45 protein-coding genes and 1 riboswitch (2 of these 46 cut by a window edge) are annotated in these 57,671 nt (G+C 61.9%); of the genes, 33 read left to right on the top strand and 12 right to left on the bottom strand.

The genetic code is table 11. The features are described from left to right. From putP to ACODSV_RS09515, 3 genes are all read left to right on the top strand, one after another. On the top strand, positions 1 to 837 hold the 3' portion of the coding sequence (gene putP / locus ACODSV_RS09505; RefSeq protein ID WP_024073019.1) for a sodium/proline symporter PutP. It extends 648 nt beyond the left edge of the window; the window shows 837 of its 1,485 coding nt (coding positions 649–1,485); the start codon falls outside the window, past its left edge; its stop codon occupies positions 835 to 837. Between the two features lie 202 nt (positions 838 to 1,039). Beyond that, positions 1,040 to 2,872 (top strand): type VI secretion system Vgr family protein, encoded by a 1,833-nt coding sequence (locus ACODSV_RS09510; protein ID WP_024073020.1) that lies wholly within the window; start codon positions 1,040 to 1,042, stop codon positions 2,870 to 2,872. Next, positions 2,827 to 3,582 carry a DUF4123 domain-containing protein gene (locus tag ACODSV_RS09515; protein ID WP_150056167.1) on the top strand — a complete coding sequence of 252 codons (756 nt, stop codon included), beginning with the start codon at positions 2,827 to 2,829 and terminating at the stop codon, positions 3,580 to 3,582. Before ACODSV_RS09510 ends, ACODSV_RS09515 begins: the two co-directional genes overlap by 46 nt. Here ACODSV_RS09515 and ACODSV_RS09520 read toward each other — a convergent pair. After that, a complete protein-coding gene (locus ACODSV_RS09520; protein WP_024073022.1) occupies positions 3,568 to 4,845 on the bottom strand; it encodes an O-acetylhomoserine aminocarboxypropyltransferase/cysteine synthase family protein in 1,278 nt (425 codons plus the stop codon). The genes ACODSV_RS09515 and ACODSV_RS09520 overlap by 15 nt on opposite strands. A gap of 230 nt (positions 4,846 to 5,075) precedes the next feature. On the opposite strand from ACODSV_RS09520, the gene ACODSV_RS09525 reads away from it, so the two are divergent. Further along, the gene (locus tag ACODSV_RS09525; RefSeq protein ID WP_150056168.1) at positions 5,076 to 5,912 is read left to right on the top strand and encodes a 23S rRNA (adenine(2030)-N(6))-methyltransferase RlmJ; all 837 of its coding nucleotides are present in this window, start codon (positions 5,076 to 5,078) and stop codon (positions 5,910 to 5,912) included. A gap of 128 nt (positions 5,913 to 6,040) precedes the next feature. Here ACODSV_RS09525 and msrA read toward each other — a convergent pair whose 3' ends face one another. The 4 genes from msrA to aceE form a co-directional block, all read right to left on the bottom strand. Next, on the bottom strand, positions 6,041 to 6,688 hold the full coding sequence (gene msrA, locus ACODSV_RS09530; RefSeq protein WP_024073024.1) for a peptide-methionine (S)-S-oxide reductase MsrA: 648 nt from the start codon (positions 6,686 to 6,688) through the stop codon (positions 6,041 to 6,043). Between the two features lie 72 nt (positions 6,689 to 6,760). Further along, complete coding sequence (locus tag ACODSV_RS09535) at positions 6,761 to 9,454, bottom strand: putative bifunctional diguanylate cyclase/phosphodiesterase (protein WP_150056505.1); 2,694 nt, start codon at positions 9,452 to 9,454, stop codon at positions 6,761 to 6,763. A gap of 307 nt (positions 9,455 to 9,761) precedes the next feature. Then, positions 9,762 to 11,420, bottom strand: a complete 1,659-nt coding sequence (gene aceF / locus ACODSV_RS09540) for a dihydrolipoyllysine-residue acetyltransferase (protein WP_454843094.1) — start codon at positions 11,418 to 11,420, stop codon at positions 9,762 to 9,764. Between the two features lie 11 nt (positions 11,421 to 11,431). Further along, positions 11,432 to 14,077 carry a pyruvate dehydrogenase (acetyl-transferring), homodimeric type gene (gene aceE, locus ACODSV_RS09545; protein WP_024073027.1) on the bottom strand — a complete coding sequence of 882 codons (2,646 nt, stop codon included), beginning with the start codon at positions 14,075 to 14,077 and terminating at the stop codon, positions 11,432 to 11,434. A gap of 383 nt (positions 14,078 to 14,460) precedes the next feature. On the opposite strand from aceE, the gene glnE reads away from it, so the two are divergent. The 17 genes from glnE (at position 14,461) to ACODSV_RS09630 (ending at position 36,002) form a co-directional block, all read left to right on the top strand. Next, a complete protein-coding gene (glnE, locus tag ACODSV_RS09550; protein ID WP_069075122.1) occupies positions 14,461 to 17,400 on the top strand; it encodes a bifunctional [glutamate--ammonia ligase]-adenylyl-L-tyrosine phosphorylase/[glutamate--ammonia-ligase] adenylyltransferase in 2,940 nt (979 codons plus the stop codon). 54 nt (positions 17,401 to 17,454) lie between these two features. Further along, positions 17,455 to 18,489, top strand: coding sequence for a lipopolysaccharide heptosyltransferase II (waaF, locus tag ACODSV_RS09555; protein WP_024073029.1), 1,035 nt, complete (start codon positions 17,455 to 17,457; stop codon positions 18,487 to 18,489). Between the two features lies 1 nt (position 18,490). Then, positions 18,491 to 19,552, top strand: a complete 1,062-nt coding sequence (gene waaC / locus ACODSV_RS09560; protein ID WP_024073030.1) for a lipopolysaccharide heptosyltransferase I — start codon at positions 18,491 to 18,493, stop codon at positions 19,550 to 19,552. After that, on the top strand, positions 19,552 to 20,676 hold the full coding sequence (locus tag ACODSV_RS09565) for a glycosyltransferase family 4 protein (protein WP_024073031.1): 1,125 nt from the start codon (positions 19,552 to 19,554) through the stop codon (positions 20,674 to 20,676). The genes waaC and ACODSV_RS09565 overlap by 1 nt, the downstream gene beginning before the upstream one ends. Beyond that, positions 20,673 to 21,479, top strand: coding sequence for a lipopolysaccharide core heptose(I) kinase RfaP (gene rfaP / locus ACODSV_RS09570; protein ID WP_069075124.1), 807 nt, complete (start codon positions 20,673 to 20,675; stop codon positions 21,477 to 21,479). Before ACODSV_RS09565 ends, rfaP begins: the two co-directional genes overlap by 4 nt. Continuing rightward, on the top strand, positions 21,479 to 22,213 hold the full coding sequence (locus ACODSV_RS09575) for a lipopolysaccharide kinase InaA family protein (protein WP_069075125.1): 735 nt from the start codon (positions 21,479 to 21,481) through the stop codon (positions 22,211 to 22,213). Before rfaP ends, ACODSV_RS09575 begins: the two co-directional genes overlap by 1 nt. Then, complete coding sequence (locus ACODSV_RS09580) at positions 22,210 to 22,962, top strand: lipopolysaccharide kinase InaA family protein (protein ID WP_069075126.1); 753 nt, start codon at positions 22,210 to 22,212, stop codon at positions 22,960 to 22,962. The genes ACODSV_RS09575 and ACODSV_RS09580 overlap by 4 nt, the downstream gene beginning before the upstream one ends. Beyond that, complete coding sequence (locus tag ACODSV_RS09585; RefSeq protein WP_150055950.1) at positions 22,962 to 24,419, top strand: lipopolysaccharide kinase InaA family protein; 1,458 nt, start codon at positions 22,962 to 22,964, stop codon at positions 24,417 to 24,419. Before ACODSV_RS09580 ends, ACODSV_RS09585 begins: the two co-directional genes overlap by 1 nt. A gap of 708 nt (positions 24,420 to 25,127) precedes the next feature. Next, positions 25,128 to 26,114: a sugar ABC transporter substrate-binding protein gene (locus tag ACODSV_RS09590; protein ID WP_150055949.1), complete on the top strand. Its 987-nt coding sequence runs from the start codon at positions 25,128 to 25,130 to the stop codon at positions 26,112 to 26,114. After that, positions 26,114 to 27,637, top strand: coding sequence for a sugar ABC transporter ATP-binding protein (locus ACODSV_RS09595; protein ID WP_150095440.1), 1,524 nt, complete (start codon positions 26,114 to 26,116; stop codon positions 27,635 to 27,637). Before ACODSV_RS09590 ends, ACODSV_RS09595 begins: the two co-directional genes overlap by 1 nt. Then, positions 27,630 to 28,616 (top strand): ABC transporter permease, encoded by a 987-nt coding sequence (locus ACODSV_RS09600; protein ID WP_150053980.1) that lies wholly within the window; start codon positions 27,630 to 27,632, stop codon positions 28,614 to 28,616. Before ACODSV_RS09595 ends, ACODSV_RS09600 begins: the two co-directional genes overlap by 8 nt. Continuing rightward, positions 28,613 to 29,539 carry an ABC transporter permease gene (locus ACODSV_RS09605; RefSeq protein ID WP_069075131.1) on the top strand — a complete coding sequence of 309 codons (927 nt, stop codon included), beginning with the start codon at positions 28,613 to 28,615 and terminating at the stop codon, positions 29,537 to 29,539. Before ACODSV_RS09600 ends, ACODSV_RS09605 begins: the two co-directional genes overlap by 4 nt. Positions 29,540 to 29,863: 324 nt before the next feature. Beyond that, positions 29,864 to 31,621 (top strand): carbamoyltransferase family protein, encoded by a 1,758-nt coding sequence (locus tag ACODSV_RS09610; protein WP_150053979.1) that lies wholly within the window; start codon positions 29,864 to 29,866, stop codon positions 31,619 to 31,621. Continuing rightward, complete coding sequence (locus tag ACODSV_RS09615; protein ID WP_489045156.1) at positions 31,622 to 32,518, top strand: antimicrobial resistance protein Mig-14; 897 nt, start codon at positions 31,622 to 31,624, stop codon at positions 32,516 to 32,518. Further along, on the top strand, positions 32,515 to 33,921 hold the full coding sequence (locus ACODSV_RS09620; protein WP_150053978.1) for a PIG-L deacetylase family protein: 1,407 nt from the start codon (positions 32,515 to 32,517) through the stop codon (positions 33,919 to 33,921). The genes ACODSV_RS09615 and ACODSV_RS09620 overlap by 4 nt, the downstream gene beginning before the upstream one ends. Positions 33,922 to 33,975: 54 nt before the next feature. After that, the gene (locus ACODSV_RS09625) at positions 33,976 to 35,124 is read left to right on the top strand and encodes a glycosyltransferase (RefSeq protein WP_069075133.1); all 1,149 of its coding nucleotides are present in this window, start codon (positions 33,976 to 33,978) and stop codon (positions 35,122 to 35,124) included. Next, a complete protein-coding gene (locus tag ACODSV_RS09630; protein ID WP_150053977.1) occupies positions 35,121 to 36,002 on the top strand; it encodes a glycosyltransferase in 882 nt (293 codons plus the stop codon). Before ACODSV_RS09625 ends, ACODSV_RS09630 begins: the two co-directional genes overlap by 4 nt. Positions 36,003 to 36,057: 55 nt before the next feature. Here ACODSV_RS09630 and ACODSV_RS09635 read toward each other — a convergent pair whose 3' ends face one another. Then, entirely contained in the window at positions 36,058 to 37,914 is a 1,857-nt protein-coding gene (locus ACODSV_RS09635; protein WP_150095439.1) for a bifunctional O-antigen ligase/aminoglycoside phosphotransferase family protein, read from the bottom strand. A 157-nt stretch (positions 37,915 to 38,071) separates the two neighbouring features. Here ACODSV_RS09635 and msbA point away from each other — a divergent pair, with 157 nt between their 5' ends. The 3 genes from msbA (at position 38,072) to ACODSV_RS09650 (ending at position 42,347) form a co-directional block, all read left to right on the top strand. Beyond that, complete coding sequence (gene msbA / locus ACODSV_RS09640) at positions 38,072 to 39,877, top strand: lipid A export permease/ATP-binding protein MsbA (RefSeq protein ID WP_150095438.1); 1,806 nt, start codon at positions 38,072 to 38,074, stop codon at positions 39,875 to 39,877. A 117-nt stretch (positions 39,878 to 39,994) separates the two neighbouring features. Beyond that, positions 39,995 to 41,419 carry a bifunctional D-glycero-beta-D-manno-heptose-7-phosphate kinase/D-glycero-beta-D-manno-heptose 1-phosphate adenylyltransferase HldE gene (hldE, locus tag ACODSV_RS09645; RefSeq protein ID WP_024073046.1) on the top strand — a complete coding sequence of 475 codons (1,425 nt, stop codon included), beginning with the start codon at positions 39,995 to 39,997 and terminating at the stop codon, positions 41,417 to 41,419. Then, entirely contained in the window at positions 41,412 to 42,347 is a 936-nt protein-coding gene (locus ACODSV_RS09650; RefSeq protein ID WP_069075137.1) for an NAD-dependent epimerase/dehydratase family protein, read from the top strand. Before hldE ends, ACODSV_RS09650 begins: the two co-directional genes overlap by 8 nt. A gap of 73 nt (positions 42,348 to 42,420) precedes the next feature. On the opposite strand, the gene ACODSV_RS09655 is transcribed toward ACODSV_RS09650, so the two are convergent. The 4 genes from ACODSV_RS09655 to ACODSV_RS09670 form a co-directional block, all read right to left on the bottom strand. Then, positions 42,421 to 43,389 carry a hypothetical protein gene (locus tag ACODSV_RS09655; RefSeq protein ID WP_024073048.1) on the bottom strand — a complete coding sequence of 323 codons (969 nt, stop codon included), beginning with the start codon at positions 43,387 to 43,389 and terminating at the stop codon, positions 42,421 to 42,423. A 41-nt stretch (positions 43,390 to 43,430) separates the two neighbouring features. Next, entirely contained in the window at positions 43,431 to 44,243 is an 813-nt protein-coding gene (locus tag ACODSV_RS09660) for an aldo/keto reductase (protein WP_150053974.1), read from the bottom strand. After that, the gene (locus ACODSV_RS09665; protein ID WP_024073050.1) at positions 44,240 to 45,415 is read right to left on the bottom strand and encodes an NAD(P)/FAD-dependent oxidoreductase; all 1,176 of its coding nucleotides are present in this window, start codon (positions 45,413 to 45,415) and stop codon (positions 44,240 to 44,242) included. The genes ACODSV_RS09660 and ACODSV_RS09665 overlap by 4 nt, the downstream gene beginning before the upstream one ends. Positions 45,416 to 45,501: 86 nt before the next feature. Continuing rightward, on the bottom strand, positions 45,502 to 45,837 hold the full coding sequence (locus ACODSV_RS09670; RefSeq protein WP_024073051.1) for a DMT family transporter: 336 nt from the start codon (positions 45,835 to 45,837) through the stop codon (positions 45,502 to 45,504). A gap of 103 nt (positions 45,838 to 45,940) precedes the next feature. Between ACODSV_RS09670 and ACODSV_RS09675 the strand changes: the two genes are divergently transcribed. Together ACODSV_RS09675 and waaA are read left to right on the top strand one after the other, a co-directional pair. Beyond that, entirely contained in the window at positions 45,941 to 46,831 is an 891-nt protein-coding gene (locus ACODSV_RS09675; RefSeq protein WP_024073052.1) for a LysR family transcriptional regulator, read from the top strand. Between the two features lie 23 nt (positions 46,832 to 46,854). Beyond that, on the top strand, positions 46,855 to 48,132 hold the full coding sequence (gene waaA, locus ACODSV_RS09680) for a lipid IV(A) 3-deoxy-D-manno-octulosonic acid transferase (protein ID WP_024073053.1): 1,278 nt from the start codon (positions 46,855 to 46,857) through the stop codon (positions 48,130 to 48,132). 127 nt (positions 48,133 to 48,259) lie between these two features. Here waaA and ACODSV_RS09685 read toward each other — a convergent pair whose 3' ends face one another. Beyond that, the gene (locus tag ACODSV_RS09685; protein WP_024073054.1) at positions 48,260 to 49,699 is read right to left on the bottom strand and encodes a TolC family outer membrane protein; all 1,440 of its coding nucleotides are present in this window, start codon (positions 49,697 to 49,699) and stop codon (positions 48,260 to 48,262) included. 196 nt (positions 49,700 to 49,895) lie between these two features. Further along, positions 49,896 to 50,001: riboswitch (TPP riboswitch) on the top strand. A gap of 148 nt (positions 50,002 to 50,149) precedes the next feature. Here ACODSV_RS09685 and thiC point away from each other — a divergent pair. Both thiC and cytX read left to right on the top strand, forming a co-directional pair. After that, on the top strand, positions 50,150 to 52,054 hold the full coding sequence (gene thiC, locus ACODSV_RS09690; RefSeq protein WP_024073055.1) for a phosphomethylpyrimidine synthase ThiC: 1,905 nt from the start codon (positions 50,150 to 50,152) through the stop codon (positions 52,052 to 52,054). Positions 52,055 to 52,234: 180 nt separating this feature from the next. Beyond that, positions 52,235 to 53,524, top strand: coding sequence for a putative hydroxymethylpyrimidine transporter CytX (cytX, locus tag ACODSV_RS09695; protein ID WP_150055811.1), 1,290 nt, complete (start codon positions 52,235 to 52,237; stop codon positions 53,522 to 53,524). Here cytX and ACODSV_RS09700 read toward each other — a convergent pair. Then, positions 53,493 to 54,239: an RsiV family protein gene (locus ACODSV_RS09700; protein ID WP_150055812.1), complete on the bottom strand. Its 747-nt coding sequence runs from the start codon at positions 54,237 to 54,239 to the stop codon at positions 53,493 to 53,495. The genes cytX and ACODSV_RS09700 overlap by 32 nt on opposite strands. 193 nt (positions 54,240 to 54,432) lie before the next feature. Between ACODSV_RS09700 and ACODSV_RS09705 the strand changes: the two genes are divergently transcribed. The 5 genes from ACODSV_RS09705 to parE all read left to right on the top strand — a co-directional run. Beyond that, a complete protein-coding gene (locus ACODSV_RS09705) occupies positions 54,433 to 55,050 on the top strand; it encodes an NUDIX domain-containing protein (RefSeq protein WP_024073058.1) in 618 nt (205 codons plus the stop codon). Then, complete coding sequence (locus ACODSV_RS09710) at positions 55,041 to 55,490, top strand: DUF1249 domain-containing protein (RefSeq protein WP_024073059.1); 450 nt, start codon at positions 55,041 to 55,043, stop codon at positions 55,488 to 55,490. Before ACODSV_RS09705 ends, ACODSV_RS09710 begins: the two co-directional genes overlap by 10 nt. Before the next feature lie 98 nt (positions 55,491 to 55,588). Then, positions 55,589 to 56,404, top strand: a complete 816-nt coding sequence (cpdA, locus tag ACODSV_RS09715; RefSeq protein WP_150095345.1) for a 3',5'-cyclic-AMP phosphodiesterase — start codon at positions 55,589 to 55,591, stop codon at positions 56,402 to 56,404. 111 nt (positions 56,405 to 56,515) lie between these two features. Further along, complete coding sequence (locus ACODSV_RS09720) at positions 56,516 to 57,124, top strand: YqiA/YcfP family alpha/beta fold hydrolase (RefSeq protein WP_024073061.1); 609 nt, start codon at positions 56,516 to 56,518, stop codon at positions 57,122 to 57,124. 54 nt (positions 57,125 to 57,178) lie between these two features. Further along, positions 57,179 to 57,671: the 5' end (the start) of a DNA topoisomerase IV subunit B gene (gene parE / locus ACODSV_RS09725; protein WP_024073062.1), read on the top strand. It continues 1,412 nt past the right edge of the window; the window shows 493 of its 1,905 coding nt (coding positions 1–493); the start codon lies at positions 57,179 to 57,181; its stop codon lies beyond the right edge, outside the window.

A 57,671-nucleotide genomic window follows, 5' to 3' on the forward strand; every position in this document is an offset into this window, starting at 1 on the left:
CTGGCGATCGAAGCGAAGAACCCCGACAACTTCAACATGCTGAAAAACACCACCTTCATCGGCGTCATTTCGCTGATGGGCTGGGGCCTGGGTTATTTCGGCCAGCCGCATATCCTCGCGCGTTTCATGGCGGCGGACTCGGTGAAGTCGATCGCCAACGCACGACGCATCTCCATGACCTGGATGATCCTGTGCCTGGGCGGCACCGTCGCCGTAGGCTTCTTCGGTATTGCTTACTTCTCGGCGCACCCGGAAGTGGCCGGCCCGGTCAATGAGAACCACGAGCGTGTGTTCATCGAGCTGGCCAAGCTGCTGTTCAACCCCTGGATCGCGGGTGTGCTGCTGTCAGCCATCCTGGCGGCGGTGATGAGTACCCTGAGCTGCCAGTTGCTGGTGTGCTCCAGCGCCCTGACCGAAGACTTCTACAAGACTTTCCTGCGCAAGAACGCCTCCCAGGTTGAACTGGTGTGGGTCGGTCGCGCCATGGTGCTGCTGGTGGCCTTGATCGCCATCGCCATGGCCGCCAACCCGAACAACCGTGTCCTCGGCCTGGTCAGTTATGCCTGGGCCGGTTTCGGTGCGGCATTCGGCCCTGTGGTGCTGATCTCGGTGATCTGGAAACACATGACCCGTAACGGCGCACTGGCCGGTATCCTGGTCGGCGCGATTACGGTGATCGTGTGGAAGCATTTCGCGTTACTGGGCCTGTACGAAATCATTCCAGGCTTCATCTTTGCCAGCCTGGCGATCTACATCGTCAGCAAGCTGGGCGCACCGACTGCCGGTATGGTCGAGCGTTTTGATGCAGCGGAAAAAGACTACAACCTCAACAAGTAATTCGCCGAGTGCTGAGCACTCGTTGAGTTGAGAAAGGCCCGCCTCCTTCGGATGGCGGGCCTTTTTTTGGCCTGCGATTCGTTCGGCTCTAAGAAAATCCAGACGCTCAGTTGTAGGGATTTACTGATTTGCCTGAAGCATGCCCAGTGGGGTGTGGGGCTGGTGCAAAATCGCTCGCCCACCCTTTGCAGAGAAACACCGGATGTTCGCTCCTGCCAATCAAAGTGCCTTCACCCTGACCCTGGATGGGGTTGCCAGTGATCTCAAGGTCTACAGCTTCAAAGGCCAGGAAACCCTGAGCCAGCCCTATTGCTTTGATCTTGAAGTGGTGGGCGAGCAGCCGGACCTTGACTTGGAAAGCCTGATGCATCGCGAGGCGTTTCTGGGGTTCGCCCCCCAGGGCCACGGTATCCATGGCCTGGTTTATCTCGCCGCCCAAGGCGACGCCGGCCGGCGCCTGACCCGCTATCAGTTGCGCCTGGTGCCGCAGCTGGCTTACCTGCAACACAGCAGTCATCAACGTATTTTCCAGGGTAAGACGGTGCCGCAGATCATTTCGCTGGTGCTGGAAGGGCAGGGGTGCCAGGGCGATACCTTCGAGTTTCGCCTGAGTGGCAAATACCCTGAGCGGGAGTATTGCGTGCAGTTTGATGAGACCGATCTGGCGTTCGTACAGCGCTTGTGCGCCGAGGTGGGTATTCACTATCACTTCCAGCATTCGCCGGACAGGCACTTGCTGGTGTTTGGTGACGACCAGACGGTATTTGCCCAGGCCGAGCAGGCCACGCCCTATCACCCCGGTTCGGGAATGGTGGCGGATACGCCGGCGATCAAGCGCTTTACCGTAAGAGTCCAGGCGCGCACCACGGCGGTCAGCCTGCGCGACTACGACTTTTCCAAGCCGAATGTGACATTGGAAAGTGCGGTGGCCGGGGAGCAGTTCCCACGCCTTGAAGAGCAGCGCTATCCGGGCCGCTTCAGCGACCGTTCCCATGGCAAGTACCTCGCGCAGCGCGCCTTGGAACGTCACCGCTGTGATCATCGCCTGGCTCATGGCAGCAGCGATCAGTCGGCCATGCTCTGTGGCCAGTTTCTACGGCTCGCCGGTCACCCCCGTGAGGAGTGGAATGATTTGTGGCTGGTGACGGCCGTTACCCACGAGGGGTTGCAACCCCAGGTGCTGGAGGACTCGGTGACGCAAGTGCCGGGCGCTGAGTTTCGCCAGGGCTATCGCAACGACTTTGTCGCCGCCCCCTGGGATGTCACGTTTCGTCCACCTTTGCCGCAGGCTCGTACGTTGGTCGCCGGTTACCAGAATGCCGTGGTGACCGGCCCCGGTGGCAGCGAGGTTCATTGTGACGCCTTGGGGCGGGTCAAGGTGCAAATGGCGTGGGACCGCGCCGGGCAGCACGACGAACACTCCAGTTGCTGGCTGCGGGTGGCCAGTGGTTGGGCCCATCAGCGCTATGGTTCGATGTTGATCCCGCGGGTCGGCATGGAGGTGTTGGTCGGGTTCGTCAATGGTGACGTCGACATGCCGATGGTGATGGGCTGCGTGCCCAATGCGGTGACGCCCGTGCCGCTGACGTTGCCGGCTGACAAGACCCGCAGCATCTTTCGCAGCCAGAGCAGCCCCGGTGGGGGTGGGTACAACGAGCTGTGCATCGAGGACCGCAAAGGTGCCGAGGAAATCTACCTGCGCGCCGAGCGTGACTGGCGCCAGCAGGTGTTGCACGACTTCCGTCTGCAGGCCGGCCAGGACATGGCGTTCAACGCGGGGCAGCGGGTTACGGTGGACGCAGCGGGAAGTATCACGCTGCAGGCGGGAGGGCATTCGATCACGGTATCGGCGGCGGGGATTTTCAGCAGTGCGCCGATTCAACTCAGTGCCGCGCCGGCGAGTGTGCCCGCGGTTCCCCCGGTGTTGCTGGGTATGGCGCAGGTACTCAATTTCAAGCGCAGCGCACCATTTTGCGCGGAGTGTGAGCGATGCAAGAACGGCGTCTGCACCACGACCCATGGCGGTGCCCTGTGATTGCCCCCCGCGAATGGCTGAAGCGTGACCCCCTGCAGCCAGGGGAGCAATTGTTTGCCGTGTTGGGCAGCGCCAGCGATTATTGCCCCGTTGCAGCCTGGCGCGAGTCGGGAGAGCAACCCCCCGAGGCGATCTGGGCTGGAACCGAATACGCTCAATGGGAACCGGTGATGCCCCATGCCGCAGTGGTTGCCGTGGACAGCGCATTTCTGGATTGGGCGGCTGAGTGCGAGGGCCGCGATTGGGGCTGGTTGGCGGTGTCCACCTGTCCGTTATCGACCGTCGTGGCGCATTTGCGCAGCCTGACCAAAGTGCTGATGCCGGATGGGCAAGCAGTGTTCTTCCGCTTTTGGGACGGGACTTACCTGCTGCCGATGCTGCAAGCGATGGGTTCGGAGGCGAAGGCGATGTTGCCGGTGTTTCATCGTTACTGGATCAACGGTGAGTTGCATGCGCTGGCAAGCAGCGGAGCAGGGCCGGCCAAAAGCAGCCCGTGGTGGGCGATGTCGGAGGCAGTACTCCAGGCCCTGGCCGATCACTCCAGCGTCACCCAGGTGGAAAACCTGCTGCAATGGCTGGAGGAGGAGCGGCCCGATTTGCATGGGGCCTTTGCGGCTGCGACCTTGAGGCACAAGGTCGCCTATTTCGTCCGTATGCCGCACGCAACCCCGGCGGCACTGGCCGATTACCTGGCCTTAGAGTCGGGCTGACGCCAGCGCCTGTTGCAAATCATCGATCAGGTCTTCGATCGCCTCGATGCCCACTGACAACCGAATCATTTCTGGCTTCACGCCGGCCTTGGCCTGTTCCTGTTCGTTCATCTGTCGATGGGTGGTGGAGGCCGGATGGCAGGCCAGGGACTTGGCATCGCCGATATTGACCAGGCGCTTGAAGATTTGCAGCGCATCGTAGAAGCGCACGCCGGCGTCGTAGCCGCCCTTCAAGCCGAAGGACAGGATCGCCGACGGCTTGCCCTGCATGTATTTCTGCGCCAGGGCGTAGTGCGGGTGGTCCGGCAGCCCGGCATAGCTGACCCATTCGACCTCGACGTGGTGTTGCAGGAACTGTGCGATCTTCAGGGCGTTCTCGGTGTGGCGTTCCATACGCAGGGCGAGGGTCTCCAGGCCTTGCAGCAACAGAAAGGCATTCATGGGGGCGAGCGCCGCGCCGGTATTGCGCAGGGGCACGGTGCGTGCGCGGGCGATAAAGGCGGCAGGGCCGAATTTCTCGGTGTAGACCACACCGTGGTAAGCCGGCTCGGGCTGGTTGAGGCCGGGGAATTTTTCCGGGTATTTCGTCCACGGGAACGTGCCACTGTCGACGATCACGCCGCCGAGGGAATTGCCATGCCCGCCGACATATTTGGTCACCGAGTGCACGACGATATCGGCGCCGAACTGGATCGGCTTGCACAGGATCGGCGTGGCCACGGTGTTGTCCACCATCAGCGGCACGCCGCGGGCGTGGGCGACGTTGGCCAGGGCTTCGAGGTCGATGATATTACCCGCCGGGTTGCCGATGCTTTCGCAGTACACCAGCTTGGTATTGTCATCGATCAGCTCGGCGATGGCTTCGGCAGAGTCGTTGCGTGCGAAGCGCACGTCGACGCCAAAGCTCGGTAGCAGGTGGGCGAACAGGGTGTAGGTGCCGCCATAGAGTTGCGGGGTGGTGACGATATTGTCGCCGGCACGGGTCAGGGTCTGGATCGCATAGTGGATTGCCGCGCTGCCGGCGGAGACCGCCAGGGCGGCGATGCCGCCTTCCAGTGCGGCCATGCGCTGCTCAAGTACATCGTTGGTCGGGTTCATGATCCGCGTGTAGATGTTGCCGGGCACATCCAGGTTGAACAGGTCGGCGCCATGCTGGGCGTTATCGAATTCAAAGGCGACGTTCTGGTAGATCGGTACGGCAACGGCTTTGGTGGTCGGGTCCGATTTGAAACCGTGGTGCAGTGCGAGGGTGGCGTCTTTCATAATTGTTATTGACCTCCTTGGAGAGTGGGCGCTGGCTTGCCGGTGATGGCACCATCGCGCAGTGCAGGTAATACCGCGTCGCTTACATCATGGGCAAGCCCGCACAGCCTGTAGGGATTAGATTGTTTTCAGCGGTCGTCCTGTATTTGCGGCATAAGCACCGCCTGGCATGCGGCCCTGCACCTTTGCCCCGGTAGAAGGTAAACTTCGCTCCCTGCGCAGGAGCAACCATGAATTATCGTCACGCCTTTCACGCCGGCAACCATGCCGATGTCTTCAAACATCTGACCTTGACCCGCCTCATCGCCCTGATGTCGCGCAAGGAGCAGCCGTTCGCCTATCTCGACACCCATGCCGGCATTGGCCTGTACGACTTGCAGGGCGACCAGGCCAACCGCACGGGTGAGTACCTGGAAGGCATCGCCCGGCTGTGGGGCGAGAGCGACCTGCCGCCGCTGACCGCCGATTACATGCGCGTACTGCAGGAGATGAACCCGGACGGCCGGTTGCGCTACTACCCCGGCTCGCCCGAGCTGGCGCGCCGCCTGACACGGCCCCAGGATCGTGTGCTGCTCAATGAAAAGCACCCGGAAGACGGCGTGTTACTCAAGGACAACATGAAGGGTGATCGTCGGGTCAAGGTGCACTTGGGCGAGGGCTGGCACGTGCCGCGAGCCCTGTTGCCGGTGCCGGAGAAACGCGCGTTGATGCTGATCGACCCGCCGTTCGAACAACTCGATGAGATGCAGCGCTGCGCGGCGTCCCTCAAGGAAGCGGTGGGCCGCATGCGCCAGACGGTCGCGGCGATCTGGTATCCGGTAAAGGACCAGCGCATGTTGCGCCGCTTCTACCAGGACCTGGCCGGTACCGGTGCACCGAAGTTACTGCGTGTGGAGTTGCTCGTGCATCCGCTGGACACCCCCAACACCCTGACCGGCTCGGGCCTGGCGATCGCCAACCCGCCGTGGGGCCTGGAGGAGGAGTTGCGTGAGCTGCTGCCGTGGCTGTCCAAGAAGCTGGGCCAGACCCAGGGTGGGTGGCAGATGGATTGGCTTATTGCCGAGTAACCACGTCTGGCGCTAAACCAATGTGGGAGGGGGCTTGCCCCCGATTGTGGTATGTCAGTTACAGATGTACCGACTGACGCTCCGCTATCGGGGGCAAGCCCCCTCCCACATTTTGATTCATGTTGATCTTAGATCGGGCAAGTCACGCCGGTACCGCCAATCCCGCAGTAGCCCTGCGGGTTCTTCGCCAGATACTGTTGGTGATAGGCCTCGGCGAAGTACACCGTCGGTGCTTCGTCGATTTCCGTGGTGATAGTGCCCAGGCCCGCTTTGGTCAGTTCGGCCTGATAGGCCTCGGCACTGGCCTTCGCTGCCGCCAGCTGTTCAGGCGTAGTGGCATAGATCACCGAGCGGTATTGGCTGCCGATGTCATTGCCCTGGCGCATGCCCTGGGTCGGGTTATGCAGTTCCCAGAACATCTTCAGCAGGTCTTCGTATTTGACCTTGGCCTGGTCGTATACCACCAGCACCACTTCGCTGTGGCCGGTCAGGCCCGAGCAGACTTCTTCGTAGGTCGGGTTCGGTGTGAAGCCGCCGGCGTAGCCGACCACGGTACTGACCACGCCGTCGCGCTGCCAGAACTTGCGTTCCGCGCCCCAGAAACAACCCAGGCCGAAGATTGCGAAACCGACGTCGTCGAGGAATGGGCCCAGCAGTGGGTTGCCGTTGACGAAGTGCGTCTCTGGCAGCGCCATCGGGGTTTCACGGCCAGGCAAAGCTTGTTCTTGAGTAGGAAGCACGTTTTTGTTCACCAGAATTTCCGAGCGCAAGACCATGATCAGTCCTCTCAGTCAGATTGAGTTAGGTAAAAATTCAGACCGCCAGTGTGCCCGAGTGTTACCGCGCTGTCAGGCGATTGGCCCGCGCGGGTAGCGTTTAAGCTTCTCGAGCAGTTCTGAGCCGGGGATGGGCCGGTCGAACAGGTAGCCTTGGCCGACGTCGCAACGATGCCGACGCAGGAATGCCAATTGTTCGGAGGTCTCAATGCCCTCGGCCACGACCTTGAGCTTGAGGTTGTGGGCCATGGCGATCACGGCCGAGGTGATTTCCATGTCGTCCTGGTTGTCCGGGATCTCGTGGATAAAGCTGCGATCGATCTTAATGATGTCGATGGGGAATTTTTTCAAGTAGCTGAGCGACGAGTAGCCGGTGCCGAAATCGTCCATGGCCAGGGTCAGGCCCAAGCTTTTCAGTTGGTCCAGTTGCAGGCGCGTGTCCTCGGTGGCTTCCAGCAGCAAGCCTTCGGTCAGTTCCAGTTCCAGCAGGTTGGCTGGCAGCTCTTCTTCCTTGAGGATCGCGGCAATCGAGGCTACCAGGTCCGGGTCGGAAAACTGTTTGGGCGACAGGTTGATCGCCACCTGCAAGTTGCCCATGCCGGCGGCGCTGAGTCGTTTGCTCATGCGGCATGCCTGGCGCGCGATCCATTTGCCGATGGGGATGATCAGCCCGGTCTCTTCTGCCACGCTGATGAACTGGTCGGGGCGGATCATGCCCTTTTCCGGGTGGTTCCAGCGCAACAACGCCTCCATGCCCAGCAAGCGACCGCTGCGCAGGCACAGCTTGGGCTGGTAGAACACATCCAGCTCGTTCTGGGTCAGGGCGCGGCGCAGGTTGTTTTCCACGAACAGCTTGTAGCTGGCCTCGGCATTCAGCGCCTCGGTAAACACCTGCACCTGGTGTTTGCCGTTGGCCTTGGCCTTGTGCAGCGCCAGGCCGGCGTTACGCATCAGGGTTTGCGGGTCGCGCCCATGTAGCGGCGCACAGGCCAGGCCTACGGAGCCGGTGACGCTGATTAATTGGTTGTCGACGAACATCGGTTTGTCGAGGGTCGCCAACAACTGGCTGGCGACCTGCTGGCCACTCTCCAGGTCAGTGTCGTCGAGCAGTACCGCAAACTCGTTGCTGGCGAAGCGTGCCAGGCTGCCGCCGGCGCTGAGGCTGTTACGCAGGCGACGGGCCAGGCTGATCAACAGTTTGTCGCCAGTCTGGTGGCCGAGGCTGTCGTTGATCCGCTTGAAGTTGTCGATGTCCACCAGCAGCAGGCTGATCGGGCTGTCGCTGTCGCGGGCAAAGCGCTCGTCGAGGTTGCGGATAAACGCCGGACGGTTACCCAGGTTAGTCAGGTTGTCGGTATAGGCCAGGCGCTCGATACGCTGCTGGGCCAGCTTGGTCTGGGTGATGTCTTCGTAGATGCCGATGTAGTGGGTCAGTTCACGGTTGTCGCCGTAGACCTTGGAGATCGACAACTGGCCCCAGTAGGGTTCCAGGTTCTTGCGTCGGCTCTTGAACTCGCCCTGCCAGCTGTTGCTCTGGGCCAGGCTGGAAGGGGCGTCGAACAGCAGCTCGCTGAGGTTCTCCAGCGCCGGCAATTGTGCCAGGCGGTGGCCGTGGACTTCTTCGGTGCTGTACTGGGTGATCGCTGTAAAGCTGGGGTTGACGTACTCCACCACGCCATCGCAATTGACCAGCAGGAAGGCGTTGGCGCTTTGTTCCACCGCGCGCTGGAACAGGTGCAAGGCGCTGGTGGCGGTGCGGCGGTTGTGGTTGTTGATGACCTGGGCGAACTGGTCGGCCAGCTCGCCGGCAAAGGCGATCTCGTCGGACTGCCAGGCCCGTGGGCTGCCGGTCTGCTCCAGGCACAACACGCCAACCACCTGGCCATCCACCCGGATGCTCGCGTCGAGCATGGCGTACACATCCTTGGCCCGCAGGGATTCGGCCATCTCCCGGGTCCGCGGGTCGCGCATGGCATTGGTGGCATCGATGGCCCGGCTGGTTTGCAGGGCTTCCAGGTAGTCCGGAAAGCCACTGGCATCGATCGGTTCGGGCAAATGGTACTGCTGATCGGCGTGGCGGTACGCCGAGATCGGTACCAGGCGCTGGCCTTCGAGGTTCCAGATACTGGCGCAACCGATCTGGTAGATATCGCAGGCGCTACGGGTGATCAGCTCGGCGGCTTCCTGCAGCGAATTATTCGTGGTGTAGCGCTGGCGGGCCAGCAGCAGGATCAGCTCCTGCTGGGCGCGCACCCGCTCCAGGTGTTGCAATTGCTCCTGTTGCGCACGCTGGTTGAGTTCCAGCGCAATCTGCAGGCGGCTGTTCTGGCTTTCCAGGTCCGTTGTCGGGGCATCGGAAGGCGGGGCGTTGAAGAGGCCGTCGACCACCATCAGGTAGCCACGCAGCAGGTGACGATTGTGCTGTTTGTAGGCTTCGCCCATTTCCAGCACGCTCAGCGGGCCATTGCTGGTGTGCAAGGTGTAGCGCACCAGATAGTGGGGGCTCTGGGCCAGTTGCTGCTGGATGGCGTCATGCAGCTGATAGCGCGCCTGTGGCTCCATCAGGCTGGCGTACGGAGAACCGATCAGGGCGCACAGCTCCACCGCCGGCAGGCCGAATTGGCGCTCGCAATTGGGGTCCAGGTACAGCAGGGCCCAGCTTGCCTCATTAAGCCGCTCGAAACGCAGCATACCGAGGCGCGAAGGCACCGGTAATTGCGTCACTACCTCGGCCGCCGTACGGGCGACATCGGGTTGGCTTTTCATGGGGGAAGCTCACTTGAAAAAACGCACTCGGCGCCGGGCTCGCGCCCTCTTTACTGTTGCCTGCGGCAAGGTTGCATCATGCAGCACAGGCTGACAAGAGAGGATGAAGGCTAAGTGCTATATGTGTGTTATCGGCTGCGTGGAGGATTTCTGCAATCGGGGGGATGGGTGGTGTACAACCCTGTTTCCCCCGTCCAACAATTGCCCAAAAAAAAGCCCCGCCAAGTGGCGGGGTTGAGGTACGAGCGTGGCGCTCGGAAAACGGTGCAACCAGGCCTCCCGGGGTGAACGGGAGGCCTGTGGAGGCTTACAGCAAGATGGTACGGATGTCGTTCAACAGCTGGCTCAGGCGCTGGGTGAAGCGCGCAGCGGCCGCGCCGTTGATCACACGGTGATCGTAGGACAACGACAGTGGCAGCATCAGCTTCGGCTGGAACGCTTTACCATCCCAGACAGGCTGGATAGTGGCCTTGGACACGCCCAGGATCGCCACTTCCGGCGCGTTGACGATTGGCGTGAAGCCCGTGCCGCCAATGTGACCGAGGCTGGAGATGGTGAAGCAAGCGCCTTGCATGTCGTCGGCGGTGAGCTTTTTGTCGCGGGCCTTGGCCGCCAGCGCAGCAGCCTCGGCCGCAAGTTGCAGCAGGCTCTTCTGGTCGACATTCTTGATGACCGGTACCAGCAGGCCATCCGGGGTGTCGACCGCAAAGCCGATATGCACGTACTTCTTGCGAATGATCGCCTTGCCGCTTGGGGCCAGCGAACTGTTGAAGTCCGGCAGCTCCTTGAGCAGGTGCGCGCAGGCCTTGAGCAGCAGTGGCAGCACGGTCAGTTTTACACCAGCCTTCTCGGCCACGGCTTTCTGCGCAACGCGGAAAGCTTCGAGGTCGGTGATGTCAGCCTGGTCGAACTGGGTCACGTGCGGGATGTTCAGCCAGCTGCGGTGCAGGCTCGACGCGCCGATTTGCATCAGGCGGGTCATCGGCACTTCTTCGGTCTCGCCGAAGCGGCTGAAGTCCACGACCGGGATCGGTGGAATGCCCGCGCCGCCAGTAGCAGTGCCGGCAGCCGGAGCTTCCTTGGCTTTCTGCATCATGGCCTTGACGTAGACCTGCACGTCTTCCTTCAGCACCCGACCGTGTGGGCCGGTGGCCGATACGGCGCTCAGCTCGACGCCGAATTCACGCGCCAGTTGGCGAACCGCCGGGCCTGCGTGGACCTTGGCACCGCTTGGCGCAGGTGCGGCAGCAGCCGGGGCCGGAGCGGCCTCGGCTTTTGCAGCAGGTGCAGGGGCGGCAGCGGCCGGAGCGGCTTCAGCCTTGGCGGCCGGGGCGGCAGCGGGTGCTGGAGCCGCAGCCGGTGCAGCGCCTTGGACTTTCAGCTTGAGGATGAAGTCGCCAGTGCCGACTTCGTCTTCCAGCTTGACCGCGATGCTTTCCACCACGCCGGCAGCCGGCGATGGGATTTCCATCGAGGCCTTGTCGGACTCCAGGGTGATCAGCGACTGGTCGGCTTCGACGGTGTCGCCGACCTTGACCAGCAGCTCGATGATCTTGGCCTTGCCCGACGAGCCGATGTCTGGAACATGAATGTCCTGGACAGTGGCGGCGGCAGGTGCAGCCGCAGCCGCAGCCGCCGGGGCTGCAGGAGCCTCGGCAGCCGCCGGTTTTTCAGCGGGGGCAGGTGCAGCAGCGGCAGCAGGAGCCGCTGCCGCAGGGGCCGCATCGGCGGCACCTGCGATTTCCAGCTCCAGCAGTTCGTCGCCTTCTTTAAGGCGGTCGCCCAGCTTCACTTTCAGGCTCTTGACCACGCCGGCCTTGGGAGCAGGGATTTCCATGCTCGCCTTGTCCGATTCCAGGGTCAGGATGCTCTGGTCGGCTTCGACGGTGTCGCCGACCTTCACAAACAGCTCGATTACTTCACCTTCACCGCTGCCGATGTCAGGTACGCGAATGAGTTCGCTCACAAAAAGTCTCCTCAGCAGTCCAGTGGGTTGCGTTTTTCCGGGTTGATCCCGAACTTGACGATAGCGTCAGCCACCACCTTAGGTTCGATCTCACCACGGTCAGCCAAGGCTTCCAGGGCTGCCAACACCACGAAATGACGGTCGACTTCGAAGAAGTGACGCAGCTTCTTGCGGCTGTCACTGCGGCCGAAACCGTCGGTGCCCAGGACTTTGAATTCCTTGGACGGGACCCACTGGCGAATTTGTTCAGCAAACAGCTTCATGTAGTCGGTGGAGGCAATGACAGGGCCCTTACGGCCGGTCAGGCACTCTTCGACATAGCTCTGCGCAGGCTTCTGGCCTGGGTGCAGGCGGTTGTTGCGCTCGACGGCCAGGCCATCGCGACGCAGTTCGTTGAAGCTGGTCACGCTCCATACGTCGGCGCCGACGTTGAACTCGTCACGCAGGATCTTCGCCGCTTCACGCACTTCGCGCAGGATGGTGCCGGAGCCCATCAGTTGCACGTGGTGTGCCGCTTCCTTGGTGTCTTCTTCGAGCAGGTACATGCCCTTGATGATGCCTTCCTCCACGCCGGCCGGCATGGCTGGCTGCTGGTAGGATTCGTTCATCACGGTGATGTAGTAGAAAACGTCCTGCTGCTCTTCGGTCATCTTCTTCATGCCGTCCTGGATGATCACCGCCAGCTCATAGCCGTAGGTTGGATCAAAGGTGCGGCAGTTCGGGATGGTGGCAGCCAGGATGTGGCTGTGACCGTCTTCGTGTTGCAGGCCTTCGCCGTTCAGCGTGGTACGGCCGGCGGTACCGCCGATCAGGAAACCACGGGTACGGCTGTCGCCGGCAGCCCAGGCCAGGTCGCCGATACGCTGGAAGCCGAACATCGAGTAGAAGATGTAGAACGGCAGCATTGGCTGGTTGTGGCTGGAGTACGAAGTACCGGCAGCGATGAAGGAGCTCATGGCGCCCGCTTCGTTGATGCCCTCTTCGAGGATCTGGCCCTTCTTGTCTTCCTTGTAGAACATCACCTGGTCTTTATCGACTGGCTCGTAGAGCTGGCCGACGGAGGAGTAGATGCCCAACTGACGGAACATGCCTTCCATACCGAAGGTACGGGCTTCGTCCGGGATGATCGGCACGATACGCGAGCCGATTTCCTTGTCCTTGACCAGCTGCGCGAGGATCCGCACGAAGGCCATGGTGGTGGAGATTTCACGGTCGCCCGAGCCGTCCAGGATTGCCTTGAGGGTATCCAGTGGCGGTGTCGGGATGGTGAAGCTCTTGGCGCGGCGCTGTGGCACGAAGCCACCGAGTGCGGCACGACGCTCGCTCAGGTAGCGGGCTTCGGCGCTGTTCGGCTCCGGCTTGAAGAACGGCAGGTTTTCCAGCTCTTCGTCTTTGACGGGAATGTCGAAGCGGTCGCGGAACAACTTCAGGCTGTCGACATCGACTTTCTTGGTGTTGTGCGCAGTGTTTTTCGCTTCGCCGGCACCGGTGCCATAACCCTTGATGGTCTTGGCCAGGATGACGGTGGGTTGTTCCTTGTGGTTGACCGCTTCGTGGTACGCCGCGTAGACCTTGTACGGGTCGTGGCCGCCACGGTTGAGTTTCCAGATCTCGTCGTCGGACAGGTCTTCAACCATCGCCTTGAGTTCAGGCGTGTTGAAGAAGTGCTCACGCACGAATGCGCCGTCTTTGGCCTTGTAGTTCTGGTACTCGCCGTCGATGACTTCGTCCATGCGACGTTGCAGGATGCCGTCGACGTCCTTGGCCAGCAGTGGGTCCCAGAAACGGCCCCAGATGACTTTGGTCACGTTCCATTGGGCGCCACGGAACACGCCTTCGAGTTCCTGGATGATCTTGCCGTTGCCGCGAACCGGGCCGTCGAGGCGCTGCAGGTTGCAGTTGATGACGAAGATCAGGTTGTCCAGCTTCTCGCGGCCGGCCAGGGAGATGGCACCCAGGGATTCCGGCTCGTCACACTCGCCGTCGCCCAGGAAGCACCAGACTTTCTGCTTGCCTGCCGGGATGAAGCCACGGGCTTCCAGGTACTTCATGAAACGTGCCTGGTAGATCGCCTGGATCGGGCCCAGGCCCATGGATACAGTCGGGAACTGCCAGAAATCTGGCATCAGCCACGGGTGCGGGTACGACGACAGGCCGTTACCGTCTACTTCCTGGCGGAAGTTGTTCATGTGTTCTTCGGTGATGCGGCCTTCCATGAACGCACGGGCGTAGACGCCGGGCGAGGTGTGACCCTGGAAGTAGATCAGGTCGCCGCCGTGTTCTTCGGTCGGGGCCTGGAAGAAGTAGTTGAAGCCGATGTCATACAGGGTGGCGCTGGAAGCGAAGCTGGAGATGTGACCGCCCAGGTCAGAATCTTTCAAGTTCGTACGCATTACCATCGCCATGGCGTTCCAACGTACCAGCGAGCGAATGCGGCGTTCCATGAACAGGTCGCCAGGCATGCGTGCTTCGTGGGTAACGGGGATGGTGTTGCGGTACGGCGTGGTGATGGCGTAGGGCAGTTGCGAGCCGCTGCGGGTCGCGAGTTCGCCCATACGGGTCATCAGGTAGTGAGCACGGTCTTCGCCTTCTTTGTCGAGAACCGATTCCAGGGCGTCCAGCCATTCCTGGGTTTCGACGGGATCGAGGTCTTGCATGGCTTGCTCCAGGGCGGAAAGGCTACCAGAATCGGTTGCCTGAAGTTTGCGACTGGCCTTGTGGGCAGACGACATAAATTCTTGGATGGCCGAAGGTTGCTTCGGCGTCCTGTAGTTTTACTACAAATCGTCGGCCATTTCAGCCTTTCGAATGTATATACGAGTAGTAAAACTACACAAGACTGAGCGGATTGCTCGGTCTGATCGGTGAGCATAATCGTTATTGTTGATCTTTTGCGAACAAGAAAAGGTAGAAGTTTAATGTTGCCTGCCAAAATTAATGTTTTTTCAGCTATTTCTAACTTTTGTTCGACAGTCCTCCATCGAGCGCGCTGCCTGCGTTCACAGCAACAAGCCGTTTACGCGCCGATCAAGGATAGATCATGAGCCTTCCAACGCTGGCCGAACTACCGGCCATTCTCTTGCCATTTGCCAGCCGGGCCGAGCAGTCATTTCGTGACGCAGTGGCCGCGCTGGATGACGATCATGGCCTTTCTGCGTGGACGCCGCAACGGTGGGCCGACTTCGCCCGGGTGTGCGCCGCCAGTGACTTTGTGATTGAACAGAGTGTTCGTGACCCTTTGATGTTGCTGGAACTGGTGGCGTGGGGCGAACTGGACCGCGGCTTTGCGCCGGGCGAGCTGTGCGGGCAGATTGCCGGTGCGGTGCAACAAGCTGAAACAGAAGATGAACTGGGCCGCGTCTTGCGTCGCCAGCGTACCCGCCAGCAAGTGCGCATCATCTGGCGCGACCTGACTCGCCAGGCCGACCTGGTGCAAACCTGCCGCGACCTTTCCGACATGGCCGACGCCAGCATCGACCAGGCCTACCAATGGCTGTACCAGCGTCACTGCGTGCAGTTCGGCACGCCGACCGGCCGGCGTAGTGGTGAGGCCCAGCAAATGGTGATCCTCGGCATGGGCAAGCTCGGTGCGGTGGAGCTGAACCTGTCATCGGATATCGACCTGATCTTCGCCTACCCCGAGGGCGGTGAGACGGTGGGCGTCAAGCGCGCCCTGGATAACCAGGAATTTTTTATTCGGCTTGGTCAAAAATTGATCAAGGCTCTCGACCCGATGACCGTCGACGGTTTTGTCTTTCGCGTCGATATGCGCCTGCGCCCCTACGGTTCGGCCGGCGCCTTGGTGCTCAGCTTCAATGCGCTGGAGCAGTACTACCAGGACCAGGGCCGCGACTGGGAACGCTACGCCATGATCAAGGCGCGGGTGGTGGCTGGCGACCAGGTGGCCGGCGCGCAACTGCTGGATATGCTGCGTCCGTTCGTCTATCGCCGTTACCTGGACTTTTCCGCCATCGAAGCGCTGCGCACCATGAAGCAGCTGATCCAGCAGGAGGTACGGCGCAAGGGCATGGCCGAAAACATCAAACTGGGCTCGGGCGGCATCCGTGAAGTGGAGTTTATTGCCCAGGCGTTCCAGTTGATCCACGGTGGTCGCGACCTCAGCCTGCAGCAGCGGCCGTTGCTCAAGGTCCTCGGCACCCTGGAAGGCCAGGGCTACCTGCCACCGGCGGTGATCGCCGAGTTACGCAATGGCTATGAATTCCTGCGTTACACCGAACACGCGATCCAGGCGATTGCCGACCGTCAGACGCAAATGCTTCCGGACAGCCCCGAAGACCAGGCGCGCATTGCCTTTATGCTCGGGTTTTCCGATTGGGCCACCTTCCATGCGCGCTTGATGTATTGGCGTGGTCGCGTGGATTGGCATTTCCGCCAGGTGATTGCCGACCCGGATGAAGAAGAAGGCGAAGAGAGCGAATTGGTCGTCGGCGGAGAATGGCTGCCGCTGTGGGAAGAGTCCCAGGATGAAGATGCCGCCTGCCGCCAGCTCGCCGAAGGCGGTTTCAGCGACGCCCCCAAGGCCCTCAAAGCCTTGGCCGGCCTGCGCGGCAGTCCGCAACTGCGTGCCATGCAGCGCCTGGGTCGCGAGCGCCTGGATGCGTTTATCCCGCGCCTGCTGGCCCAGGCTGTCGAGCACGCCAACCCCGACCTGGTGCTGGAACGTGTACTGCCGTTGGTGGAGGCCGTCGCGCGGCGTTCGGCTTACCTGGTCTTGCTCACGGAAAACCCCGACGCCTTGCGCCGCCTGCTGACCCTGTGCGCCGCCAGCCCGTGGATCGCCGAGCAGATCACGCGCTTTCCGCTGCTATTGGATGAGTTGCTCAATGAAGGTCGCCTGTTCAAGCCGCCCTTGGCGCCCGAACTCGCCGCCGAGCTGCGCGAGCGCCTCACGCGCATTCCCGAGGATGACTTGGAGCAGCAGATGGAAGCCTTGCGCCACTTCAAGCTGGCCCACCGCCTGCGCGTCGCCGCCTCGGAAATCGCCGGCAGCCTGCCCTTGATGAAAGTCAGCGACTACCTGACCTGGCTCGCCGAAGCCATCCTCGAACAGGTGCTGGCCCTGGCCTGGCGCCAGACCGTCGCGCGCCACGGCTCGCCGCAACGGCTGGACGGCACCCTGTGCGATCCTGGGTTCATCATTGTCGGTTATGGGAAAGTCGGCGGTATCGAACTGGGGCATGGTTCGGACCTGGACCTGGTGTTTATCCACGACGGCGACCCGCAGGCCGAAACCGACGGTGCCAAGCCGATCGACGGGGCGCAGTTCTTTACTCGCCTGGGCCAGCGGATCATCCACCTGCTGACCACCCAGACCAACTCCGGCCAACTATATGAAGTAGACATGCGCCTGCGACCGTCCGGCGCATCCGGCCTGCTGGTGAGCTCGCTTGGGGCGTTCGCGCGCTATCAGGAGAACGAAGCCTGGACCTGGGAGCATCAGGCGCTGATACGTGCGCGGGTGCTGGTGGGCAGCCCGGATGTCGGCCAGGCCTTCGAGCAAGTGCGGGCCAAGGTGCTGGGGCGTGAACGGGACCTGGTGAAGCTGCGCCAGGAGGTCAGCGAGATGCGCGCCAAGATGCGTGACAACCTGGGGACCAAGTCGACGGTGGCCGGTACCGGCGCCAATGCCTTCGAACCCACGGTGGTGTTCGACCTCAAGCAGGACGCTGGAGGTATCGTGGATATTGAATTTATGGTGCAATACGCCGCTTTGGCGTGGTCTGCGCAACATCCATCGTTGCTGCGCTACACCGACAATATCCGCATTCTGGAGGGCTTGGAGCAGGTAGGGTTGATGCCTGCCGCCGATGCCCATTTGCTGCGCGAGGTGTATAAAGCCTACCGTTCCGCCGCGCACCGCCAGGCCTTGCAGAACGAGGCCGGCACGGTGACCGGGGATCAGTTCGCCGACGAACGGCGCCAGGTGATGCGAGTCTGGCAGGAGCTGGGGTTGAGCTGAAACACTATTAGGGCGGGGAGGCATAAGCCTCCCCGCATCGTTTGTGGAAACTACATGAATATTCTGATCGTTGGGCCCAGTTGGGTCGGTGACATGGTGATGGCACAGACACTGTTCCAGTGCCTGAAACAACGTCATCCCGACTGCCAAATCGATGTGCTCGCCCCTGAGTGGAGCCGGCCGATCCTCGAGCGCATGCCTGAGGTGCGCAAGGCCCTGAGCTTCCCGCTCGGCCACGGTGCCCTCGAGTTGGCGACTCGCCGTCGTATCGGCAAATCCCTGGCCGGCCAGTATGACCAGGCGATCCTGTTGCCCAATTCGATGAAGTCGGCCCTGGTGCCGTTTTTTGCCGGCATCCCGAAACGTACCGGCTGGCGCGGCGAGTTTCGCTACGGCCTGCTTAACGACGTGCGCAAGCTCGACAAGGCGCGGTACCCCCTGATGATCGAGCGTTTCATGGCCCTGGCCTACGCGCCCGGCGCCGAGTTGCCGACGCCGTACCCGCGCCCGCGCCTGCGGATCGATCCAGTGACCCGCGACGCAGCCCTGGCCAAGTTCGGCCTGGCCCTTGACCGTCCGGTGCTGGCGCTGTGCCCTGGCGCCGAGTTTGGCGAGTCCAAGCGCTGGCCGTCGGAGCACTACGCCAAGGTCGCCGAGATGAAAATTCGCGAAGGCTGGCAAGTGTGGCTGTTCGGTTCGAAAAACGACCATGGGGTGGGCGAAGATATTCGCCAGCGCCTGATCCCCGGCCTGCGCGAGGAAGCGGTGAACCTCAGTGGCGACACGTCGTTGGCCGAGGCCATCGATCTGCTCTCCTGCGCGGATGCCGTGGTGTCCAACGACTCCGGGTTGATGCACGTGGCGGCGGCGCTGAATCGCCCGCTGGTGGCGGTGTATGGTTCTACGTCCCCAGGCTTTACCCCACCGTTGGCCGACCAGGTCGAAGTGGTACGCCTGGGTCTGGATTGCAGCCCGTGCTTTGAGCGCACCTGCCGTTTCGGTCACTACAACTGCCTGCGCCAGTTGCTGCCGCAGCCGGTGAGCGATGCCTTGCAGCGGTTGCAGGGCTCTGTGGTCGAGGTTCACTGAGTTGCGGGTACTGGTAATCAAGACCTCATCCCTGGGCGACGTGATCCACGCCTTGCCGGCATTGACCGACGCTGCGCGGGCGATCCCCGGTATTCAATTCGACTGGGTGGTGGAAGAAGGCTTCGCCGAAATCCCCACCTGGCATCCGGCCGTCGACAAAGTGATCCCGGTGGCGATCCGCCGCTGGCGCAAAAATATCTGGCAGACCCTCAAGAGTGGTGAATGGCGACGCTTCAAACAGCGCATCCAGTCGACCAAATACGACCTGGTGATCGATGCCCAGGGCCTGCTCAAAAGCGCCTGGCTGACCCGTTACGTGCGCGCGCCAGTGGCCGGTTTCGACAAAAACTCCGCCCGTGAACCGATTGCGGCGCGCTTCTATTCCCGGCGCCTGGCCGTGGCCCGCGGGCAGCACGCGGTGGAACGCCTGCGCCAGCTGTTTGCCGTGGCACTCGGTTACGACCTGCCCAAGGGCTTGGGCGACTACGGCCTGAGCGTCGACAAACTGCTCGGCCTGCCGCCGAAAAAACCCTTCGTATTGCTGCTGCACGGCACCACCTGGGACACCAAGCACTGGCCCGAAGCCTACTGGCGTGAGCTGGCCGAGCGCATGGGGCGCCTGGGGGTGGACGTGAAGCTACCCTGGGGCAACGCCATCGAAAAGGCGCGGGCCGAACGCCTGGCCCAGGGCCTGCAACACGCCGAAGTGCTGCCCAGGTTGAACCTGGCCGGCGTCGCCCGTGTGTTGGCCAGTGCCCGTGCCTGTGTGGCGGTCGACACCGGCCTCGGTCACCTGGCGGCCGCGCTGGATGTGCCGACCATTTCCCTGTTCGGGCCGACTAATCCCGGCCTGACCGGCGCCTATGGCAAAGGCCAGATTCACCTGGCCAGTGACTTCCCGTGCGCGCCGTGCCTGCAAAAACAATGCACCTATCAACCCACGGCCGACGACCTGCGTCGGTTCGACATCAAGCGCGAGTCGCCCCTGTGCTTCACGCGCCTGAACCCTGAGCGTGTGGCAACCCGGCTAAGCACGTTGTTATTGGCTGAGGAGCTGCACTGATGCAACTGGCTTTTGTTCTGTACAAATATTTCCCCTTCGGCGGCCTGCAACGGGATTTCATGCGCATCGCCCTGGAATGCCAGCAGCGCGGCCACCAGATCCGTGTCTACACGCTGATCTGGGAAGGCGACATCCCACCGGGCTTCGAGGTGCTGGTGGCGCCGGTCAAGGCGTTCTTCAATCATCGGCGCAACGAAAAGCTCAGCGCCTGGATGGAAGCCGACCTGGCCAAGCGCCCGGTAGACCGCCTGATCGGTTTCAACAAGATGCCCGGCTTGGATGTGTATTACGCCGCCGACGGCTGCTTTGAAGACAAGGCACAAAACCTGCGCCATTCGCTGTACCGCAGTTTCGGTCGCTACCGCCACTTTGCCGAGTACGAACGCGCGGTGTTTGCCAAGGATGCCAAGACCGAGATCCTGATGATCTCCGAAGTGCAGCAACCCTTGTTCATCAAGCATTACGACACGCCGCTGCAGCGCTTCCACCTGTTGCCACCGGGCATTGCCCAGGACCGCCGCGCACCGCCGAATGCCGCCGAGATCCGCGCAGGGTTCCGCAAGGAATTCAACCTGGCCGATGACGAACTGCTGCTGGTGCAAATTGGCTCCGGCTTCAAGACCAAGGGGGTCGACCGCAGCCTCAAGGCCGTGGCCGCACTGCCGGCAGAGCTGAAAAAACGCACGCGCCTGTTTGTAATCGGCCAGGACGACCCCAAAGTATTCCAATTGCAGAGCGCCACCCTGGGCTTGGGCGACAACGTGCAATTCCTCAAGGGGCGCAGTGATATTCCGCGTTTCCTGTTGGGCGCCGACCTGTTGATCCACCCGGCGTACAACGAAAATACCGGGACCGTGCTGCTCGAAGCCCTGGTGGCCGGGCTGCCGGTGCTGGTCTCGGCGGTGTGTGGTTATGCCCATTACATCGCCGAAGCCGACAGTGGCCTGGTGCTGGATGAGCCGTTTGAACAAGCCCAACTCAACCAGTACCTGGCGCAGATGCTCAGCGATTCTGCACAGCGCATGGCCTGGGGTCGCAACGGGTTGGCGTTCGCCGAGACGGCCGACCTCTACAGCATGCCGCAGCACGCGGCGGATGTGATTCTGGCGGAGCCAAAACGATGAAGTTGATACTTGCCGAACCGTTCAAGACCCTCTGGGCTGGGCGTGACGCCTTCGCCGAAGTCGAGAAACTGCAAGGCCAGGTATTTCGCGAGCTGGCGGCCCGTCGCACGTTGCGCACCGAGGTCGACGGCCGTCCGTATTTCGTGAAAATCCACCGTGGCATTGGCTGGGGGGAGATCTTCAAGAACCTGATCACCGCCAAGTTGCCGGTACTGGGGGCGGGCCTTGAATGGGCCGCCATCCATCGCCTGCAGGCCCTCGGCGTACCGACCATGACCGGCGTAGCCTTCGGCGAAAAAGGCAGCAACCCGGCGGACCAGCATTCGTTCATCATCACCGAAGAACTGGCACCGACCCTCAGCCTGGAAGACCTGACCGTCAACTGGGTCGCCGAACCCCCGGCACCTGCACTGCGTCATGCCCTCACCGCCGAACTGGCGCGGATGGTCGGCGACATGCACCGTGGCGGCGTGAACCATCGCGACTGCTACCTCTGCCATTTCCTGCTGGACACCGCGCAGCCGATTGACGCGCACAACATCAAGCTTTCCGTCATCGACCTGCACCGTGCCCAACTGCGTGCCCATCTGCCGATGCGCTGGCGCGACAAGGACCTGTCGGCGTTGTATTACTCGGCGCTGGAGATTGGCCTGACGCGGCGCGACAAGCTGCGTTTCCTCAAGGGTTACTTCCGCCAGCCGCTGCGCCAGATCCTGGCTGAGCAATCGGCGTCCCTGAGCCTGATACAGCGCAAGGCCGACAAGCTGTATGCACGCAAACAACGCTACGGGGATGCGCTCTGATGGCGGGTTGGAACCTGGAACCTGCTTACGCCGCCCTGGCGGATGATTTCGGAAGCCTTGCAGCAGTGTTCGCCTTGCAAGGCGAGCGCCTGACCCGCGACCCCCTCTCGGAGGTGATCCGCGTGGAGCGCGGTGGGGTCAATTATTACGTGAAGCGCTATGTCGGGGCCGGCAAGGGCCTGCGGCGCTACCTGGGCAAGCCACGGGTGAAGTCCGAGTGGCAGAACCTCAAGCGCTTCGCCAAGTGGGGCATTCCCACCGCCGACGTGGTGGCCTGGGGCCTGGAACGCAAGGGCCTGGCCTACGCCCGGGGGGCGATGATCACCCGCGAGTTGCCCAAGACCGAAGATTTGTCGGTGCTGGCCGAGCGCAACGATGCGCGCCTCAAGGACCCCAAGTGGGTCGATGCCGTGAGTCGCCAGCTCGCCGAATACACGCGCACCATGCATGATCATCGCTTCACCCATAACGACTTGAAGTGGCGCAACCTGCTGATCGACGACCAGCAGACGCTGTATTTGATCGACTGTCCCAACGGTGATTTCTGGCGCGGTTTCTGGCTCAAGTACCGCATCACCAAGGACCTGGCCTGCCTGGATAAGGTGGCCAAATATCACCTGTCGGCCACCCAGCGCCTGCGCTTCTACATGCAATACCGCCAACGCTCGCATCTGACGGCGTCGGATAAACAGCGAATTCGCCATGTGGTGAAGTTTTTCGAGGGACGCGAATGAGTGATTTCCTGGCGGCCGACGACCGCGCTTTACTTGAGCGCAACGGCCTCGCGACTTTCGACGCCCTGTGGGCCAAGCAATTGGACGCAGTGGATGAGCCGAACACCAGCCGGGGCGGCTGGAGCAGCGTATTTCGCCTGGAGCTCGACGGCCAGGGGTATTACCTCAAGCGCCAGAGTGACTACCTGACGCGCACCCTGCATCGCCCGTTTGGCGAGCCAAGTTTTGCCCGCGAATTTCGCAATATCAGCCGCTATCGCCAGTTGGGGATCCCGGCCCTGCAGGCGGCGTTTTTCGGCCAGCGCAAGGTCAATGGCGAGCATCGCGCGATGTTGCTGACGCGCGCCCTGGACGGCTGGAATGACCTGGAGTCATTGCTGGAGCAGTGGCCTTCACTGAGCGATGCCCAGCACCGCGCCATCCTGCAAGCCAGCGGCCAGTTGGCTCGGCGGCTGCACAGCGTTGGCCAGGTGCACGGCTGTTTTTATCCCAAGCATATTTTCCTGCAGGCGACGGGCGACGGTTACGCCGCGCAGCTGATCGACCTGGAGAAAACCCGTCCGCTGTTGTTCGGCTGGCGGGATCGGGTCAAGGACCTGGAGCCGCTGTTGCGCCGTGCACCGCAGTGGTCGGATGAGCAGGTGCGCCAACTCCTGGCGGCGTACCTCGAACAGCCTGAGGATAGCGCGCTGCTCGCCACCTGGCACCAGCGCTTGACCGCGCGGCGTAGCCACAAGGAGAACCGCTGATGCGTTTGTCCGAGTTGAAAAAAGCCGGGCGTACCCCTGGCCTGCCAATGACCCTTGACCTGGCGGACGCTGCTGGCCCTGGGCAGTTGCAACTGCTGAGCCTGTTGCGTGTATTGCCGGGCGAGCGCTACGTCGGCGCAGCGGTCTGGCGCGGGCGTCCGGTACTGGCCAAGTTGCTGGTAGGCAGTAAGGCCGCGCGACATTTTCAGCGTGAACTCGGCGGCGTGCGCCTGCTCGCCGAACACGGCTTGACCACACCGCTGCTGCTGGCCGATGGGTTGCAGGAAGGCGAGGGCGGCTGGCTGTTGTTCGAGTTTATCGAAGGCGCTGAGAGCCTGGCGGATGCCTGGCACGCGGTCGAAGGCTTGCCGCCGCTGGCGGATGAGCAAACCGCCGTGCTGGCCGAAGCGTTGGGTGCGATTGCCCGGATGCACGCCAAAGGGCTGTGGCAGGAAGACCTGCACCTGGACAACCTGCTGCGCCAGGGCGAAAAGCTGTATCTGATTGACGGTGCCGGGATTCGTGCCGAAGAGGCAGGCAAGCCGCTGTCGCGCAACCGGGTGCTGGAGAACCTCGGGGTGTTTTTCGCCCAGTTGCCGAAAAACCTCGAGCCGTTTACCGAGGAACTGCTGGTGTATTACCTGCTGGGCAATGGTGAGCACGCGCTGCCGCTCGAAGCCCTGGAGAAGCAGGTGCGCAAGGTCCGCGCCTGGCGCCTGAAGGACTATTTGAACAAGGTCGGCCGTGAATGCACGCTGTTCAGCGTGGTGCGCGGTGCCTTCGGCCTGCGTGCGATTCGGCGCGAGGAAGAGCCGGCCATGCTGCCGGTGCTGGCACAGGCTGACGCGTTGCTGGATCAAGGCCACCTGTACAAGACCGGGGGGGCGGCCAGTGTGGCCAAGGTCGAAGTGGCCGGCCGACCGCTGGTGATCAAACGCTACAACATCAAAGGCTTCACCCATTGGCTCAAGCGCTTCTGGCGTCCGAGCCGCGCCTGGCATTCCTGGCGCGAAGGCAATCGCCTGGCGTTCCTCGGCATTGCCACGCCCACGCCGCTGGCTGTATTGGAAAAGCGTTTTTTCTGGCTGCGCAGCCGGGCTTATCTGGTCACCGAGTACCTGCCGGGGCCAGACATCATCGAGCGTTTCGCACCCTATGTTGAGCACGGCGACGCGCCTGAAAACGAACTGCTGGCGCTGGACCATCTGTTCGCCGAGCTGATTCGCGAGCGCATCAGCCATGGCGATTTCAAAGGCCACAACCTGTTCTGGGATAACGATCGCTGGTCGCTGATCGACCTGGACGCGATGTGTCAGCACAGCTCTGCCGCCAGCTTCGCCCCGGCGTATGCCAAGGACCGTGCGCGGTTTATGCGCAATTGGCCGCAGAGCAGTGCGTTGTATCAGTTGATCGATCAGCGTTTGCCCAAAGGGATCGAGATTGGTGGCTCCCTGTAGCAGGGCTTGAGGGCAATATGAACGTAGATGGGCAACCCAGAAGAACCTGAAACCTAGGGTTAAATATCCTGGGGCGGATGAAAAACTAACCCCCCCCCGCAGTTTCTGCTCTTTGACAGTGAGGCGGAGCGTGTTGCAGAAGGTGTGGCAGCGAAACCGCCAAACCTACCATCTGGCTTTGGGCTTCTGTGTTGAAACCCTTCATGAGTTTCTCCATGAGAAACATCAGCAGCGCCCCCCATCGGCGTGAGCGTTTTACGACCGGACCAGGAAAATCGAGCCTTTGACGTGCTCAAACGCAAGTTTTATTGCAGTGGAGGGCGGAGCAAGGTAGGTGAGGGTTTTGAAAATTGGGGGCTGAAAATTTTTCCTACTGCAGAAAGCGAAAAGCCCCGGTGAAACTCACCGAGGCTATAACGCCGACCGGGATCCCCCAGTCCATTTGCGGCAGATTCTATGCCCGCGATTTTAGAGTGTCAGCGCGCACCACCTGAGTAGCCGATAGGCCGTGGTCGTGCCGAGTCTACTGATGCGCTCAATAGTAAGCGCTGTTGCCTGAGCAACAGTTGTCGGACAGTTGTTGGCCCAGAACGACAGCCCGCTTTGACCCTGAAACATTATCCAATTGATTTAATTCAATAAAAATCCTGGCACGGGCTCTGCAATGGCTCCTGGTGAACCCTTTCACTGGTCGCAGCGGAGCCCTGTATGCCTTTCAGCCTTTCCACGTATTTCCGTTTGATCTGCCTTGGCGCCGCGCTGTTGCTGGGCCACGCTGCCAGTGCCCAGGCCGCCGAAGGCGATGATGCCGTGCCGTCCCTGGCCGGCAAGCGCATTGCAGTGAGCATGACCGGCACCAGTCACTATTTCGATATCAAGGCGTTCCAGGCTCAGGTCGATGAGATCAAGCGCCTCGGCGGCACGCCGATCACCCTCGATGCCGGGCGCAACGACAAGAACCTGGTGACCCAGTTGCAAACCGTGGTCACCCAGAAACCTGACGCCGTGATTCAGACCCTCGGCACCCTCAGTGTGATCGACCCCTGGCTCAAGCGCATCAGCAAGGCCGGCATCCCGCTGTTCACCATTGATGCGCCGTCGCAATACAGCCTCAACAACACCACCTCCGACAACGTCGCCACCGGCAAGGCCCTGGCTGATCAATTGATCAAGGACGCCGGCGGCAAAGGCAAGATCCTGGTGTTCAACGGCTTCTATGGCGTGCCGGTGTGTGCGATCCGTTATGACCAGTTGAAGCTGGCGCTCAAGGACTATCCACAGCTGGAAATCATCCAGCCAGAGCTGCGCGATGTGATTCCCAACACTGTGCAGGACGCCTATTCCCAAGTGTCGGCGTTGCTTAACAAATACCCTGCGGGCAGCGTCTCGGCGATCTGGTCGGCGTGGGACATTCCGCAACTGGGCGCGAGCAAGGCGCTGATCGATGCCAAGCGTACCGAGATCAAGACTTACGGCGTCGACGGCACGCCGGAAGTACTGGCGCTGCTCGGCCAGGCGAATTCGCCGGTAGGGGCGGTCGTGGCGCAGCAACCGGCGTTGATCGGCAAGACCGCCGTGCAGAACGTGGCGCGTTACCTGGCCGGGCAACGTGACCTGCCCAAGGAAACCCATGTGGCGACGCTACTGACCACCGCCGGCAACCTGGCGCAGGTTCAGCAACTGCGGGGTGACTGATGGCGGCATTGCACCTGCAACACCTGCATAAACGCTTTGGTGCCACCCTGGCGCTGGAGGATGCGAGCCTTAAAGTCGAACGCGGCACCATCCACGGTCTGGTGGGGGAGAACGGTGCGGGCAAGTCGACCTTGATCAAGATCCTGGCCGGCATCCACAAGGCGGACGCGGGGCAGGTGAATATCGACGGCCAGTCGTACGCCGCGTTGTCGCCGCGCCAGGTCGATGCGCTGGGCGTGCAGTTTATCCATCAGGAGCGCTTGTTGCCGGCGAGTTTTACCGTGGGGGAAGCGCTGTTTTTCGGGCATGAATTGCGGCGCGGGCCCTTTGTTGATCGACGCCGCCAGCAGCACGAAGCCGAGCGCTTGCTGGCGGAGTATTTTGAGCTGCAATTGCCCGCCGGGGCGCTGGTGAGCGAGCTGAACAGTGCCGAGCGCCAGGTGCTGCAAATCACTCGGGCGTTGATTCGCCAGCCCAAGATCCTGGTGTTCGACGAACCCAGCGTGGCGCTGGTCAAGCGCGAAGTCGACCAGTTGCTGCGTATCGTCAAACGCCTGCGTGATCAGGGCATATCCATCCTGTACATCTCCCATTACCTGCAGGAAATCGACAGCCTGTGCGATGAAGTCACGGTGCTGCGCAATGGTCGGGATGTGGCGGTGGTGCAGCCACGGCATACGTCCAGTGCCGAGATCGCGCGGTTGATGGTTAACCGTGAGGTGCAGGAGATGTACCCCAAGGCCAAGGTTGTGCTGGGGGCGCCGTTGTTGCAGGTACGCGGGTTGAGCCTGGCGCGGCGCTATCGGCAGATCGACCTGGAAGTGCGGCGCGGCGAAATCCTTGGCCTGACTGGGCTGGTCGGCTCGGGAGCCAAGGAATTGTTCAAGACACTCTTCGGCGTCGAGCGCGCCGACAGCGGCAGCGTGCATCTGGATGGGCGTTTGCTGCGCCTGCGTTCGCCGGGCCAGGCGATTGCCGAGGGCATTGCGCTGGTGCCGGAAGAGCGGCGCAGCCAGGGGATTTCGCCGCTGCTTTCGGTGCTGGAAAACCTGACGCTGGCGGGGCTTGGGCGGTTCAGCCGCTGGGGCTGGTTGGACCGCCGCAAGGAACAGGCGGAAAGCCTGCGGCTGATCGACGAATTGGCAATCAAGGCACCTGGAGCCCAAGCGGCCGTCAGCCAGCTCAGTGGCGGCAATCAGCAAAAAGTCGCCCTGGGCAAATGGCTGAGCCGCCGCTCGGCGGTGTACCTGCTGGATGAGCCCTGCGTGGGGGTGGATGTGGGGGCGAAGGTGGAGATCTATCGCTTGATCGGGCGCTTGGTGCAAGAGGGCGCAGCGGTGTTGGTGTTGTCTTCGGATTTGCCAGAGTTGTTGGGGATCAGTGATCGAATCCTGGTGCTGCATCGTGGTGAGATCGCCGGTGAATTCCTTGCCGGGGAAGCGGACAGCGATCAATTGCTGGCTTGTGCGACGGGGGTCGTTGTTGCTGCGGCTTTAAAAACTCGCGAGGTGGAACATGCTTGAAGCCGCGACGCCTGGGTTATCGCAGCGCTTGTGGGTACTGATGCTGCGCCGTGGTTCGGTGGGGGTGTTTGTGGTGATCCTGCTGGGGTTTGCCGTGGCCGCGCCGAACTTTCTGTCGGTGGGCAATCTGGCCAATGTGTTCAGCCAGTCGGCGATTCTCGGCGTGTTGGCCTTCGGGCTCACCTGCGTGATTATCGGCGGCGGTTCGAACGTGGTGGCCGGTGGGCTGGACCTGTCGTTGGCGGCCAACCTGGGGTTGTGTGCGGCGGTGTTCAGCCGCCTCAACAATGCCGGCCTGGACCTGTGGCTGACCTTAATGCTGACCATGGGTTGCGGCCTGGCGGTTGGCCTGCTCAATGGCCTGGCTGTGGTGTTGCTGCGCTTGCCGCCATTGCTGGCGACGCTGGCGAGCATGAACGTACTGGCCGGGCTGGAGCTGGTGTTGACGGAAAATACGGTGGTCTCCACCGATTCGCCGCTGCTGGACATCCTCAGCGGCGGGGCTTGGTGGGGGGTGCCGGCCCTGGCTTGGGTGCTGCTGGTGGCGGCAGCGTTGTTGACCTTACTGATCCAGCACTCGCCCTACGGGCTGCGCCTGCATGCGGTTGGCGAGTATCCCCAGGCGGCTGAGGCGGCGGGCATTCGTGTGCCCGCCTACGTGTTGTCGAGCTATGTGCTGTCCGGCCTGTGCGCCGCTGTGGCTGCGCTGTGTTCGGCGGCGTTTTTCAGCGGCAGCACCACCGGTTCCGGCGACATGCTGCTGTCGGTGGTAGCGATCGCCTTTCTCGGTGTGGTGTTTTCCCGCAGGCTGGTGGCGAGTATCCCGGGTACTTTGCTTGCAGCGCTGTTGATCGGTTTTCTGATCAATGGCTTTCAACTGCTTAACCTCTCCAGTTTTTGGGTCAATGGTGTGCAGGGCGTGTTGATTTTGCTGGTAGTCGCGGCGTCCAGTGCATTGAACCGAGGGGCGACGGCATGATCCCACGCGCATTATTGCCGCTGGCATTGCCACTGGTATTCACGCTGATTGTCGTGGTGTTTGCGCTGCAAGCGCCGGGCTTCCTCAGTGCAGGCAACCTGAAAAGCCTGGTGCTGAACAACTTCGTGCTGCTGGCGATTGTCGCCATCGGCATGACCTACGCAGTGGCGGCCGGTGGCATTGATTTGTCGGTGGGCACGGCACTGGACTTTGCCAGTTTCAGTTTTGTGGTGCTGCTCAATGGTGGGCATGGCTGGGCGCTGGCGGCCGCGGGCGCGCTGGTGGCGGCGCTGCTGGTAGGGCTGGTCAATGCCGGCCTGATTGCCGGGCTGCGGATCAGTCCGTTCCTGGCAACCCTGGGTACGCTGTTTATCGGCACCAGCGCCCAGCAATTGCTTTCGGACGGCGGCCAACCGATCTATATCAGCCAAGGCTTGAAGCCCGAGTTCACGGGGCTGACACCGCTGCTGATCGTTGTGGGGTTGGCGCTGTTCTACGGCCTGGCCCTGGCGCGTGGACGCCTGGGCCGCGAGTTGCTGGCCCAGGGCACCCAGCCGCTGCTGGCGTATTACTCGGGGTTGTCGGTGCGGCGCATCGTCAGCGTCGTGGCCCTGGCTACCGCCCTGGCTTGTGGGGTGGCGGGCGTATTGCTCAGCTCGACAGTCAGCGCCTATGTGCCGCTGTCCGGTAACGCGTTTTTGCTCAACGCGATTGGCGCGGTGTTTATCGGCACCACCTTGAGCCGACAGGGCCGTGCGAACATTCCCGGGACCCTGCTGGGCGTGTTGTTTATCAACGTTATCGCCAACGGCTTGCTGCTGATCGGCTGGAATTTCTATTGGCAGCAGGTGGCGACTGGGGTGCTGATTTTTGTGGTGCTGGCGTTCAGCTTTGCCAGTCGGCGCTTGGTCGAGCGCGCCTAGTGTTACCTGGCGTTGATCAACGATTGGCGGATCTCCCGCAAGCCACTCGGCTACGATGTTCACTAAAAGGCCTGCCAGACGACAATAACGGCGATGCCTTGCCGGTCGTTGCCTCTGCCGTGCACGATCTGCCGCCAGGCCAAGGACGGCAGCATCGAGATCTTCCGTTAGCGCGCAGTGACAACCGGTCGCCACATTCCCTAGATCATCCCGCCGCATGTTTACGCTATAATCCCGCCCTTTAGCTGTTTCCTGCCCAGGCGGGAAGCACACTTTTTTCAGGCGCAACCCGCCTGCATGCAGACTAAAAGAGGCTAGACCCCTGTGGCATTGACGATTCTTGGCCTGTCCGGCGCCCTTAGCCATGATCCTTCCGCAGCCCTGTATATCGACGGCAAGCTGATCGCGGCCGCCGAAGAAGAGCGCTTCGTACGCGACAAACATGCAAAGAACCGCATGCCCTACGAGTCGGCGAAGTTCTGCCTGGAACAGGCCGGCATCAAGCCTTCCGACGTTGACGTGGTGGCGATCCCGTTCGCCCCGATCAGCCTGTTCGGCGAGGCGCGCTGGCACTACGCCAAGCGTTACTGGTACGCCCCGGACCGCGCCCTCGACGCGATCCTGATGGGCAACCGTCGCTACAAGCGCTACCGCAACAAGATCGTCTGGTGCCTGGAGCAACTGGGCTTCGATCCGAAGAAAATCAAGATCGAGCCGGTTGAACACCACCTGGCCCACGCTTCCAGCGCCTACCACTGCTCCGGCTTCCAGGAGAAGACCGCGATCCTCGGGATCGACGGCAAGGGTGAGTACGCCACGACGTTCTTCGGCTACGGCGAGAACGGCAAGATCCACAAGATCAAGGAATTCTACGATCCGGACTCCCTCGGTGGCCTGTACGGCGCGATCACCGAGTTCCTCGGTTTCGAGATGCTCGACGGTGAATTCAAGGTCATGGGCATGGCGCCGTACGGCGACGCCAGCAAATACGATTTCTCGCGGCTCGCCTCGTTTGAAAACGGCGAGCTGGTGATCAACACCGACTACGCCAACGTTATCGGCCTGCGCCGTTACAAAGAGAAGGGCAAGGGCTTCTACTTTTCGCCAAAACTGATCGAGTGGCTGGGCCCCAAGCGCGAAGGCGACATCGCCGACGAGCCATACATCCACTACGCCGCCAGCATGCAGGCGCTGTTTGAAAAACTGGCCTTGCAGATGATCGACCATTACCTGGGCGACATCCTCAAGGACACCGGCAAGCTGGCCTTCGCCGGCGGCTGTGCGCTGAACGTCAAGCTGAACCAGAAGATCATTGCCCGTGACGACGTCAAGGAGCTGTTCGTGCAGCCGGCGTCCGGCGATGCCGGCACCGCTGTCGGTGCCGCCGCTTACGTGTCCCACGCCCGTGGTGTACCGGTGGAGAAGATGGAACACGTCTATCTCGGCCCGTCCTACAGCAACGAAGACGTGATCGCAGCCTGTGCCAAGCACGAGAGCAAGCCGAACTGGCGCAAGATCGAAAACATGCCTAAGCGCATCGCCAGGATCATGGTCGACGGCAACCCGGTGGCCTGGTTCCAGGGCCGCATGGAATTTGGCCCGCGCGCCCTGGGTGGTCGTTCGATCATCGGTTGCCCAAGCGCCACGGGCGTGGCTGACCGCATCAACCACCAGATCAAGTTCCGCGAGCGCTGGAGGCCTTTCTGCCCGTCGATGCTCGACACCGTGGCCCCGCAGATGATCAAGGTCGATCACCCGGCGCCGTTCATGACCTTCACCTTTGAAGTGTCGGAAGAGTGGAAGACCCGCGTACCGGAAGTGGTGCATGAAGATGGCACGTCTCGCGCCCAGGTGCTCAAGCGCGAATACAACCCGCGCTACTACGACATGATGAAAGAGCTGGAAGTGCTGACCGGTAACGGCGTATCCCTGAACACTTCGCTCAACCGTCGTGGCGAAGCGATGATCTGCTCGCCGACCGACGCGCTGAACATGTTCTTCGGCTCGGACCTGCAGTACCTGATCATGGAAGATATTCTGGTCGTCAAGGATGGCGTGGACCCTTATGACGCTGTGGTTTAAATGCTGAACCGCTTCCAGGCTTGGCGTGAACGTGGCTGGGCGCCTGTCGAGGCCGAGGTTTACGCCCAGGCCTGGCTGCGGTTTGGTGGCAGCGTGGCGACCCATCCGCAGGTCGTCGAGCGCTTGGCGACGCTGGCACAGATTCCGGTGCGCTACCTGGGCTGGGAGCAGGACGGCGAGCTCAAGGGGGCGATTGCCACCTGGGGACGCGACCTGGCCCTGTCCAAGGACGTGCTCAAGCGCAGTGGCAAGAAAGGCCTGTTTGACCTGGGTAATGCCGAGATCATCCTGCCCATTGCTGCCGATGCGCAGGTGCCGGTGCGCCATCGTGGGCGCTACCTGTCGGCGCTGAATGAAGGCCGCGTCAGCACCCTCAAGCCCCAGGCCGAGCAACTGGCCATGGCCCGTACCCCCGAAGACCTGTCGAAGAAATTTCGCTACAACCAGCGCCGCGAGCTGCGTCTGCTGGAAGAGGCGGGCGGTGTGGTGCGCGCGGTCAGTGAGTTCTCCAGCAGTGAGCTGGCGGCGATCTACTGCGATCTGTTCCAGCGTCGTTGGGGGTTCCCGGCGACCGGGGCCGAGCGCCTCGCCGAGGTGCTGGCATTGCTCAAGGAGTTCCTGATCGGTTCGGTGTTGTTTCTCAACGATGCCCCTATTGCCGTGCAATTGGTGTATCGCGTCGAATCACCTGAATGGATCAGCATTGAATACGTCAACGGCGGGGTCGACCCTGAAACCCGCGCGTTCAGCCCTGGCAGTGTGTTGAGTTTCCTCAATACGCAAAGTGCCTGGGAGCAGGCCCGGGCCGGGGATAAACCGCTGCGTTTTTCTTTTGGGCGTGCCGACCGTGAATACAAGGAGCGCTGGTGCACGCCAGTGCCGGTGTTCAGCCTATGAGCCGCAAACAGCAACTGCTCAAGCGCCATCGACGCAACAAGCGCATTGCGCTGCTGATGGGCTTGCTGGTGTTGGTCGTGGCCGGTGTGCTGGTGGCCTGGTGGCTGCCGTTGATCCTGGCGGTGCTGCTGTGGGTGGCCCACGAAGCCTGGTTCGCCGACCATTTGTTCTATTCGCCCAAGGATGACTACCAGTACCGCTTTGCTCCCGGTGGCCAGTCGGTCGGTGTGCGCCTGGACGCCGGGCGACTGGTGCCACAAGCGCCTTTGGAACTGGCGGGCGATGAAACACTGATCGTCGAAGTGCAGCTCAAGAGCAGTTGGTTGGGGCGCTTCTTGGATCCAGCGGTTGAATTGTCCGGGGATCGCCAGGCGTTCGAGCGTGGTGTGGCCGGCAAGCGTTACCTCAACCTCACCGGTTCCGCGACGGCACTGGCCGGCGGTGAGCTGCACCTGCGCGGTCGCTATTGCCGCGTGATCGGTCAGCCGGTGCTGTGGGTCTTCCGGCAACCGGACCTGGCCCGCCAGCGAGTGATGGTGATCGCGCCCCATGCCGACGACGCTGAACTGGCTGCATTCGGCCTGTATGGCCAGGCGGACGAAAGCTGGATCGTGACCCTGACCGCTGGCGAAATCGAGGCCGAGCACTATCAGCAGATGGGCCTGCCCAAGGCCGACGCCGCGCGGATCAAAGGACGCCTGCGTGCCTGGGACAGCATTGCCGTACCGCGCTGGGCTGGCGTACCTGAGGCGCGGTGCGTGCAACTGGGTTACTTCTGCCTGCAACTGCCGGCCATGCGTGACGCTCCCGATCAGCCCCAGGCGTCCCGCGAAGCGCAACTGGACGATACGCGGCTGTTCCGCCAGTTCAATGCCCTGGCGCTGCCCAGTGATGCGGACGGCGCGCCGACCTGGAACAACCTGATTGCCGACCTGCGCGCGGTGTTGCTCAAGGCGCGCCCCGAGGTCATCGTGGTACCGACCCCGGTGCTTGATCCTCACCCGGACCATATCTGTGCCCACGCCGCGGTGGTGCAGGCATTGGACGGGCTTGAATGGCAGCCGACCACGCTGCTCGGTTATGCCAACCACCTGCATGATAATGACCGCTGGCCCATGGGCGATTCCGGTGCCGGCGTGGCGTTGCCGCCGCAGTTCGATGCGACCCAGGTGCTTGAGCCTTATTGCCGGGTGCTGACCCTCGGCCAACAGCGGGACAAGGCGATGGCGCTGGGCATGATGCATGACCTGCAACCCCGCGCGCCGTTCAAGCGTCGGGTGCGCCGCCTGTTGCAGCAATGGCTGGCCGGTCGTGGTCCATCGCCTTATGGTGAGAATGAATTCTTCCGCAAGGCCGTGCGCCGTCACGAGCTGCTTTGGGTATTGAAGCCGGACCGGGATTGACTATTTTTCGTTGGGCCGCTCGTGCGTAGCGGCCTGATTGCCCCATGGAGTGATATGAAGCCTCGTTTCAAGGTTTTGCAGTTGCAGCCGGACTACAACGTCAAGCTCAATGATTTCGCCGACCTCGGCGAGCAGATCGTCAAGTCGTTGCCGGTCGAGCGTTTCGAGGTCACGTCGGCCTTCCTCAGCGGGCGCCCGCGGCCGGGTCAACCGTTGAGCGTGGCCGCGCACTCCAAGTATTTCGAGTTTCCCGAAAAGGCCCTCAAGGGCATTCGCCTGGGCGCGATGTGGCAAATCTACAAGTACTGCCGCGAGCAGAAGTTCGACGTGGTCATCTGTAACCGTTTCAAGTCGGTGAACATGATGCTGTCGCTCAATCGCTGGTTGAAGATCCCGCTGTGCATCGGCATCTCCCATGGGTTTGGCGAGTACGAGCGGGCTTATCGTCGGCGCCAGACGCGCCGTCTGGTGAGCCCGGCCTGGCGCTTCGTCGGCGTGTCGGCAGCGGTCCGTGACTATCTGGTCGGCCTCAATTGCGGCTTTACCCGCGAGAACACCACCTTCGTCACCAATGCCATCGACATTCCCCAGGCCGAAGCCTTGCAACTGCCGCGCGACCAGGCGCGCCAGGAACTTGGCCTGCCCCTCGATGCACGAATCATCGGCGCCCTGGGGCGCCTGGTGCCGATCAAGGGCCACACGCACCTGTTGCAGGCGTTTGCCCGGCTCAAGGACAAATACCCCAACGCCCAGGTCGGCATCATCGGCTCTGGCCGTGCCGAAGCGGACTTGCGCGCGGACATCGAGCGCCTCGGCCTCACCGGCCGCGCGCACTTGCTGGGCTTTCGTGAAGATGGCCTCAAATACGTGCGTGCCTTCGATATCTGGACCATGCCTTCGTTGCTGGAAGGGCTGGGGCTGGCGCTGCTGGAAGGCATGAGCGGGCGCCTGCCAGTGATTGCCTCCAATGGCCCGGCCATGTTGCCATTGGTGGAGGGGGCGGGTGGTTTGTCCCACGAACCCGGCAATGTCGAGCAACTGACAGCCGCCTTGGATACCTACCTGGCGATGAGTGACGAACAATTGCGTGCCAAAGGTGAACAGGTGTTCCGCTACCTGGAAGAAAACCACGCCCTGGCCGAATTCCAACAGAAATACCTGGACTTGATCGAAAGCGGTTTAAAGGAAGTAGGAAGAGCATGACTCAGCAGCAACCCCTGGTCTCGGTGATTATCGCGTCCTACAACCATGGCCGGTACATCGAAGAGAGCATCCTCAGCGTGCTCGCCCAGACGTACCCGAATATCGAACTGCTGGTGGTGGACGACGGCTCCAAGGATGACAGTGTCGAACGTATCCAGCGCCTGCAGGCCGAGCACGGCTTTGATTTCCAGGTACAACAGAACCAGGGGCTGACCGCCACGCTCAACGGCGCCATCGCCCGCGCCAAGGGCAGCCTGATCGCACCGTTCGGCTCCGATGACATCATGCTGCCTGATCGTATTGCCATTCAGGTGGCGTACATGCAGGACAAGCCGAAAGTGGGCATCTGCGCCGGCAACATCGAGCTGATCGATGGCGACGGTCACCTGCACCCGGAGAAGAAACAGCGCCGCGACGTACCGTTTCGCAGCCTGGATTTCGATGATCTGTTCATGGATCGCAAACCCTTCCCGCCGGCGCCGACCATGCTGATTCGTCGCGAAGCGCTGGAGCAAGTGGGCGGCTTCGATCCGCTGATTCCCCTGGAAGATTTGCTGATCCAGTTGAAGATCACCGCCGCGGGCTACACCATCGACGCCCTCGACGTGGTGATGGCGCGCTATCGCCAGCACGCGAGCAACACCTACAAGAACCACCGCTACATGATCCAGAACATCCTCAAGACCTACGCCAAGTTCAGCGAGCACCCGGCTTATGACGCGGTGCGCTACAACTTCTTGAACTCGATGTTCCTCAAGACCGCCGACCGGGACCGGCCGCTGGCGCGGGAGATCCTCAAGCAGATCCCATTGAAGTTCTGGGGGCGCAAGACCTTGCGTGGCCTGGTGCGTCTGTACTTGATGCCCCTCAGGAGCTGAGGCGGCGAGGGGGGTAAAAAAAGGCGACTATCAGCGGTGATAGTCGCCTTTTTTATCAGGCGCTGGGAATCGCCAAAGCCTGCACCTGTGCCCGAATCTTCGCGGTGGCACCTTGGCTGGCAACGGCCGCATAACCTTTGGCCAGCTGTTCGAAGTGAGTCTCGAACAACCAGGCGCGGTCCTGCGGGTAGCGCTGCATATGGCGCAGGTTACGCTGGCGCAGGGCGTTGCGCAGCGGCGAAGGGAAGATGCGCAGGTCGGCGATATCGATCAGGCCGAACTCACCGTCATCCATCAGCAGCACGTTCCCCAGGTGCAACGAACGGAAGTACACGCCGCGCTCATGCAACTGGGCCATGAACTGGCCGAAGCGCTCGATCAGCGACTCGCGCAGGCTGCTGTCCAGGCTTTGCAGGGCCTGGCGCAGGGTCAGGCCGGGTAGCGGCGAGTAGATCACGGCGCTGCTGCCGTCGTGCAGCCCATACAGGCCAAGAATCTGCGGCGTGGGGATACCCAGGGTACGCAATTGCTCGGCGTTACTGGCAAACCGCTCGGAGTAGGGGTTGAAGCTGCCCGAGGTGTACCAGCGCCGCGGGCGGAAGACCTTGAGGAAACGGCCGTCAGCCAGGCGCAGGACTTTCGGGCCCAGGCCGTCGGCTTCGATGACGTGTGCATGGCTGCACAGTTGCTCGAAGGCGGCTGGTTTGAGGGCTTGTACCGGCATGCGCAGCACGCTGCGACGACGCTGGGCGATGCTCAGGCCGGCGATGAGAGCCAGTGGGATCCACAAGACAAACCAGTGCTCCTTGGGTCGCGACAGGATGCCACCGCCTTCGGTCAGGCCGGCGCCGATGCCGTACATCAACAGGGAAGACGCCAGGATAAACAGCGGCTGCGCACGTTCCTTGAGGCCTTTGTACAGGCCCCAGCCGAGCATGAAGATCCACGGGATAAACCCGATGATGCCGACGTAATACAGCACGCCCAGGGCGAAGCTGTGGGGCTCGCGCAGTTGGTAGCCATCGGCCAGGGTCAGGTACAGCTCCGAATCGTAGCTGTGGCCGATCCACGGGTGTTCGGCGATGCGTTGCAGCGACATGCCCCACAGTTCAAAGCGGAACGAGCTGCCACGGTTGGTGATCAGTTCCGGGTAGAACAGCAGGAGCCCGGCGGCGCCCACGACCATGCCCGCGATCAGCAGTGCCGAGCGGCGATTACGGCTGATAAAGGTCATCCAGAGGATGGTCAGCGTCAGTGCCACCAGTGGCGTGCGCGAGCCGGTGGCCAGGACCGTCGCGGTCATGATCGCCAGGGCGGGTACGCTGAACCACAGTACGCTCAGGCGCTGGGTGGTCATGCAGACATACAGCCAGTAAACGCAGAAGAAGCCAAATACGTGGGAACTGAGCAGCGGGTTATCGAGGGCGCCGCGGCCGCCGATCATGCGCATGCCCGGCTCGAAACCCTTGACGAATGCCACGAGGTTGCACAGGCAGACCACCAGTGCGATCACCGCCGCACTGAAGAAAATCGGCTTGAACAGTTCATTGCGGTAATGCAGCAACAGCCCGCAGCCGGCAAACAGCATGAACGTGTGCAGGGGACGCTTGAACAGGTCCGTGTCCGGGTGTTGCTCCGGGCTCCAGAACAGGCTGATCAGGGCCCAGGCGGAAAACACCAGGAATGCGATCGCCAGCGGCTCGCGCAACAGTTCCTTGAATTCCCGCGGGCGCAGGCACAGCAGCAGCAAGGTCGGCGCACTGAACAGGGCGTAGTAGAACTTGTGCAGCACATTGCGATTGGTGACGAAGAACAGCGAGCTCAGCAACAACAACAAGCCAATGGGCAAAATCCAGAGAACCAGAAAGTCGAAAACGCGATTTGAGCCATACATCAGGCGCTTGGAGTGCATACGCAAAGCCATTCCAGATTGAGAAAGCCGACCATCTTAAAGTAGTGGCTATATAATGTCGCCGGTTGGATCCAGCCGGGTTGTGGGTCATGCCGGGTGCAAGTACAACAGAGAAGCTGTGCTAAAGTCAGCCTCCTTTTTCAAAACGCCGCGTGATATGACCGACTCCAGTCCGAGCGCAAGCCCTTCGAGCTTGAAAATATACTTCCGCCTGCTCAGTTACGTCAGGCCCTACGCGGGCTTGTTCGCGCTGAGTATCGTCGGATTTCTGATTTTCGCGTCGACCCAGCCAATGCTGGGTTACATCCTCAAGTACTTTGTCGACGGCCTTTCCAATCCGGAAGCTGTGCTGTTCCCCAGCGTGCCGTTCCTGCGTGACCTGCAGTTGCTGCAAGCCGTGCCGCTGCTGATCATCCTGATCGCGGCCTGGCAGGGCCTGGGTTCGTTCCTGGGCAACTACCTGCTGGCCAAGGTGTCACTGGGCCTGGTCCATGACCTGCGCGTGCAGTTGTTCAATAACCTGCTGACCCTGCCCAACCGCTATTTCGACAATCACAATTCCGGGCACCTGATTTCGCGCATCACCTTCAACGTGACCATGGTCACGGGGGCGGCGACCGATGCGATCAAAGTGGTGATACGCGAAGGCATGACGGTGATCTTCCTGTTTGCCTCGCTGCTGTTCATGAACTGGCGCCTGACGCTGGTGATGATCGCGATCCTGCCGCTGATCGCGGTGATGGTCAGCACGGCCAGCAAGAAATTCCGCAAGCAGAGCAAGAAGATCCAGGTCGCCATGGGCGACGTCACCCACGTGGCCTCGGAAACCATCCAGGGCTACCGCGTGGTGCGCAGCTTCGGCGGCGAAGTCTACGAGGAAAAGCGCTTCCTCAAGGCCAGCCAGAGCAACACCAACAAACAGTTGAGCATGACCCGCACCGGGGCGATCTACACCCCGGCCCTGCAACTGGTGATCTACACCGCCATGGCGGTGCTGATGTTCCTGGTTCTTTATCTTCGCGGTGACGCGTCGGCCGGTGACATGGTGGCCTACATCACCTTGGCCGGTTTGCTGCCCAAGCCGATCCGCCAGCTTTCGGAAGTCAGCTCGACCATCCAGAAGGGCGTGGCCGGCGCCGAAAGCATTTTCGAGCAGTTGGACGAAGAAGTTGAAGTCGACCGCGGCACCATCGAGCGTGACCAGGTCAATGGGCGCCTGGAAGTGCGCAACCTGAACTTCACCTACCCCGGTACCGAGCGCCATGTCCTCAAGGACATCAGCTTTACCGCCGAACCTGGGCAGATGATCGCCCTGGTCGGGCGCTCGGGCAGTGGCAAGTCGACCCTGGCCAGCCTGATCCCGCGTTTCTACCACCATGAAAGCGGGGAAATCCTGCTGGATGGCGTCGAGATCGAAGACTACAAGCTGCTCAACCTGCGCAAGCATATTGCCCAGGTGACCCAGCATGTGACGCTGTTCAGCGACACCGTGAACAACAACATCGCCTACGGCGACCTGGCCGGCGCGCCCCGGGCCGACGTTGAAGCGGCGGCGGCGGATGCCAATGCCAAGGACTTCATCGACCAGTTGCCCAAGGGCTTCGATACCCAGGTCGGCGAAAATGGCGTGCTGCTGTCCGGTGGCCAACGCCAGCGCCTGGCCATTGCCCGTGCCTTGCTGAAGAACGCGCCGCTGCTGATTCTCGACGAGGCCACCTCGGCCCTCGACACCGAGTCCGAGCGGCATATCCAGGCCGCCTTGGACAAGGTCATGCAAGGCCGCACCACTCTGGTGATCGCGCACCGCTTGTCCACCATCGAGAAGGCCGACCTGATCCTGGTGATGGACGACGGTCGCATTGTCGAACGTGGCACCCACGCCGAACTGCTCGCGCAGAATGGCTACTACGCCCGCTTGCATGCCATGGGCCTGGATGCGCCGGTTACTGCTGATATCACCTGATCCTGTGGGAGCCGGCTTGCCTCGACAAGCCGGCGCCCACATTGCAACCCTCCCGCAAACCTCCCGCAACCCTGTGCTAATATCGCGCCCCTGTTCATTTTGTATGTGGGTTGCTCCATGAAGTTGTCCATGCCGCGATTCGATCAAGCCCCTGTCTTGGTGGTCGGCGATGTCATGCTCGACCGTTACTGGCATGGCGGTACCTCACGGATTTCCCCTGAGGCGCCGGTACCGGTAGTCAAGGTCGAGCAAATCGAAGACCGTCCAGGCGGCGCTGCCAACGTTGCCCTTAATATTGCCGCCCTCGGCGCCCCAGCTTCCCTGGTGGGCGTGACCGGCGACGACGAAGCTGCCGACAGCCTGGCCAACAGCCTGCGTGGCGCCGGTGTGCGCGCGGTGTTCCAACGCATCGCCCATCAGCCGACGATCGTCAAGTTGCGGGTGATGAGTCGTCACCAGCAATTGCTGCGTATCGATTTTGAAGAACCCTTCGCCACCGACGCCCAGGCCCTCAGCAGCCAGGTCGACGCGTTGCTCGAAGGCATCAAGGTGCTGGTGTTGTCCGACTACGGCAAAGGCGCCTTGAGGAACCACCAGGTACTGATCCAGGCCGCCAAGGCCCGCAACATTCCGGTATTGGCCGATCCCAAGGGCAAGGACTTCTCGATCTATCGGGGCGCCAGCCTGATCACCCCGAACCTCAGCGAGTTCGAAGCCATCGTTGGCGGTTGCGCCGACGAACATGAGCTGGTGAGCAAGGGCGCAACGCTGATGGCCGAGCTTGATTTGGGCGCCTTGCTGGTGACCCGTGGCGAGCACGGCATGACCTTGCTGCGCCCCGACCACCCGGCGATGCACCTGCCGGCACGGGCCCGTGAAGTGTTCGACGTCACCGGCGCCGGTGACACCGTGATTTCCACCCTGGCCGCGTCCATTGCGGCCGGCGAGGAACTGCCCCACGCGGTAGCCCTGGCCAACCTGGCGGCGGGCATCGTGGTCGGCAAGCTGGGGACTGCGGCCATCAGCGCGCCTGAATTGCGCCGGGCGATCCAGCGTTCCGAAGGTTCGGAGCGTGGCGTGCTGACGATCGAGCAATTGCTGCTGGCGATCGACGATGCGCGAGCCCACAACGAAAGCATTGTGTTCACCAACGGTTGCTTCGACATCTTGCACGCCGGCCACGTGACCTACCTGGAGCAGGCGCGCGCCCAAGGCGATCGCCTGATCGTCGCGGTCAACGACGACGCTTCGGTCAGCCGTCTCAAAGGCCCTGGTCGTCCGATCAACAGTGTTGACCGGCGCATGGCGGTGCTCGCTGGCCTGGGCGCGGTAGATTGGGTCATCAGCTTCCCGGAAGCCACGCCGGAGAACCTGCTGGCCCAGGTCAAGCCGGACGTGTTGGTCAAGGGCGGTGATTATTCCGTCGACCAGGTCGTGGGAGCCGATATCGTCAGTGCCTACGGCGGCAAGGTCAAAGTGCTGGGTTTGGTCGAGAACAGCTCGACCACGGCCATCGTCGAGAAGATCCGCAACAATGAGTAACGCTGATAAGCGGGTCCTGATTACCGGGGGGGCGGGCTTTATCGGCTCGCACCTGGTCGATGCCTTGCTCGCCAAGGGTTATGCCGTGCGGGTGCTGGATGACCTGTCCACCGGCAAGCGCAGCAACCTGGCGCTGGACAATCCTCGCGTCGAACTGGTTGAGGGCGATGTCGCTGACGCAGCGCTGGTGGCGCGTGCGGCGGTCGGCGTCTGTGCAGTGGTCCACCTGGCTGCCGTGGCCTCGGTCCAGGCGTCGGTGGATGATCCGGTCAGTACGCACCAGAGTAATTTCGTCGGCACCTTGAATGTGTGCGAAGCCATGCGCAAGGCCGGAGTGAAGCGTGTTGTGTTTGCCTCCAGTGCTGCGGTGTATGGCAACAACGGCGAGGGCGCTTCGATTGACGAAGAGACCACCAAGGCACCGCTGACACCCTATGCCTCGGACAAGTTGGCCGGTGAGCACTATTTCGACTTCTACCGCCGCCAGCATGGCCTGGAGCCGGTGATCTTCCGTTTCTTCAATATCTTCGGGCCACGCCAGGATCCGTCCTCGCCGTATTCCGGGGTGATCAGTATCTTCAGTGAGCGTGTGCAACAGGGCGTGCCGATTGCCGTGTTCGGCGACGGTGAGCAAACCCGCGACTTCATGTACGTGGAAGACCTGGTGGACGTGCTGGTGCAGGCTATCGAGGTCGAGGATGCACCGCTGGGGGCGATCAACGTGGGCTGGAACCGCACCACCACGCTCAAGCAGGTGTTGCAGGCGCTGGAAGAGGTGGTTGGCGCGCTGCCGGTTATCACTTACGGGCCGGCGCGCTCGGGGGATATCCGGCATTCGCGGGCGAATAACCAGAGGTTGTTGGCCAACTTCAAACTGCCAGAGCCCACCCCATTGAAGGTAGGACTCGAGCGGCTGCTTAACGGCTGATCTGATCGAATGTGGGGGCTCGAGGGCTCCCATATTCGTCCTGCTCCATGAAGCGTTCTGCGTTCCTTGGGCGCTAACGACTGGCCTTTTTCTTCGGCACGATCTTGCGCAGCATCTGCCGCGCCTTGCCGGTCAGGGCTTTCAATTTCGATTCTTTTTCAGGTTGTGACAGGCCTTGCTGCCTGAGCCAATCCTTCCAGCGAATGCGCTCGTCACGCACCACCCAGCCCTCCTGCTGAGCGAAGCTTTCGGCCAGGTACAAACCCCGAGTGCTCGCCGGGTACAGTTGGTCTTTCTTGACCGTGTACAGCTCGGGCAGCGGCTGGCCGTCCTTAAGCGGCATGAGGTACAGGTCCGGACGCTGGCGATCCAGGCGTGCGACCAGTTGGTCGCCTTCCAATCGTTCATCCACATGGAACAGGCTCAGGGACTTGGCTTCCTTCGGCACTTCCAGGCGCAAGTCATAGATCAGTTGCAGCGACGCCGTGGGCAGGTGCACGTAGGCTCGTGGGCGTTCGATCAATTGGGTTGTCGCACAGCGCACCGGGCGTGCCGCGCCGGACAGTGGGCTGAGGCGAAACGGCAGGGCTTCGCGGTAGTGCAGGGCTGAGGAGTAGGGGGCCGGTAGCCAGGTATCGTTGAAACGTCCGCTCAGCCAGCCTTCGGGGGTTTCCAGCAGGCATTCTTCGGCAATTTCCTGGATGGCGGTGTGCAGCGGCAGGTTCAGTTCATGGGCGGGGACGTAGCCGGAGATCAGCTTGAGCACCACATCGCCCCGATCCTGGCGGCGCTGGCGCACCAGTACCCAGTAATCCTTGTTTTGCCAATGCAGGGTCAGGCGCACTGATACCCCGAGGTTCGCCAGTTCCAGGACAAAACGCTCGGGGTCTGCCACCTCGACCGGCTTGCGTCGTTGCAGGGTCTGGGCGAAGTTGAGCGGCATGCCGACGCTCTGGTAACTCAAACCTTCGGGGGTCGCTTCGACGTGCAGCGGCAGTGTCTTGAAGTTGCTGGGGTTTTTTCTTATGAGGGTTCGCGGCATGTCGGCTCCTTCCTGCGACGGGGTCGGCCGCGTCGGCGGCATCAGAGTTGACGAATGACCTGGGCAGCGGTCGCCACGTTATGAGCCAGGTGCAGCGGATTAATGGTCCCGACAATAGCACTGGCGACGCCCGTTTGCGCAAACAACAACATGAAACTGGCGCGAACTGGATCCATTCCAGGCTCCAGGCACACGTGGCCGCTGGCCAAGGCTTTTTTCACCAGGATGCCTTTGCCATGGACCGCTGCATAATCAATGACGGCTTTCTCGGCCTGTTCGTTCAGATTGTAGGTGACCATCGCACAATCACCCTGTTCCAGGGCCTTCACACCGCCCTCGACAGTTTTGCCGGAGAAGCCGAAACCACGGATCTTGCCTTCGCGTTTCAGCTCGGCCAGGGTCTGGTAGACCTCGCAGTCGTTGAGGATATGCAGGTCATTGCCGTCGGAATGCACCAGCACCAGGTCGATGAAGTCCGTTTCCAGTCGTTTCAGGCTGCGCTCGACCGACATTCGGGTATGGGCCGCGCTGAAATCGTGCCGGGACACGCCTTCCTCGAACTCTTCGCCGACCTTGCTGACAATCACCCAGTCCTGGCGCTGGCCGCGTAACAGCGGGCCCAGGCGTTCTTCACTGCGGCCGTAGGCGGGGGCGGTGTCGATCAGGTTGATGCCCAGTTGGCGGGCTTGGCGTAGCAGCATCCGCGCTTCGTCATCATCGGGAATCTTGAAGCCGCTGGGGTATTTCACCCCTTGGTCGCGGCCCAGCTTGACGGTGCCCAGGCCCAGCGGCGACACCAGCAGGCCGGTGCTGCCCAGGGGGCGATGCAGGTCGTGCAGGGTGGGCAAGGTCATGGCAGCAGTTGCTCCCAGGCGGGTTGGCCGATGGCGGGCTTGGGCAGGTCGGGCAGCGGGGTGGCCGGGCCTGGGTGGATACCGTCGCGCTCCAGGGCGTGGATCACTCGATCGGCGAAGTCCGGCGCCAGGGCCAGTTTGGTCGGCCAGCCCACCAGCAGGTGGCCTTCTTCGGCGAGGAAGGCGTTGTCGGGGCGGCTCAGGCCCGATTGCAGCGGCTCGGCGCGGTCGACGCGCAGGGTGGCCCACTGGGTCTGGCTCATGTCGATCCACGGCAGCAAATGCGCCAGCTCTTTCTGGGCCGTGGCGATTTGCTCTTCAGGCGTGCGCGCCACGCCATCGGCCTCGGCAATTTCGCCGCCCAGGTACCAGACCCAATTGCCATCGGCGGCCGGGTGGGTGGTGACGGTAACGCGCGGCTTGGTACCGCCGCCCAGGCAGTGGGCGTACAGCGGCTTCAACCCTGGGCCTTTGGCGATGATCATGTGCAACGGGCGTGTCTGCATGGCCGGCTGGCTCAGGCCCAGGGCCGCCAGCAACTCTGCTGTGCCGCCGCCGGCACTCAATACGATGCGCTGGGCGCGGATCTCGCGGCCATCGACTTTCAAGCCGATCAATGTGTCGCCTTCGCGCAGCGGTTCGATGTGTTGCCCGGCGAGCAAGCCATCACCGGCCAGTTGCGCCAGGCGTTCGATCAGGCTGGGAACATCGATGACCAATTCCGCCAGGCGATAGACCTTGCCCTTGAAACGGCGGTCTTGCAGGGCCAGCGGCAGATCGTCGCCCTTGACCTGGTCGACACGGCCGCGCACGGCCTTGCTGGCGAAAAAGCTGGTGAGGTTGCCGGCGAGTGTGCCAGGGGACCAGAGGTAATGCGCTTCAGACAGCAGGCGCACGCCGGACAAGTCCAGCTCGCCGTTGCCCGCGAGCGCTTCGCGCCAGCGGCGCGGCATATCGGAAATCGCCTCGGAGGCGCCGGTGAGGGCGCCGTGCAGGGCGTACTTGGCGCCGCCGTGAATGATCCCCTGAGACTTCACGCTCTGCCCGCCACCGAGGGTGGCGCTTTCCACCACCACCGTGGAAAAACCCTGGCGGCGCAGGCGCGCATTGAGCCAGAGGCCGGCAACCCCGGCGCCGACAATCAGAACGTCGGTGGAAATAACGGATGGCATGGGCAACCTCAGTGTTCAAATCAAGTTGCCAAGTATACAGACTCAACGGATCGATCTTTGCCCGGGATCAATATTGGCAGGGGATCTCAGTGGCCGGCGGTTTTCGAGAACAGCTGAATCACCACTACGCCCAACACGATCAAGCCCATCCCGAGCATTGCCGGCAGATCGAGCTTCTGGCCATAGATGAACAGCGCGGCAATGCTGACCATCACAATGCCCATCCCGGCCCAAACCGCGTAGGCCACACCCACGGGGACGGTACGCACCACCAGGGTCAGCATCCAGAAGGCCACGCCGTAGCCCACGATCACCAGCAACAGCGGGATAGGGGTGCTCCAGCCCTTGATGGCTTTCATGGACACGGTGGCGATCACTTCCGAGCAGATGGCAATGGCCAGGTAGTAGTAGGCAGGGTTCATGGGTAGATCCTCGGTGTAGAGCGCACTTGATGATGTCGGTATTTTAGGGCTTCGCTAGATGGGGTAAAGTCATTACCTATCTGGAATGAAGATAGGTTGAGCCATGGGCGTGCAGTGGAATCTGGAGCAGATGCGCTTGTTTGTCAGGGTGGCCGAGCAGCGCTCGTTTTCGGCGGTGGCGCGGGAGCAGCGCAAGGCGCAGTCGGCGGTCAGCAATGGGATCGCCCTGCTGGAGGCGGACTTGGGCGTGAGCCTGTTCGAGCGCAGCAGTGGCCGCCAGCCGCGCCTGACCGAAGCCGGTACGGTGTTGCTCGAAGAAGCGAAGGAGGTCTTGCGCCAGTGCGAACGCCTCAATGGTCGCGCGATGTCGTTGATGCGTGGCGAGGAAGCTTGTCTGCGCCTGGCCCAGGATGAGGCGATGCTCTATCAGCCGGTTCTGGATAGTCTCGATGCCTTGGCCGGACGCTTTCCCAACCTGGAGGTGCAATTGTCCAGCGCGGCCCAGGGGGATGTCGCCCGCAAGCTGGTGGAGCGCAAGGCCGACCTGGGCATGCTGTTTTATCACGACCAGATCCCGGAAGCGTTGGAGCGGCGGGTGGTGGGCAGTGTGGAGATGGTCACGGTGTGCGGTCGCAACCATCCCCTGGCGGCGCAGGCAACCGTGGACTGCCAGCGCCTGGCGCAATTTCGCCAGTTGCTGATGTCGACCCAGACCAGCGTCTATCCCGGCAGCGAGGCCGCCAGCCCGCAGGTGTGGCGTGCCGACAGCTTCTACGTGCTGGCCGAGTGGCTGACCCGTGGGCTGGGCTGGGCGTGGTTGCCCCGGCATGTGGTGCAGTACCCGTCGTACCAGAACCTGATGGTCGAACTGGACAGCGAATGGACGCCACCGGCGTTGGTGGTCGAGCTGGTGTGGCGCCGCGATGAACCCCTCGGCCCCGCCGCGCGCTTTCTCGCCGAACGTTTTGCCGAGTGCTTGCAGGCGATCGACTGAAAAAGCCGATAAACTCCGCCGCCATGAATAGAACTCTCTACAGCTGTTTGTTTTACCTGGCGCTGCCGTTGGTGGCCTTACGTCTGTGGTTGCGTGCGCGCAAGGCGCCGGCCTATGCCCAGCGCGTGGCCGAGCGGTTTTCCTACGGCTTGCCGGTGATGCAACCCGGCGGGATCTGGGTGCATGCCGTGTCGGTGGGGGAAAGCATCGCCGCCGCGCCGATGATTCGCGGGCTGTTGGCGCGTTATCCACAACTGCCCATCACCGTCACCTGCATGACGCCCACCGGGTCCGAGCGCATCCAGGCGTTGTTCGCCAACGAACCGCGCATCCAGCATTGCTACCTGCCTTACGATTTGCCCTGTGCGGCCAAGCGTTTTCTTGATCGCGTGCAGCCGAAGCTGGCCGTCATCATGGAAACCGAGCTGTGGCCCAACCATATCCATGCCTGCGCCCAACGCGGTATTCCGGTGGCGCTGGCCAATGCGCGGTTATCGGCCCGTTCGGCCAAGGGGTATGCGCGTTTCGCCAAGCTGACGGCACCGATGCTGGCGCAGATGAGCCTGTTCGCCGTGCAGACGCACACCGAGGCCCAGCGGTTTCTCAGCCTGGGTGCGCGCCCCGAAACCGTAACGGTGACTGGCTCGATCAAGTTCGACCTGACCGTCGACCCCCAATTGCCGGTGCGTGCCGCTGCCCTGCGCGAGCAGTGGGGCGCCACTGAGCGCCCGGTGTGGATCGCCGCCAGTACCCACGAAGGCGAAGATGAAGTGGTGCTCGCCGCCCATCGCCAACTGCTCGAAAGCTACCCCAACGCGTTGCTGATTCTGGTGCCGCGTCACCAGGAACGCTTCGGCCCGATGTTCGAGCTGTGTGGGCAACAGGGGTTTGCCACGGTGCGGCGCTCCAGCGGTGAGCCGGTCACCGCGCAGACCTCGGTGCTGCTCGGTGACACCATGGGCGAATTGCTGTTTCTGTATGCCTTGGCCGACAGCGCTTTCGTCGGTGGCAGCCTGGTGGCGACCGGTGGGCATAATCCGCTGGAACCGGCGGCGCTGGCCAAGCCGGTGATCATGGGCCCCCACGTGTTCAACTTCCTCGAAATTACCGCGATGATGCGCGAAGCGGGTGCGTTGCGGGAGGTGGATGACGCCGAAGGGTTGGCCGAGGCCGTGCGGCAACTGTTCGAGCTGCCGCAGGACGCCCAGCGGATGGCGCAGGCGGGGCTTAAGGTGATGCAGGCCAACCAGGGCGCTTTGAAGCGATTGTTGGATGGCCTTGATCGCCTGATAACTCACTGACGCACTGGCGAGCGAGCCAAATGTGGGAGGGGGCTTGCCCCCGATGACGGAGTGTCAGTCAACATGAGTTCACCTGGTACACCGCTATCGGGGGCAAGCCCCCTCCCACAGGGTTTTTACGGTGTGTTCAATTGCCTGGGCGGGCTTTCAACTGCTCGGCAGCCGCCTTGGCCAGGTCCGGCGGCAGGAAGTCCTTGTCCGGGTTGTAGTCGGCCTTGAGGTAGCGCGCCAGGTCCTGCAGGTCCCCTGGGTTCAGCGTGCCCGCTGCCTGTTTCAGGCGCAGGTTGTCGAGGATGTAGTCATAGCGGCTGTTGTTGTAGTTGCGCACCGACGCGTAGAGCTGGCGCTGGGCGTCGAGCACGTCGACGATATTGCGCGTACCCACCTGGTAACCGATTTCCGTGGCTTCCACCGCGCTCTGGTTGGAGATGATCGACTGCCGGCGTGCCTGGACCTGTTCCACATCGGTGTTCACTGCGCGGTGCAGGTTGCGCGTATTTTCCACCACCTGGCGGCGCAGGCCTTCGCGTTGCTGCTCGGTCTGGCCGAGGCGCGAATAGGATTCGCGCACTTGCGAGCTGGTCAAGCCGCCGCTGTAGAGCGGTATGTTCAGGCGCAGGCCAATGGTACGTTGCGAGACATCGCCACCATAAGGCGTGCCGAAGGCATTCGGGTTACTGAAGCCCAGCGCGTCGTTATCGCCCTTTTCATACTGCGCCACGGCGTCCAGGGTGGGGGCGTGCCCGGCCTTGCGCTGCTTGAGCGTTTCCTCGGCGGCGGTCACCGCATAGTTGCTGGCAAGCAGGTTGAGGTTCTGGCGGCCGGCGGTCTCGACCCAGGCCTTGGCGTCGTTCGGCAGCGGCGGCAACACCGGCAGCGTATGCACAATGCCCTGGATCGAATTGTATTGACGGTTGGTCAGGGTGATCAGCGCTTCGAAGGCGTCATCTACCTGGCGTTGCGCCACGATCCGGTTGGCTCGCGCGGTGTCGTAGCTGGCCTGGGATTGCAGCACATCGGTTTTGTCCGACAGGCCCACGTCGAAGCGCTCGTTGGACTGGTCCAGTTGGCGCTTGAACGCATTTTCTTCGGCCTTGGTCGAGGCCAGGTTGTCCTGGGCACGCAGCACGGCGAAGTAGTTCTCGGCGCTTTGCAGAATCAGGTTCTGTTCGGTGGCCGAGAGTTGCAGCGCGGCCTGTTCGTTGACGGCTTCGGCGGCTTGCAACTGGAACCAGCGGTCGGCACGGAACAAGGGCTGGCTCAAGGTCGCGCGCCAGGAGTGGGCATCGCGGTTGGCGGTGGCGGCCGGGGTGTCGATCTGGGTGCGCACATTATTGATATCGGCACCGGCCGACAAATTCGGTAGCAGGCCGGCGCGGGCCTGGGGCACCACTTCTTTCTGTGCGCCATATTGGGCGCGGGCAGCGGCGAGGTCGGCGTTGTTGTCTACCGCCTCCTGATAGACGCTGACCAGGTCGGTTCTGGCGGACAAGGGCGCTTCAGCTGCCCAGACCATTCCATTGGTCGCACAAGACACGGCAAGAGCCAGTGAGAGTTTGCGCAGCATGAGGCGATCCCTAGTGTGAATATTACGGCGATAATTTAGCGCCCAAGGCTAAAGCTGGCCATTCCTGGCGTCAAGCGTTGAGGCAGCATCCGAGTGTAGTGGCGCAACCACGGCACAACAATCCCGCAAATGCGCCATTCATCACGCTGAATGCACGGCTATTGGCAATTTGCCCCCACCCTGGTCTAGACTGGCCACGTTCTTGTCGGGGTGCCTTGTTAGAAGGCTGAGATCGGTAAATACCGGATCCCGTTGAACCTGATCAGGTTAGCGCCTGCGTAGGGAACAAGATTTCTCGTCACCCGGCGAGTCCTCTTGTGCTTCGTCCGGGATGTTGTTCGACAATCGAACAGCCTTCGTGCACCAAGCACAGCACTGTTTTCAGTGCGTCCATCCGTCACAGGTTCGCTCCGACAAAAATCCACCGCCTGGATAGTTGGAGAGCCCGTGATGAGCACCGAATTAAAAAGCCAAAAATCAAAAAATACCGTGCACTTGAGTGAGTCGGCCAAAGTCGATTCCGGGTCCGTGCAGCCGTTTACCCGCTCGCAAAAAATCTACGTGCCAGGCACTCGCCCGGACATTCGCGTACCGATGCGCGAAATCAGCCTGGACGTCACACCCACCGATTTCGGCGGTGAAATCAATGCGCCCGTGGTGGTCTACGACACCTCCGGCCCCTACACCGACCCCAACGTCATCATCGACGTGCGCAAAGGCCTGGGCGATGTGCGCTCGCCGTGGATCGAGTCCCGGGGCGATACCGAGCGCCTGTCCGGCCTGAGCTCGCACTTCGGCCAGCAGCGCCTGAACGATGCCGAGCTGACCGCCCTGCGCTTTGCCCACGTGAAGAACCCGCGCCGCGCCAAGGCCGGTGCCAACGTCACCCAGATGCATTACGCGCGCAAAGGCATCATCACCGCCGAGATGGAATACGTTGCCATCCGCGAAAACATGAAGCTTGAAGAAGCCCGCGCCAGTGGCCTGCTCGACCAGCAGCACGCCGGCCACAGCTTCGGCGCCAGCGTGCCGAAAATCATCACTCCGGAGTTCGTGCGCGAAGAAATCGCCCGTGGCCGCGCAATCATTCCAGCCAACATCAACCACACCGAACTGGAACCGATGATCATCGGCCGTAACTTCCTGGTGAAGATCAACGGCAACATCGGCAACAGCGCCTTGGGTTCGTCCATCGAAGAAGAAGTGGCGAAACTGACCTGGGGCATTCGCTGGGGCTCGGACACGGTGATGGACTTGTCCACCGGCAAGCACATCCACGAAACCCGCGAATGGATCATTCGCAACTCGCCGGTGCCGATCGGTACCGTGCCGATCTACCAGGCCCTGGAAAAAGTCGGTGGCGCCGCTGAAGACCTGACCTGGGAGCTGTTCCGCGACACCCTGATCGAACAGGCCGAGCAAGGCGTCGACTACTTCACCATCCACGCCGGGGTGTTGCTGCGCTATGTGCCGCTGACCGCCAAGCGTGTCACCGGCATCGTCTCCCGTGGCGGTTCGATCATGGCCAAGTGGTGCCTGGCGCACCACAAAGAGAACTTCACCTACACGCATTTCGACGAAATCTGCGAAATCATGAAGGCCTATGACGTCAGCTTCTCCCTGGGCGATGGCTTGCGTCCGGGTTCGATTGCCGACGCCAACGACGCCGCGCAATTCGGCGAGCTGGAGACCCTTGGCGAACTGACCAAGATCGCCTGGAAGCACGATGTGCAAACCATGATCGAAGGCCCCGGCCACGTGCCGATGCAATTGATCAAGGAGAACATGGACAAGCAACTCGAGTGCTGCGACGAGGCGCCGTTCTATACCCTCGGCCCGCTGACCACCGACATCGCACCCGGCTACGACCACATTACATCGGGCATCGGTGCGGCAATGATCGGCTGGTTCGGTTGCGCCATGCTCTGCTACGTCACGCCCAAGGAACACCTGGGCCTGCCGAACAAGGATGATGTGAAGACCGGGATCATCACCTACAAGATCGCCGCCCATGCAGCCGATCTCGCGAAAGGCCATCCGGGTGCGCAAATCCGCGATAACGCCTTGAGCAAGGCGCGCTTCGAGTTCCGTTGGGAAGACCAGTTCAACCTCGGCCTCGATCCGGACACCGCACGGTCCTATCACGATGAAACCCTGCCGAAGGACTCGGCCAAGGTCGCGCATTTCTGCTCGATGTGCGGGCCGAAGTTCTGCTCGATGAAAATCACCCAGGAAGTGCGTGAGTACGCGGCCAACCAGCGCATTGACGCGGTGGATGTGGACGTGGCCAAGGGCTTGGCCGAGCAGGCGGAGCGGTTCAAGCAGGAAGGCAGCCAGCTTTATAAGAAGGTCTGATCCAGAGACGGCGGTGCCTGTACCGCCGTCATCGGGGCGGTGCGACGACTCGACAAGCCCCCTCCCACATATTGACTGAGCCATACACAGTTTTTGTGTTCACAGCCGATCCAATGTGGGAGGGGGCTTGCCCCCGATTGCAATCTCCCTGACAACAAGTGCCCCTCAGAGATAACACCCTTGAGCATTCAACCGAGTACCTATTCCCCGGACATCGCGGTCCCCGCTGACAAGCGCGTGTTCGGCGCCCGCGACCTGTTCTCCTTGTGGTTCTCCCTCGGCATCGGCCTGATGGTCCTGCAAACCGGCGCGTTGCTCGCGCCGGGCCTGGGGTTGTCCGGCGCATTGCTGGCGATTTTTCTCGGCACGCTGGCCGGCGTGCTGTTGCTGGCCGCCGTCGGCGTGATCGGCAGCGACACCGGGCTGTCCGCCATGGCCGCCCTCAAGCTCAGCCTCGGTGCCAAGGGCGCCAGCCTGCCGGCGCTGTTGAACCTGCTGCAACTGATCGGCTGGGGTTCGTTTGAAATCATCGTCATGCGCGATGCCGCGAGCTTGTTGGGTGTGCGGGCTTTCAGCGATGCCAGCCTGCTGGCGAGCCCGTTGCTGTGGACGCTGTTTTTCGGTGGCCTGGCGACCCTGCTGGCCGTCAGCGGCCCGTTGACCTTCGTGCGGCAGATCTTGCGCAAGTGGGGGATCTGGCTGTTGCTCGGCGCGTGCCTGTGGCTGACCTGGAACCTCTTCGCCAAAGCCGACCTTGCCGCCCTCTGGGCCCAGGCCGGTGACGGATCGATGCCGTTTGCCGTGGGCTTTGATATTGCGATCGCCATGCCGTTGTCGTGGCTGCCGCTGATTGCCGATTATTCGCGCTTCGGCAAACGCGCCAAGAGCGTGTTCGGCGGTACGGCGCTGGGCTTCTTCATTGGCAACTTCTGGCTGATGAGCCTCGGTGTGGCCTACACCCTGGCCTTTGCGCCAAGCGGGGAGGTCAACGCACTGCTGCTGGCCTTGGCCGGGGCGGGCCTGGGCATTCCGCTGCTACTGATCCTATTGGATGAGTCGGAAAACGCCTTTGCCGATATTCATTCGGCGGCAGTGTCCAGCGGGATTCTATTGCGCTTGAAAGTCGAACACCTGGCGCTGGCGATCGGCGTGCTCTGCACCTTGATCGCCTGCTTTGCGCCGTTGGCGCAGTACCAGAACTTCCTGCTGTTGATCGGTTCGGTATTCGCGCCGCTCTTTGGCGTGGTACTGGTCGATCATTTCATCCTGCGCCGCCGCGGCCAGAGCGCTGTGGCTTCGCTGCGTTGGCCGGCGTTGTTGGCGTGGCTGGGGGGCATTGCGACTTACCATCTGCTCGCCAACCTGTATCCGGATGTCGGCGCGACCCTGCCGGCGCTGGTGCTGGCAGGGCTGTTGCAGTTCATCCTGGGCCGGGCCTTCAGCGGCGTACGGGCACTAGCTCAGGCTTGAGGATGCCGTCCAGGCGCGAGTAGGGAATCTGCAACTCGACGTGGCCCAGGGCGTACGGCGCGATGGTGGTGGTAGGGTACTTGAGGGTCACGCCGCCGTAGGTCAGCGCCACGTTCGGGGTTTTCTGGAAGGGATAGCTTTTGACGAACTCCGGCTCCAGGCTCAGGCGCGTACTGATCAGCCAGCTGTTGTGGGCCACCTGAGCGGCTTTCCAGAATGCGTCTTCCTTGCCTGGCAGCAGCATGTCGGTCAACGTCAGGGCCTTTTGCTGCGGACGCGAATAGTTGATGAACGCGCGGCCCGGTTCGCCGTGGGTGACGCCCTGGTCCAGGTAGCTGGACAACTCGATGATCACCAAGCCGTCATGCTGCTCGCGTACCTTGGCCTGCAAGTACATGTTGTTGCCGGGGGCGGCCGTCTGCAGGAATTGCTCGCTGTACGTCGCCAGGCTCGTCGGCAGCGGGTCGCTGGGCTTGGTACGGGTCATCTCCAGCAGGCGTTGTTCGATCAGCGCATCCAGCTTGGGTTCTTTGGCGAAGTGCACGGTGTCGATGTTCACCAGTGGGCAATCGGTGCTGGCGCAGCCCGGCTTGCTTTGTTCGCTGGCGTCACGGGTGGCTTCCAGCGGGGTCCGATAGCTGGGTTGAAACAGGCTCTGGCAGGCGCCGAGGGTCAAGGCGATACAGGCCACGGAGGCGATTTTTAAAAGCGACATGTATGTTCTTCGTCCGTCGATTAAGAGCGAAATTCGTGGACCTTCGACTACCGGCAGGCCAGTCAGTTCGCCACTAAGATTATTAGAGTGAGTTTGACGCCCGCCGTCTATCCCGGCAACTGGAAAGGGGCTGCACCTACGGGCAGGACCGCGTTAGGATGGCGCGAATTGCACGGGCATAACGAGGAAGGATATGACGGACATCGCGAAATCGACGCCGAGCAAAATCGAAATTGTTCAGCGCGACAATGCTTACCAGGGCTTCTACAAACTCGATCGGGTGCAGTTGCGCCACGAAAAGTTCGACGGTGGCATGAGCCGGGTGATCAATCGCGAAGTTTTCGTGCGCCATGATGCCGTGTGCGTGCTGCCCTACGACCCGCAGCGCGATGAGGTGGTCTTGATCGAGCAGTTTCGCGTCGGCGCCATGGGCCGTACCGACAACCCGTGGCTGGTGGAAATGGTCGCTGGCCTGATCGACAAGGATGAACAGCCGGAGGAGGTTGCACACCGCGAAGCCGAGGAGGAAGCTGGGCTGACATTCTCCTCGTTGTGGCCGATCACCAAATATTTCCCGTCGCCGGGTGGCAGTACCGAATTTGTCCACTTGTACCTGGGCCGTTGCGACAGTGCGGGGGCGGGTGGCGTGCATGGATTGGAAGAAGAGGCAGAAGATATTCGTGTCACCACCTGGGCTTTCGAGGATGCCTTGCAAGCGGTGCGTGATGGCAGGATATCCAATGCGCCCAGCATTATTGCCCTGCAATGGTTAGCGCTCAATCGCGCGGAAGTGAGGGGGTTATGGCAGTAAAGGCACGGGAACGTTATCGAGTTGACCTGATCGGGCTGCAAGCAGCTTGCGAGGCCAACTATGCGCGGCTGATGCGCTTGCTCCCCGATATGCGTCATTCCCCCGAGGCGCGGCGAATCGGCGTGACCCATGGCGACCAGATGCTCGGCGTGCTGGCCCTGGAAGTCATCGTCAACTGCCCGTACACCACCACCCTGCGCGTGCGCCAGGAGCACAGCCTGCCCTGGCTGCCGGTGCCGCAGCTGGAAGTGCAGGTGTACCACGATGCCCGGATGGCCGAAGTGATCAGCGCCGAACATGCGCGGCGCTTTCGCAGCATCTACCCTTACCCCAATGTGTTCATGCACCAGCCCGATGAGAAAGCACAGCTCAATGTGTTCCTCGGTGAATGGTTGAGCCACTGCCTGGCCTTGGGCCATGAGTTCGAAGTCGTGCGATAGATGTGAACTGCGTCTGCTTCCTTAGGTTTCCTCTTTGCGTCCTGCCCCAGCATAATCGCCCCAACTATCCATTCCTGTGATTGCCTTGGGAGAGCGCCTTGCCGAGCGTATCCACCTTGAACCCCGATGCGCCGACGTTGCTGGTGCAGTTGTCCGACAGCCACCTGTTTGCCGAGGCCGACGCTGTGTTGCTGGGCATGAACACCCGCGACAGCTTGCAACGGGTGATCGACTTGGTGCGTGAGCAACAGCCCCGGATCGATTTGCTGTTGGCCACCGGGGACCTGTCCCAGGACGGTACGCTGGCGTCCTATCAGCAATTTCGCGAGATGACGGCGCCTATTGGGGTTCCGGCACGCTGGATTCCCGGCAACCACGATGAGCCGCAGGTCATGGCCCACGCGGCGGTGCACAGTGATTTACTGGAACCGGTGGTGGATATCGGCCATTGGCGCATCACCCTGCTGGACTCCGCCGTGCCGGGCTCGGTGCCTGGGTACTTGCAGGACCAGCAACTGCAACTATTGGCCCAAGCCTTGAGTGAAGCGCCGAACCGCCATCACCTGGTGTGTTTCCACCATCACCCGGTACCCATCGGTTGTGCGTGGATGGAGCCCATCGGCTTGCGCAACCCCGAGGCCCTGTTTGCCGTGCTCGACCGCTTCCCGCAGGTCAAGGCGGTGCTCTGGGGTCATGTGCACCAGGAAATCGACCGTGAGCGCAATGGCGTGCGCCTGTTGGCGTCACCGTCCACCTGCATCCAGTTCGCGCCGGGCAGCGAGGATTTCAATGTCAGCGAAGAGGCCCCAGGCTATCGCTGGCTGCGCCTGCACGCCGATGGGCGGTTGGAAACCGGGGTGGAGCGGGTGAAAAATTTTGCCTTTACCGTGGATTACGGCAGCAACGGCTATTAAAGGCGGCGAACACTGATCAGACATGTGGGGAGAGGGCTGGATGATCGGCTGCTCACACCACCCCGATCCCTGTAAACTGCGCCTTTTTCGCGCAAGCACGGAGAGCCCGGCATGTCCGCTTCGATCCTGTATATCCACGGCTTCAACAGCGCGCCCGCGTCCAACAAGGCCTGCCAGTTGATCCGCGTGATGGACAACCTCGGCCTGGCCGGCCAACTGCGCGTACCGGCCCTGCATCACCACCCCCGCCAGGCGATCCCGCAGTTGGAGGCGGCCATCCGCGAACTGGGGCGGCCACTGCTGGTCGGCAGCTCGCTCGGCGGCTACTATGCAACCCATCTTGCCGAACGCCATGGTCTCAAGGCGCTGCTGGTCAACCCGGCGGTCAGCCCTCATCGGATGTTCGACGGTTACCTGGGCACCCAGAAGAACCTCTATACCGATGAAACCTGGGAGCTGACCCACGACCACGTCACGGCGCTGGCCGAGCTTGAGGTCCCGGCGCCCCAGGATGCCGCGCGTTATCAAGTGTGGTTGCAGACCGGGGATGAAACCCTGGATTATCGCCTCGCCCAGCAGTATTACCGGGCGTGTGCCCTGCGCATCCAGGCCGGCGGCGACCATGGTTACCAGGGCTTTGCCCAGCAATTGCCGGCCTTGTTGAGCTTTGCCGGCATTGGCGCAGATCAGTATCAATCCTTCGATTTCGCGGCACTGTAATTGCTTTGGAAATCCCAGGTTACTTTTTAATCGAACGACTCACGACGAGACCCCATGGCCACTCCCAGCGCTAGCTCTTATAACGCCGACGCCATCGAAGTCCTCTCGGGCCTCGACCCGGTGCGCAAACGCCCCGGCATGTACACCGACACCAGTCGGCCGAACCACCTTGCCCAGGAAGTCATCGACAACAGCGTCGACGAAGCCTTGGCCGGGCACGCCAAGTCGGTGCATGTCATTCTCCACGCTGACCACTCCCTGGAAGTGTCCGACGACGGTCGTGGCATGCCGGTGGACATTCACCCGGAAGAGGGTGTGTCGGGCGTAGAACTGATCCTCACCAAGCTGCACGCCGGGGGTAAGTTCTCCAACAAGAACTACCAGTTCTCCGGTGGCTTGCACGGCGTGGGTATTTCCGTGGTCAACGCCTTGTCCACGTTGGTACGGGTCAAGGTCAAGCGCGACGGCAACGAGTACGAGATGACCTTCGCCGATGGCTACAAAGCCAGCGAATTGCAGGTGATTGGCACCGTTGGCAAGCGCAATA

The organism is Pseudomonas sp. FG86 (assembly GCF_057808775.1).

Coding starts and splice junctions, on each gene's coding strand:
- ACODSV_RS09510 (WP_024073020.1), top strand. CDS start 1,040: ATGTTCGCTCCTGCCAATCAAAGTGCCTTCACCCTGACCCTGGATGGG.
- ACODSV_RS09515 (WP_150056167.1), top strand. CDS start 2,827: ATGCAAGAACGGCGTCTGCACCACGACCCATGGCGGTGCCCTGTGATT.
- ACODSV_RS09520 (WP_024073022.1), bottom strand. CDS start 4,845: ATGAAAGACGCCACCCTCGCACTGCACCACGGTTTCAAATCGGACCCG.
- ACODSV_RS09525 (WP_150056168.1), top strand. CDS start 5,076: ATGAATTATCGTCACGCCTTTCACGCCGGCAACCATGCCGATGTCTTC.
- msrA (WP_024073024.1), bottom strand. CDS start 6,688: ATGGTCTTGCGCTCGGAAATTCTGGTGAACAAAAACGTGCTTCCTACT.
- ACODSV_RS09535 (WP_150056505.1), bottom strand. CDS start 9,454: ATGAAAAGCCAACCCGATGTCGCCCGTACGGCGGCCGAGGTAGTGACG.
- aceE (WP_024073027.1), bottom strand. CDS start 14,077: ATGCAAGACCTCGATCCCGTCGAAACCCAGGAATGGCTGGACGCCCTG.
- glnE (WP_069075122.1), top strand. CDS start 14,461: ATGAGCCTTCCAACGCTGGCCGAACTACCGGCCATTCTCTTGCCATTT.
- waaF (WP_024073029.1), top strand. CDS start 17,455: ATGAATATTCTGATCGTTGGGCCCAGTTGGGTCGGTGACATGGTGATG.
- ACODSV_RS09565 (WP_024073031.1), top strand. CDS start 19,552: ATGCAACTGGCTTTTGTTCTGTACAAATATTTCCCCTTCGGCGGCCTG.
- rfaP (WP_069075124.1), top strand. CDS start 20,673: ATGAAGTTGATACTTGCCGAACCGTTCAAGACCCTCTGGGCTGGGCGT.
- ACODSV_RS09575 (WP_069075125.1), top strand. CDS start 21,479: ATGGCGGGTTGGAACCTGGAACCTGCTTACGCCGCCCTGGCGGATGAT.
- ACODSV_RS09580 (WP_069075126.1), top strand. CDS start 22,210: ATGAGTGATTTCCTGGCGGCCGACGACCGCGCTTTACTTGAGCGCAAC.
- ACODSV_RS09585 (WP_150055950.1), top strand. CDS start 22,962: ATGCGTTTGTCCGAGTTGAAAAAAGCCGGGCGTACCCCTGGCCTGCCA.
- ACODSV_RS09590 (WP_150055949.1), top strand. CDS start 25,128: ATGCCTTTCAGCCTTTCCACGTATTTCCGTTTGATCTGCCTTGGCGCC.
- ACODSV_RS09595 (WP_150095440.1), top strand. CDS start 26,114: ATGGCGGCATTGCACCTGCAACACCTGCATAAACGCTTTGGTGCCACC.
- ACODSV_RS09600 (WP_150053980.1), top strand. CDS start 27,630: ATGCTTGAAGCCGCGACGCCTGGGTTATCGCAGCGCTTGTGGGTACTG.
- ACODSV_RS09605 (WP_069075131.1), top strand. CDS start 28,613: ATGATCCCACGCGCATTATTGCCGCTGGCATTGCCACTGGTATTCACG.
- ACODSV_RS09615 (WP_489045156.1), top strand. CDS start 31,622: ATGCTGAACCGCTTCCAGGCTTGGCGTGAACGTGGCTGGGCGCCTGTC.
- ACODSV_RS09620 (WP_150053978.1), top strand. CDS start 32,515: ATGAGCCGCAAACAGCAACTGCTCAAGCGCCATCGACGCAACAAGCGC.
- ACODSV_RS09625 (WP_069075133.1), top strand. CDS start 33,976: ATGAAGCCTCGTTTCAAGGTTTTGCAGTTGCAGCCGGACTACAACGTC.
- ACODSV_RS09630 (WP_150053977.1), top strand. CDS start 35,121: ATGACTCAGCAGCAACCCCTGGTCTCGGTGATTATCGCGTCCTACAAC.
- ACODSV_RS09635 (WP_150095439.1), bottom strand. CDS start 37,914: ATGCACTCCAAGCGCCTGATGTATGGCTCAAATCGCGTTTTCGACTTT.
- msbA (WP_150095438.1), top strand. CDS start 38,072: ATGACCGACTCCAGTCCGAGCGCAAGCCCTTCGAGCTTGAAAATATAC.
- hldE (WP_024073046.1), top strand. CDS start 39,995: ATGAAGTTGTCCATGCCGCGATTCGATCAAGCCCCTGTCTTGGTGGTC.
- ACODSV_RS09650 (WP_069075137.1), top strand. CDS start 41,412: ATGAGTAACGCTGATAAGCGGGTCCTGATTACCGGGGGGGCGGGCTTT.
- ACODSV_RS09655 (WP_024073048.1), bottom strand. CDS start 43,389: ATGCCGCGAACCCTCATAAGAAAAAACCCCAGCAACTTCAAGACACTG.
- ACODSV_RS09660 (WP_150053974.1), bottom strand. CDS start 44,243: ATGACCTTGCCCACCCTGCACGACCTGCATCGCCCCCTGGGCAGCACC.
- ACODSV_RS09665 (WP_024073050.1), bottom strand. CDS start 45,415: ATGCCATCCGTTATTTCCACCGACGTTCTGATTGTCGGCGCCGGGGTT.
- ACODSV_RS09670 (WP_024073051.1), bottom strand. CDS start 45,837: ATGAACCCTGCCTACTACTACCTGGCCATTGCCATCTGCTCGGAAGTG.
- ACODSV_RS09675 (WP_024073052.1), top strand. CDS start 45,941: ATGGGCGTGCAGTGGAATCTGGAGCAGATGCGCTTGTTTGTCAGGGTG.
- waaA (WP_024073053.1), top strand. CDS start 46,855: ATGAATAGAACTCTCTACAGCTGTTTGTTTTACCTGGCGCTGCCGTTG.
- ACODSV_RS09685 (WP_024073054.1), bottom strand. CDS start 49,699: ATGCTGCGCAAACTCTCACTGGCTCTTGCCGTGTCTTGTGCGACCAAT.
- thiC (WP_024073055.1), top strand. CDS start 50,150: ATGAGCACCGAATTAAAAAGCCAAAAATCAAAAAATACCGTGCACTTG.
- ACODSV_RS09700 (WP_150055812.1), bottom strand. CDS start 54,239: ATGTCGCTTTTAAAAATCGCCTCCGTGGCCTGTATCGCCTTGACCCTC.
- ACODSV_RS09705 (WP_024073058.1), top strand. CDS start 54,433: ATGACGGACATCGCGAAATCGACGCCGAGCAAAATCGAAATTGTTCAG.
- ACODSV_RS09710 (WP_024073059.1), top strand. CDS start 55,041: ATGGCAGTAAAGGCACGGGAACGTTATCGAGTTGACCTGATCGGGCTG.
- ACODSV_RS09720 (WP_024073061.1), top strand. CDS start 56,516: ATGTCCGCTTCGATCCTGTATATCCACGGCTTCAACAGCGCGCCCGCG.